The sequence below is a fragment of the Saccharospirillum salsuginis genome (assembly GCF_014651855.1).
GTDB lineage: Bacteria > Pseudomonadota > Gammaproteobacteria > Pseudomonadales > Natronospirillaceae > Saccharospirillum > Saccharospirillum salsuginis.
This window is the reverse complement of the sequence record NZ_BMXR01000001.1, coordinates 604,641-662,311: the sequence shown is the minus strand read 5'-3', so window position 1 is coordinate 662,311 and position 57,671 is coordinate 604,641. Positions and strand designations below refer to the sequence as shown.

At 59.4% G+C, this 57,671-nt stretch carries 45 protein-coding genes (1 of these 45 only partly in view); 21 read left to right on the top strand and 24 right to left on the bottom strand.

The features are described from left to right. The 3 genes from dxs to IE111_RS02785 form a co-directional block, all read right to left on the bottom strand. On the bottom strand, positions 1–700 hold the start of the coding sequence (dxs, locus tag IE111_RS02795) for a 1-deoxy-D-xylulose-5-phosphate synthase (RefSeq protein ID WP_189606951.1). Its footprint begins 1,184 nt before the window's first position; the window shows 700 of its 1,884 coding nt (coding positions 1–700); it begins with the start codon at positions 698–700; its stop codon lies beyond the left edge, outside the window. 268 nt (positions 701–968) lie between these two features. Next, a complete protein-coding gene (locus IE111_RS02790; RefSeq protein WP_189606950.1) occupies positions 969–1,850 on the bottom strand; it encodes a polyprenyl synthetase family protein in 882 nt (293 codons plus the stop codon). 12 nt (positions 1,851–1,862) lie between these two features. After that, positions 1,863–2,096, bottom strand: a complete 234-nt coding sequence (locus IE111_RS02785) for an exodeoxyribonuclease VII small subunit (protein WP_189606949.1) — start codon at positions 2,094–2,096, stop codon at positions 1,863–1,865. A gap of 211 nt (positions 2,097–2,307) precedes the next feature. On the opposite strand from IE111_RS02785, the gene pomA reads away from it, so the two are divergent. Continuing rightward, positions 2,308–3,060 (top strand): flagellar motor protein PomA, encoded by a 753-nt coding sequence (gene pomA / locus IE111_RS02780; RefSeq protein ID WP_189606948.1) that lies wholly within the window; start codon positions 2,308–2,310, stop codon positions 3,058–3,060. 21 nt (positions 3,061–3,081) lie between these two features. Then, the gene (locus IE111_RS02775; protein ID WP_189606947.1) at positions 3,082–4,044 is read left to right on the top strand and encodes a MotB family protein; all 963 of its coding nucleotides are present in this window, start codon (positions 3,082–3,084) and stop codon (positions 4,042–4,044) included. Positions 4,045–4,117: 73 nt separating this feature from the next. On the opposite strand, the gene pfkA is transcribed toward IE111_RS02775, so the two are convergent. The 3 genes from pfkA to IE111_RS02760 form a co-directional block, all read right to left on the bottom strand. Continuing rightward, complete coding sequence (gene pfkA / locus IE111_RS02770; RefSeq protein WP_189606946.1) at positions 4,118–5,080, bottom strand: 6-phosphofructokinase; 963 nt, start codon at positions 5,078–5,080, stop codon at positions 4,118–4,120. A 296-nt stretch (positions 5,081–5,376) separates the two neighbouring features. Continuing rightward, positions 5,377–5,802 (bottom strand): DUF3429 domain-containing protein, encoded by a 426-nt coding sequence (locus IE111_RS02765; protein ID WP_189606945.1) that lies wholly within the window; start codon positions 5,800–5,802, stop codon positions 5,377–5,379. A gap of 27 nt (positions 5,803–5,829) precedes the next feature. Continuing rightward, positions 5,830–6,156: a DUF6482 family protein gene (locus IE111_RS02760; RefSeq protein WP_189606944.1), complete on the bottom strand. Its 327-nt coding sequence runs from the start codon at positions 6,154–6,156 to the stop codon at positions 5,830–5,832. A 212-nt stretch (positions 6,157–6,368) separates the two neighbouring features. On the opposite strand from IE111_RS02760, the gene IE111_RS02755 reads away from it, so the two are divergent. Next, positions 6,369–7,118 carry a ParA family protein gene (locus tag IE111_RS02755; protein ID WP_189606943.1) on the top strand — a complete coding sequence of 250 codons (750 nt, stop codon included), beginning with the start codon at positions 6,369–6,371 and terminating at the stop codon, positions 7,116–7,118. Here IE111_RS02755 and IE111_RS02750 read toward each other — a convergent pair. From IE111_RS02750 to IE111_RS02735, 3 genes are all read right to left on the bottom strand, one after another. Then, positions 7,112–9,781: a winged helix-turn-helix domain-containing protein gene (locus IE111_RS02750; RefSeq protein ID WP_189606942.1), complete on the bottom strand. Its 2,670-nt coding sequence runs from the start codon at positions 9,779–9,781 to the stop codon at positions 7,112–7,114. The genes IE111_RS02755 and IE111_RS02750 overlap by 7 nt on opposite strands. 741 nt (positions 9,782–10,522) lie before the next feature. Beyond that, a complete protein-coding gene (locus tag IE111_RS02740; RefSeq protein ID WP_229805162.1) occupies positions 10,523–12,496 on the bottom strand; it encodes a family 14 glycosylhydrolase in 1,974 nt (657 codons plus the stop codon). A gap of 88 nt (positions 12,497–12,584) precedes the next feature. Further along, complete coding sequence (locus tag IE111_RS02735) at positions 12,585–13,979, bottom strand: family 14 glycosylhydrolase (RefSeq protein WP_229805160.1); 1,395 nt, start codon at positions 13,977–13,979, stop codon at positions 12,585–12,587. A 264-nt stretch (positions 13,980–14,243) separates the two neighbouring features. Between IE111_RS02735 and IE111_RS02730 the strand changes: the two genes are divergently transcribed. After that, entirely contained in the window at positions 14,244–16,688 is a 2,445-nt protein-coding gene (locus IE111_RS02730; RefSeq protein WP_189606941.1) for an alpha-amylase family glycosyl hydrolase, read from the top strand. A 41-nt stretch (positions 16,689–16,729) separates the two neighbouring features. Here IE111_RS02730 and IE111_RS02725 read toward each other — a convergent pair whose 3' ends face one another. The 4 genes from IE111_RS02725 to IE111_RS02710 form a co-directional block, all read right to left on the bottom strand. Next, positions 16,730–19,294, bottom strand: a complete 2,565-nt coding sequence (locus tag IE111_RS02725) for an EAL domain-containing protein (protein WP_189606940.1) — start codon at positions 19,292–19,294, stop codon at positions 16,730–16,732. A gap of 21 nt (positions 19,295–19,315) precedes the next feature. Beyond that, the gene (locus IE111_RS02720; protein ID WP_189606939.1) at positions 19,316–20,644 is read right to left on the bottom strand and encodes a PilZ domain-containing protein; all 1,329 of its coding nucleotides are present in this window, start codon (positions 20,642–20,644) and stop codon (positions 19,316–19,318) included. A gap of 173 nt (positions 20,645–20,817) precedes the next feature. After that, positions 20,818–21,246, bottom strand: coding sequence for a PilZ domain-containing protein (locus IE111_RS02715; protein ID WP_189606938.1), 429 nt, complete (start codon positions 21,244–21,246; stop codon positions 20,818–20,820). A gap of 84 nt (positions 21,247–21,330) precedes the next feature. After that, a complete protein-coding gene (locus tag IE111_RS02710) occupies positions 21,331–21,732 on the bottom strand; it encodes a hypothetical protein (protein WP_189606937.1) in 402 nt (133 codons plus the stop codon). A 101-nt stretch (positions 21,733–21,833) separates the two neighbouring features. Here IE111_RS02710 and IE111_RS02705 point away from each other — a divergent pair, with 101 nt between their 5' ends. The 12 genes from IE111_RS02705 to IE111_RS02650 all read left to right on the top strand — a co-directional run bounded on the left by IE111_RS02705 (position 21,834) and on the right by IE111_RS02650 (position 37,578). Then, a complete protein-coding gene (locus IE111_RS02705; RefSeq protein ID WP_229805158.1) occupies positions 21,834–23,306 on the top strand; it encodes an OmpA family protein in 1,473 nt (490 codons plus the stop codon). 234 nt (positions 23,307–23,540) lie between these two features. Further along, a complete protein-coding gene (locus tag IE111_RS02700; protein ID WP_189606936.1) occupies positions 23,541–24,779 on the top strand; it encodes a multidrug effflux MFS transporter in 1,239 nt (412 codons plus the stop codon). Between the two features lie 218 nt (positions 24,780–24,997). Further along, on the top strand, positions 24,998–26,008 hold the full coding sequence (locus IE111_RS02695; protein ID WP_189606935.1) for a hypothetical protein: 1,011 nt from the start codon (positions 24,998–25,000) through the stop codon (positions 26,006–26,008). A gap of 310 nt (positions 26,009–26,318) precedes the next feature. After that, positions 26,319–26,813, top strand: coding sequence for a hypothetical protein (locus tag IE111_RS02690; protein WP_189606934.1), 495 nt, complete (start codon positions 26,319–26,321; stop codon positions 26,811–26,813). Positions 26,814–26,834: 21 nt separating this feature from the next. Continuing rightward, positions 26,835–27,989, top strand: a complete 1,155-nt coding sequence (locus IE111_RS02685) for a hypothetical protein (RefSeq protein WP_189606933.1) — start codon at positions 26,835–26,837, stop codon at positions 27,987–27,989. Further along, positions 27,986–29,047 (top strand): DUF2169 family type VI secretion system accessory protein, encoded by a 1,062-nt coding sequence (locus IE111_RS02680; RefSeq protein ID WP_189606932.1) that lies wholly within the window; start codon positions 27,986–27,988, stop codon positions 29,045–29,047. The genes IE111_RS02685 and IE111_RS02680 overlap by 4 nt, the downstream gene beginning before the upstream one ends. Further along, positions 29,040–30,074, top strand: coding sequence for a hypothetical protein (locus IE111_RS02675; RefSeq protein WP_189606931.1), 1,035 nt, complete (start codon positions 29,040–29,042; stop codon positions 30,072–30,074). The genes IE111_RS02680 and IE111_RS02675 overlap by 8 nt, the downstream gene beginning before the upstream one ends. Then, a complete protein-coding gene (locus IE111_RS02670; RefSeq protein WP_229805156.1) occupies positions 30,067–30,597 on the top strand; it encodes a DUF4150 domain-containing protein in 531 nt (176 codons plus the stop codon). Before IE111_RS02675 ends, IE111_RS02670 begins: the two co-directional genes overlap by 8 nt. A 221-nt stretch (positions 30,598–30,818) precedes the next feature. Beyond that, on the top strand, positions 30,819–34,772 hold the full coding sequence (locus IE111_RS02665) for a hypothetical protein (RefSeq protein ID WP_189606929.1): 3,954 nt from the start codon (positions 30,819–30,821) through the stop codon (positions 34,770–34,772). Positions 34,773–34,783: 11 nt separating this feature from the next. Continuing rightward, on the top strand, positions 34,784–35,875 hold the full coding sequence (locus tag IE111_RS02660; RefSeq protein ID WP_189606928.1) for a hypothetical protein: 1,092 nt from the start codon (positions 34,784–34,786) through the stop codon (positions 35,873–35,875). Positions 35,876–35,953: 78 nt separating this feature from the next. After that, positions 35,954–36,475: a hypothetical protein gene (locus IE111_RS02655; RefSeq protein ID WP_189606927.1), complete on the top strand. Its 522-nt coding sequence runs from the start codon at positions 35,954–35,956 to the stop codon at positions 36,473–36,475. Positions 36,476–36,486: 11 nt separating this feature from the next. After that, a complete protein-coding gene (locus IE111_RS02650; RefSeq protein WP_189606926.1) occupies positions 36,487–37,578 on the top strand; it encodes a hypothetical protein in 1,092 nt (363 codons plus the stop codon). A gap of 52 nt (positions 37,579–37,630) precedes the next feature. On the opposite strand, the gene IE111_RS02645 is transcribed toward IE111_RS02650, so the two are convergent. The 7 genes from IE111_RS02645 to hisB all read right to left on the bottom strand — a co-directional run bounded on the left by IE111_RS02645 (position 37,631) and on the right by hisB (position 42,792). Then, positions 37,631–38,766, bottom strand: a protein-coding gene (locus IE111_RS02645; protein ID WP_189606925.1) for an IS3 family transposase whose coding sequence is annotated in 2 segments (ribosomal slippage) — positions 37,631–38,517 and positions 38,517–38,766 — 1,137 coding nt in all. Because the reading frame shifts where the segments join, the coding sequence is not laid out codon by codon here. 318 nt (positions 38,767–39,084) lie between these two features. Next, positions 39,085–39,483 (bottom strand): globin, encoded by a 399-nt coding sequence (locus tag IE111_RS02640; RefSeq protein WP_189606924.1) that lies wholly within the window; start codon positions 39,481–39,483, stop codon positions 39,085–39,087. A gap of 146 nt (positions 39,484–39,629) precedes the next feature. Then, on the bottom strand, positions 39,630–39,884 hold the full coding sequence (locus IE111_RS02635; protein WP_189606923.1) for a hypothetical protein: 255 nt from the start codon (positions 39,882–39,884) through the stop codon (positions 39,630–39,632). A 74-nt stretch (positions 39,885–39,958) separates the two neighbouring features. Continuing rightward, the gene (hisF, locus tag IE111_RS02630; RefSeq protein WP_189606922.1) at positions 39,959–40,717 is read right to left on the bottom strand and encodes an imidazole glycerol phosphate synthase subunit HisF; all 759 of its coding nucleotides are present in this window, start codon (positions 40,715–40,717) and stop codon (positions 39,959–39,961) included. A 14-nt stretch (positions 40,718–40,731) separates the two neighbouring features. Then, entirely contained in the window at positions 40,732–41,472 is a 741-nt protein-coding gene (gene hisA / locus IE111_RS02625; RefSeq protein ID WP_189606921.1) for a 1-(5-phosphoribosyl)-5-[(5-phosphoribosylamino)methylideneamino]imidazole-4-carboxamide isomerase, read from the bottom strand. A 25-nt stretch (positions 41,473–41,497) separates the two neighbouring features. Further along, positions 41,498–42,148: an imidazole glycerol phosphate synthase subunit HisH gene (gene hisH / locus IE111_RS02620; RefSeq protein ID WP_189606920.1), complete on the bottom strand. Its 651-nt coding sequence runs from the start codon at positions 42,146–42,148 to the stop codon at positions 41,498–41,500. A 53-nt stretch (positions 42,149–42,201) separates the two neighbouring features. Continuing rightward, positions 42,202–42,792: an imidazoleglycerol-phosphate dehydratase HisB gene (hisB, locus tag IE111_RS02615; RefSeq protein ID WP_373300843.1), complete on the bottom strand. Its 591-nt coding sequence runs from the start codon at positions 42,790–42,792 to the stop codon at positions 42,202–42,204. 109 nt (positions 42,793–42,901) lie between these two features. On the opposite strand from hisB, the gene IE111_RS02610 reads away from it, so the two are divergent. After that, positions 42,902–43,264, top strand: a complete 363-nt coding sequence (locus tag IE111_RS02610; protein WP_189606919.1) for an acetyl-CoA sensor PanZ family protein — start codon at positions 42,902–42,904, stop codon at positions 43,262–43,264. On the opposite strand, the gene IE111_RS02605 is transcribed toward IE111_RS02610, so the two are convergent. Continuing rightward, positions 43,224–46,367 (bottom strand): tetratricopeptide repeat-containing diguanylate cyclase, encoded by a 3,144-nt coding sequence (locus tag IE111_RS02605; protein ID WP_189606918.1) that lies wholly within the window; start codon positions 46,365–46,367, stop codon positions 43,224–43,226. The genes IE111_RS02610 and IE111_RS02605 overlap by 41 nt on opposite strands. A gap of 382 nt (positions 46,368–46,749) precedes the next feature. Between IE111_RS02605 and glnL the strand changes: the two genes are divergently transcribed. Together glnL and ntrC are read left to right on the top strand one after the other, a co-directional pair. Next, complete coding sequence (gene glnL / locus IE111_RS02600) at positions 46,750–47,829, top strand: nitrogen regulation protein NR(II) (RefSeq protein ID WP_189606917.1); 1,080 nt, start codon at positions 46,750–46,752, stop codon at positions 47,827–47,829. Then, positions 47,816–49,243, top strand: a complete 1,428-nt coding sequence (ntrC, locus tag IE111_RS02595) for a nitrogen regulation protein NR(I) (RefSeq protein ID WP_189606916.1) — start codon at positions 47,816–47,818, stop codon at positions 49,241–49,243. Before glnL ends, ntrC begins: the two co-directional genes overlap by 14 nt. A gap of 416 nt (positions 49,244–49,659) precedes the next feature. Here the strand turns inward: ntrC and IE111_RS02590 are convergent, their stop codons facing one another. Then, positions 49,660–50,694, bottom strand: coding sequence for an IS110 family RNA-guided transposase (locus IE111_RS02590; RefSeq protein WP_189606915.1), 1,035 nt, complete (start codon positions 50,692–50,694; stop codon positions 49,660–49,662). Between the two features lie 218 nt (positions 50,695–50,912). Between IE111_RS02590 and IE111_RS02585 the strand changes: the two genes are divergently transcribed. Beyond that, the gene (locus IE111_RS02585; protein ID WP_189606914.1) at positions 50,913–52,136 is read left to right on the top strand and encodes an argininosuccinate synthase; all 1,224 of its coding nucleotides are present in this window, start codon (positions 50,913–50,915) and stop codon (positions 52,134–52,136) included. A 520-nt stretch (positions 52,137–52,656) separates the two neighbouring features. Here the strand turns inward: IE111_RS02585 and IE111_RS02580 are convergent. Further along, positions 52,657–53,817: a mechanosensitive ion channel protein MscS gene (locus IE111_RS02580; RefSeq protein WP_189606913.1), complete on the bottom strand. Its 1,161-nt coding sequence runs from the start codon at positions 53,815–53,817 to the stop codon at positions 52,657–52,659. Between the two features lie 107 nt (positions 53,818–53,924). Then, the gene (locus tag IE111_RS02575; RefSeq protein WP_189606912.1) at positions 53,925–56,573 is read right to left on the bottom strand and encodes an ATP-binding protein; all 2,649 of its coding nucleotides are present in this window, start codon (positions 56,571–56,573) and stop codon (positions 53,925–53,927) included. 177 nt (positions 56,574–56,750) lie between these two features. Between IE111_RS02575 and IE111_RS02570 the strand changes: the two genes are divergently transcribed. Beyond that, a complete protein-coding gene (locus IE111_RS02570; RefSeq protein WP_189606911.1) occupies positions 56,751–57,398 on the top strand; it encodes a class I SAM-dependent methyltransferase in 648 nt (215 codons plus the stop codon). Positions 57,399–57,671 lie beyond the last annotated feature (273 nt).

Here is a 57,671-nt window from a genome sequence, read left to right as displayed (position 1 = left end):
TGCGTGCGAATTCCAGCATCGGCGGCAGGTTCTGCAGCACCTTCTTGCTGTTCTCGCGCATGTGACTGTACGTCTTCGACGCAAAGACCCGGGAGAACGCCTTGGACAGAGCCCCCACGTTTTCAGAGATCGACATGTCGTTGTCGTTCAGCACCACCAGCAGGTCACCGCCGTCGTGACCGGCGTGGTTGAGCGCCTCGAAGGCCATGCCGGCGGTCAGTGCGCCGTCGCCGATGATGGCCACCGTCTGGCGCGCACGGCCGACCAGACGGTCAGCGATGGACATACCCAGCGCCGCCGAAATGGACGTGCTGGAATGCCCCACGCCGAAGGTGTCGTATTCGCTTTCCAGGCGACTGGGGAAGGCCGCGAGCCCGCCGGCCTGGCGGATCGACTGCATCCGGTCGCGACGACCGGTCAGGATTTTGTGCGGATAGGCCTGATGACCGACGTCCCACACCAGCCGTTCCTCGGGCGTTTCATAGACGTAGTGCAGGGCGATGGTCAGTTCCACGACCCCGAGGCCCGCGCCGAAATGCCCGCCGGACTGTCCGACGGTATAGAGCAAATATTCCCGGAGTTCATCGGCCAGCGTCGGCAATGCGTCGATGTTCAGCCTGCGCAAGTCGGCCGGCGTCTGGAGGCTGTCCAGCAGTGGCGTAACCGGCCGGGTTTTCGGGATATGTGTAAATACCTTCATGGTGATGAGCGTACCTGCCTGTGGGCCCGTCCCGGAACCCGGTATCTGTTATAAAACTCAAGTTTCGGAGGGCACTGGTGTGGTGCCGGAACCCGCACCGGTGGCCGGGTAGACCTATTCGGGGTCACCGTGAACCCGTCCATGGGGGCTTGACGGCCGCCGTCCAGGCGGCCGACATCCCCGAATAGGTCTACCCGGCCGCCGGCGCTAGACTTCAGTGGTCTCTGAAACGTGAGCTAGCGAGAAAGCCGCACAGTGTAACGAAAATCTAGTGATCTCGCTCTAATACGTAGTCAGCAAGCCGGTGCAGAGGGCTGTTCTTGTCCAGTGCCAGAGTATTCAGAGCAGATTTGGCGCAATCGATCTGGCGTCGGGCCTCTACTCGTGCTTCGTCCAGCCCGAGCAAGCGGACATAGGTGGACTTGTCGCGTGCTGCATCGCTCCCTTGGGGTTTGCCCAGGATGGCGGTGTCGGTGGTGACATCGAGAATGTCGTCGGTGATCTGGAAAGCCAGCCCCAGAGCCTGACCGAAGGTGGCCAAATACCCCAGTGTGTTGTCATCCACACTGTGGGCGCACAGAGCCCCCAGTTTCAAGGCGGATTCGATCAGGGCGCCGGTTTTCAGCCGGTGAATGGCCGCCAGGTCGGTCTGGTTCAGGTCCTGCCCCTCGGCCTGGAGGTCGAGCATCTGCCCGCCGACCATGCCGGCCTGACCGGCGTGGTGGGCCAGGATGCGCACCATCGACAACCGGGCGCTGTCGGTCAGGTCGGGCGTGTCGGTCAGGTGCTCGAAGGCCAGACTTTGCAGGGCATCACCGGCCAGGATGGCTGTGGCTTCGTCGAAAGCGCGGTGATTGGTCGGCTGACCCCGGCGTAGGTCGTCGTTGTCCATGGCCGGTAGGTCGTCGTGAATCAGGCTGTAGGCGTGAATCATTTCCAGCGCCGCGGCCGGGTGCAGCCAGGTGTCGCCGGTCACGCCCAGGCTGTGCGCCGTGGCCCGTACCAGCAGGGGTCGCAGGCGCTTGCCGCCGCCGAGCAGCGAATAGCGCATGGCCTCGCGCAGCCGAGGGGACGGGGCGTGAGACATCAGGCCATTCAGGTGCTGTTCCAATCGACGCCGGGTATCGTCCTGGAAACGCTCAAGGTTCATTCGGGGTGTGGCTCACTCTTCGGGAGAAAACGGCTCCAGGTGTTCGTCGCCGCCCTGGCCCAGCAGGACCTGGACTTTCTGTTCGGCGGCATCCAGAGCCGATTGGCATTCGCGGGTCAGTTTGATGCCCTGTTCGAAGGTTTTCATGGCGTCGTCCAGCGACAGCTCGCCCGACTCCAGGCGTTCCACCAAGCGTTCGAGGTCGTCCATCTTGCTTTCAAAGTCGGGTGTGTTCTGCTCGGACATGGGTCTTTCCTGCGATGCGTTGGCGGCAAAGGTACTGATCCGCGCCGAAAGGGTCAACTAATCCGCTCGCCGGTCGATATTATAAAGAAGTCGAAAAGTGGGCCGATCCTGTGGCCTTGAACAGGCGGTCGCCCGGGGGCACAGGTCGATTAGCCGATTTTCCGGCTACACTTTACACTTTGGGTCTGACTACGATTAAAAAGGGTGAACAGTGGATATTGCTTCAATTATCGGGCTGGTCGGAGCATTTGTGCTCGTTGTGACAGCCATGTTGATCAATGGCAGCATTGGTATGTACCTCAATGTGCCTTCGATCTTGATTGTCGTGGTCGGCTCCGTCTTCGTGGCCATGTCCAAAATGAGCCTGGAGAAGTTCCTTGGCGTAGGTAGCGTCGTCGGCAAGGCCTTTTCGTTCAAACTGGTCTCGGCCGATGAGCTGATCGAGGAAATCGTCGATCTGGCTGATGCCGCGCGCAAAGGCGGTCTGCTGTCGCTGGAGGGACGGGAGACGAGCAACGAGTTCCTGAGCAAGGGCATCCAGTTGCTGGTCGATGGGCATGACCCCGAGGTGGTTAAACAATTGTTGATGAAAGACATGAAGATGACCTCCGATCGTCACAAGGAGGGCACCCTGTTTTTCGGGGCCATCGGGGACGTCGCGCCCGCCATGGGGATGATCGGTACCCTGATCGGTCTGGTGGCCATGCTGGCGAACATGGACGACCCGAAAGCCATTGGTCCGGCAATGGCGGTCGCCTTGCTGACCACCCTCTACGGTTCGTTCATGGCGACGGCATTCGCCATCCCCATCAAGGACAAGCTGGTTTTGCGCGCTTCGGAAGAAGAGCGTGTCCAAAGAATGATCATTGATGGCCTCCTGTCCATTCAGGCCGGTCAGAATCCCCGCATTATCGAATCGATGTTGAAGAGTTACTTACCCAATTCCCAACGGGGTACGGATTGATCGCGCGGGTGGCAGGCATTTATGACTGACGAATATGATGAATGTCCCGAATGTGAACCGGGGTTACCGGCCTGGTTGGCGACGTTCGCCGACCTTATGGCGTTACTGCTGGTTTTCTTCGTGTTGTTACTGTCGTTTTCGGAGATGGACGCCCTGAAATTCAAGCGCCTGGCCGGGTCCATGCGCAACGCCTTCGGTGTCCAGGCTCAGATCAACGTCAACCAGATCCCCAAGGGCACCAGCATCATCGCCCAGGAGTTCAGTCCGGCCCGTCCGGACCCGACGCCGTTGAACGTGGTGCGCCAGGACACCATCGCGGACCTGAAGGATTCGCTGGAGGTGTTGTGTCAGGACACCATGACCATGCAGGAGACCGCCCAGGGCGAGGAAGGGCAGCTGACCCGTCGCATTGTGGTGCCCGACGAGCAGATCCAGCAGGAGGTGCAGGAGGAGGCCCAGCGCATTGCCGAGGCGCTGTCCGATGTCATCGCCGACGGCATGCTGCAGATCGAGACCGTGGACCGGACCATCATCATTCGCGTTAAAGAGCAGTCCTTCGGCGAAGGGACGGACTTTGTCGCCGACGCCTACCTGCCGATTCTGGACCGCGTCCGTGATCTGCTGTTGACCGTGCCCGGTGAAATTTCAGTTGAGGGGCACACCGACAACGTTCCCATCGCCACCTCCCGTTTCCGCAACAACTGGCTGCTCAGCGCCGCCCGGGCCCTGTCGGTCGCGGAGTATTTGTGGGCGGCACCGGAAATGCCGCAGGACCGTTTCTCGATCGTCGGTCACGGCGCCACCGAGCCGATCGCCTCCAACGACACCCCCGAGGGCCGCGCTGCCAACCGTCGGGTTGAAATCATCGTGCGCCGGGATAACCCCGATGTGGAAGGGGGGCCGGTGCCGGAGGAAGAGCAGGGCGAAGAGGTCGAATTCGGCGAACCCTCCCTGTTCGGTCTGGAACCGGAAGAAATTTTCTAGTCCCGGGGAGCCCTGGGGTGCCGGCCAAGGCGATCCGGGGCTTAACCGTAGCCGGTAAGGTGTGCTCGCGGGACTACGCCAGCAGGCTGGTCAGGTCGTACAGATCCTGCTTGAAGGGTCTGGGCATGTTTTCGATGGCATCGACGATGTCGTGGTGCACCAGCTTGTTGCTCTGGATGCCCACGCAACGCCCGCCGACGCCCTGGCTCAGCAACTCCACCGCATAGGAGCCCATCTGGCTGGCCAGCACCCGGTCGAACGCGCAGGGAACGCCGCCGCGCTGTATGTGACCGAGAATGGTCGCGCGCGTTTCCAGCCCGGTGCGGGCTTCGATGCGTTTGGCCAGGGCGCTGACGTCGGTGACGTGCTCGGTGATGGCGATAATGGAATGTTTCTTCCCGGCGGTCACATCGTCCGCCACGGTCTGGATCAGTGATTCTTCGTCGAAGCCCTTCTCCGGCACGATGGTGAACTCGGCGCCGCTACCGATGGAGGCCATGATGGTCAGGTCGCCGCAGTAGCGGCCCATGATCTCGACGATGGCGATGCGGTGGTGAGACGAGCAGGTGTCGCGCAGACGGTCGATGGCATCCAGGACGGTATTCAGGGCCGTGTGAAAGCCAATGGTGAAGTCGGTACCGGCCACGTCGTTATCGATGGTGCCGGGCAGGCCGATGCAGGGGAAACCCATCTCGGTCAGGCGCTTGGCGCCCATGTAGGACCCGTCCCCGCCGATAACAACCAGGGCTTCCATCCCGTGCTGACGCATGTTCTCGATGGCTTCGCGGCGAACGGATTCCTCTTTGAACTCCGGGAAGCGGGCGGAACCGAGGAAGGTACCCCCCCGGTTGATCAGATCCGACACATCGTGGCGTGCCAGCTGTTCGATGCGGTTCTGGTGTAAGCCGAGATAGCCGTCCCAGACGCCATAGACATCGACCCCCTTGCTCAGCGCGGTTCGAACCACGGCCCGGACAGCGGCGTTCATCCCGGGGGCGTCGCCCCCGCTGGTCAGTACACCAATCTTCTTAATCATGCCTGCACTACCTTACATTCATTGGTTGCCGCCGGGCCCTGGGCCGCGCCGGTGATCAATCGTACCCATGTCGGAATTCGAAGGGCCTGGATGGGGTCGCATCTGGACCCCGTCGATCAAACTGGAAGAGCGCTGAATGTAACAAAATTACAGCATCGGTGGCGAGCCCTTCTTTATGGGGACATATTAGTGGTTTTCGGCGGGTTTTTCAGTCCGAATTTGGCTGAATTGGCCATTGAACGGGCCACTAAGGTAATAAAGTTCCATCCCGGCCGTAAATACACCCGGTATTCGCCTCAGGGCGTTCCTCTGGACAGGGACGCCAGCGCCAGGACATGCGCCGCGACGACACCCCAGGTCAGCAGGGACCGCAGGTTGCGGTAGTCCAGGCTTTGCGCCGCACCGAACCATTGCCGTTCGAACCACCACAGTGCGGGATAGCCGATCATCAGCAACACCAGGCCCAGCCAGGCGGGCATAAAAAAGGTCGCCCAGGCCGCCAGAAACACAGCCATCGCCAGATTGGCCGCTTTGGGATCGCGGTTGTCCGCATCGCGGACGGCGGGCAGCCAGAGGGTGCCGGCGAGGAACGCCAGGATCAGCGCGCTGAAATCCCTGAGGTAGCCGATCAGGCCCAGGTGGACCCAGGGCAGCAGGGCCAGAACAAAAAACGTCGCCAGTCCACCCAAACTCCAGAACAGCATGATCTGACTGGGGCTCATACGTGATTCTCCTTTTTCCTTGGGCCATTACCCATCGGTATGGGGTGTGTCCCGGCGAGGTGCAATACCGGTCAGGGGCAGCCGCAGGCTATTGTCTGCGTCGTCCAGCCCGATCATCTCGCCGTAGGCCGATCGATGAACCAGTTCCGCCTGCATCAAGGGTAGCTGCTTTAACACAGAGCGCACCTGCTGGAGGTTGGTCAGCTTGAGCGGTTGCCGCCAGGCATCGACCAACGGATGGCGGCGCAGGCCGTCATCCAGATGGATGTGATAAAACGTGCCCATCAGGCATTCCACTTCGGCGTTGCGAAAGGGTTGGGCCGCCCGCCGGGCCTGTGTCAGGGTAATGGACATCAGGACATTCCCGTCTGCGTTTTGGATTCGTCGATGGAGTAGATACGACGAACGTGCGCGAATGGCTCAACGGATCCGGCGGGTGCGGTTCGGCGTAGTCATCGCATTGTCACGAAACGGTCATAGACTGGTCGGGAATCGGTTCGCTCCCCCGGGGACGTGTCGAGCCCGGTGTCTGTTCCAATACGCATACCCGCTGTCCGGAGGAATGCATGAAAACCGTCGCGATACACAGTCAAAAAGGTGGTGTGGGCAAGACCTCGATGACCATCAATCTGGCTCACAAAGCCATGGAATTCGGCTTCGAAACCCTGGTGATCGATCTCGATCCGCAGGGATCGGCGACGTTTTTTCTCGGACAGGGTCAGGCCACGAAACTGAAGGCCAAACAATGGCTGAGTCATGAGATCGACTGGAATCGATACATTGAAGCGACGCCGTATGAAGGGGTGTTTATCCTGCCGGCTCGCAAGGGGCTCAGAAAACTGGACCGTTTGATGTCCAGTGACGTATCCGACAAGCACATCAAGCGGCTGTTGAAATCGCTCAAATCCCAGTTCGATCTGGTGTTGATCGACTGTCCGCCGGGCATCAATACCGTTATCGAGCAGGCTTACCGGGCGGCCGACCGGGTTCTGGTACCGCTGACGCCGACACCATTGTGTCTTGAGAGTTTCCGCACCCTGCGTGAATTCGTCGATGACGTCGCGATCCCCTCCGCCAAACTCGCGCCCTTTTTCAATCGCGTCAACCCGCGCCTGGAGCTGCACCGTGCGTCGCTGAAACAGTTCGCGCAAAACGCCGGAGAACCCCAACTCGGTTGGGTGCGCGCCACGACCCTGATCGAAAAAATGGCGATCGACAAGAAGGCGGTGACCGATTCACACCCGGCACATCGGGTGTCCCGCGACATCAACGCAATGTGGAAAGTGTTGATGCGTGACCTCGATCTGCATCACTGAAGCATGCGCACCAGGGTGCGTGCCTGGTCCCGGTTGTCGATGTCCAGCTTGCGGTAAAGCCGTCGGATGTGGCTTTTCACGGTCGACAAAGCGACATGCATGCATTGGGCGATGTCTTCGTTGCTCAGTCCCTCACCGATCAGCAACAGCACCTGGAATTCCTTGGTCGTGACCGATTCATGCCCCTGTGCATGGCGCTGGTTCAGATGTTTCAGGCGTGGATCGCCCTCGCTCAATAGCATTTTCGGACGGCTGCTCTGCGCCGGCTGGAACCAGAGATTCCAATCCGGCCAGTCCCGGCCCTCCACCCGGAACAGTTGGCGGTACAGGCTCAGGGTCGTGACCGGGCGAATACGCGGCAAGTCGTCGAGTGCGGCCTGCCAGTGCCGCCGTCCCGCCTCGTCGGGCTGCCAGATCGCCAGCAGTAATCGGGCTTTCAGCGCGAGCAGGCTGAGACCGTGTTCGAGGGCCAGATCCAACAGGGACGTCGCCAGTGCCCGGGCGTTGTCGGTTCGTCCGTTCAACCAGTCCGCGATGGCCCGGTTGCGGTCGTAGTGTTGATAGAAGTGGTTGATGGCCGCTCCGGTCGAGCGCGGCGGCGGTGTGAATACCTCGGAGTCCGGGTCGCCCAGCAGCCGGTCGGCACTGATCAGAAACTCATGGGCCTGGGCGACCCAGTCGGTGTGATACCGGTAGCGATCGAGCAGATGGCGCACCTGGATCGCCAACTGGCTCGCCTGGTGGCGGTCCTCCCCGTGCAGGGCCAGCCGGCCGCGCATCACATACGGGTTCAACAAGCCATAATCGCCCAGCGGTTCGATGATCTCGGTGCCCAATTCCAGGCTCTGCAGGGCGGCATCGAATTGACCGCGCTCGATCAGGATCTGGGCCCGGTTGCGATAGACGAACTCCATGTGTAGGACCAGTTCGATGCAGTGATCTCGCGCCAGGGCGATGGCCTGGTTCTGAATGTCCAGCGCCGTGTCCAGATCGCCGGTCACGGTGCGCACGTCCGACATCAGGCACAGCGACCAGAGCCGTTGCTGGGTCAGCCCCTGCTGGAACGCCAGTGACTCGGCCTGTTCCAGATAGCGCAGGGCCGTGGCCAGATCCCCCTCGCACAGCGCGGCCTGCCCCAGGACCGAAGCCGCCACGGTGCGCGATACGAAGCTCTGCGTGGGCAGGGCGTCCACGGCTTCCCGCGCCAGTGCCTTTGCCTCGGCAAAGCGTTCGCCGTTGATCGCCGCCTGGGCCCGGGCCACGGCGTATTCCAGGCCGATTTGCGGCTGGTCCCGCCCCAGCTGGCTCTCGGCCTTGGCCAGCATCGGCAGTACCTTGTCTTCCTGATAGCTGAGCAGGCAGATCCAGGCTTTCAGCAGAATCAGGTCGGTATGGGCCATCAACCGTTCCTCATCCAGCGGATCCAGCAGGCGCAGCAGCACCGAGAACTGACCGGATCGGTAGAAATCCAGGCCGCCGGCCTTGAGAATCGCCAGGTTCAGGTCCGCGTCGTCCAGTTGCAGGGCCAGTTGCGCGGCCTCCATCGGCCGCTCCTGGTGCAGATAGGCGTAAGCGGCACGGATGCGGATGGCTCGCCAGCGCTCCGGTTCCTGGCTCTGCATTCGCTTGATCAGTGTCTGGCGAAACAGCGCCTGCAGCCGAAAATAGCCCGACACCTCGTCCACCGGCACGATAAACAGCTGATGTTCGCGCAGCAGCTGGATCAGGGTTTCCGCATCGCCGCGCTCCATCAATTGATTGCACAATCGTGCATCGAACTGGCCGAACACGCAGATCGAGGTCAGGAACCGGTGCAGGGTTTCCGGCAGATCGCTCAGCACTTCATCGTCCAGATAGGCTTCCAGATGCTGGAAGGACTGCTGCAGTTTGCCGCTGGCGTACCTCAGATCCGCCTCACTGCCCGCATTGCGGGTAATTAATTCAAGCCCACCCGGCCAGCCGCCGGTGTCCTCGATCAATCGCTCGACCACTTCGGAGGACGGTTCAAACGCCAGACGCTCACGCAGAAAGGTATCGAGCTCGGCGCGGTTGAACGCCAACTGCTCCGCCTGCAGCTCCAGCAACTGTCCCTTCACACGCAGGGTGGATAACCCCAGGTTAGGCTCCTGATGGGCGGTGAGGATCAGGTGAATGCTAGGGGGGAGAAACCGGATCCACTGTTTCAGGGCCGACAGAATGGCCGGCTCGTTCAGGGTATGGGCATCGTCCAGTACGATGAACAAGGGGTCGAAATGATGCGACAGTTCGATCAATGCCTTGGTCAACAGGCTGTCGAGCCGGTCGAACTGGTTGGTCTCCACCAGGCGCAGCGAATCCGGGCACCCTTCTCCGGTAGCGATGTGCAGGCCATAGATCAGGTGGCTGGCGAAATAGCTCGGGTCATTGTCGCTCGGGTCCAGCCCGTACCACATGACGTTGACGCCGGTCTCCGCCATCCACTGGGTCAGCAGGCTGGTCTTGCCGTATCCGGCCGGGCTGCGCAGCAGGGTGAGCGGGAAGTGGCGGCATTGGTCCAGTTGTTTGACCAGGCGTGGGCGCTGTTGAAGCGGCGCGCCACTGCTGGGCTGGACCAGCTTGTAGGGTTGTATCCACAGGCGGCTGTGGGCCGGTGTTTGCGGTGTCGTATTTTTGTTTTGGGTCATCGGCTGGGCTCGAGTCAGGCAACCAGTTTAGTGCAAAGCGAGCCCTAGCCTAATCGAACCGGCGATCCAGTATTAGGACGAATTACCCAACAGTTTGAAAATTGAACGAAATGATGGGGCATTGGATTCGATGGTGCCTTGGAAGTTCGGTGCCTGGGTGTAGGGTTGTGCCATTGGTCCGTACCGGGCGTGGGGGTAGGCCCTCTCGGGGTCGCCGTGTATACGTCCCTGTAGGCTAGACGGCAGCATCCCTGCTGCCCACTTCCCCGATAGGGCCTACCCCCACGCCCGTCACTCGCAGTAGCGTCACCATTCGCAAGCCGTTCCAATCTACCAATGCTACGTTGGGTTAACACCGTAGGGTGGGCACCGCCCACCTTGGAAGAATGTAGAGCCATGGAAATATCCATTGATACGATTAACGCCAGTGGACAATTATTCGGTTGTGCCGCATTGAAATGGTGGGCGGTGCCCACCCTACGATACCCAGATCTTCAGGAATGGAATGATTAAGTTGCCACCATAGTAAGTGCCGGGCGTGGGGGTAGGCCTCATCGGGGATGTGGGCAGCATGGATGCTGCCGTCAAGCCCCCATGGATGGGTTGAGTGGGCGGCACCCCGCGCGACCCCGAGGAGGCCTACCCCCACCCCGGCACGAACCACTGGCACACATTCCATTGAGCCACAAAAAAGGGGGTGCCAAAGCACCCCCGAATCATCCGACATGGAGAGGAACGGGATTAGAAGTCCAGGATCTGGACCGCGCTGTTGTCGCGCTGGAAGACGTTGATCTTGCCGCATTGCGCGAAGTGGTTGTTAGAGGCGTACGGCGTGCCGCTCTGGCTGATGTCGCCTTCCCAGCCCGGGCCGTTCGAGATGTAGGACTTCAGCTCGAACCAGCCGTTCACCGTTTTGGAGCAGTCCATCTGGACGTCCAGCATCCAGTAGTGGTCGCCGTAGTTATTCAGCGCCTCTTCGCCGTAGCCGTCCACCGGTACGGTGCGCTTGGTGCCCCAGCTGTCCGGCCAGTAGTCGGTGGTCCAGTCCATGGCCGTGCCTTCGGCGCCGGCGCCCTGGTTGGCTTCCAGGCCGTACCAGTCGAGGTAGAGATCGCCTTCCTTCCACGGTGCCGTGGTGTCGTTGAGCAGGTTGTTGTGCTGGATGCGAATGGCGCATTCGAAGTTCGACGTCGAGCAGTTGCGGCCGAGGTTGGTGTTGGCGTAGTTGTGGTCGATGCCGCCGCGAATGAACATGTCCTGGCCGGACTGGGTCTGGCCGTACATGAAGATGACCGTGCGCTGGAAGTCGCCGCCCTGGGTCTGGTCCAGATAATTGTTGATGAATTGCTCATAGCGGTACTGACCGGTGCCACCGGTGGCGACCTGGTTGATGCGCAGGACCGTCATGCCGCTGTAGCTGGCGTAGTCGAAGGCGTTTTCGATGTTGTCCCAGCCGGTGTCGGTGGTGGCGCCGCCGGCGAGGGCGTTTTCACCCTTGATCGGCACGCCCTGGTTCGCGGCCTCTTCGGCCACCCAGAACACCAGCGTTTGCGCCAGGGACTGGCCGCCGCCGTAGGGGTCGTCGTTCATTTCCAGGGCGGTGAAGTGCAGCACCACGCCGCGATCCAGATGCTGGTAGCTGGCCGGAATGCCGACGATGTCGCTGTAACCGTGGCCGGTGGCGCTGCTGTCGAGGTCGACGTCGGACGGGATCAGCCCGGCGGCGATCTCGGCGCTGCGCTTGGTGTAGTCGGTGGCGGACATTTTCCAGTGAATGCCCGGAATCTTCATGCCCAGTTCGACATCGGCGAAGGCGCCGTCGAAGCCGACCAGGGCGGTGTCCATCATGTTGTGGCCGTGCTGCATCAGGCTGTCGTGGTACCAGCGGACGAAATCGCGCCCGTACTGGGTATTGAACTGATCCCCGCTTTCGACGAAGTAGGTGGCGTCGGCCGGTGGCTGGATCTGGCTGGTCTGGGTCATGCTGGTGCCCCAGGCGCTGTTGACACCCGACAGGCTGCCGTACTTGTCGATCGCCCAGTTCTGGAAGTCGGCCTTTGCCGGGTCGCTGTAGGATTGGAAGGCGCCCCGGGTCGGGTAGCCGCTGCCGGTGTCGTGGCTATTGTAGGACGGGTAGCGCAGTTCGCCGGCGGGGCCCATGGAGACGTTCAGTTCCAGAATGTCGTCGGCCATGTAGGCGTAGCGTGCTTCGAAGGCTTCCATGAACTCCTGGTACTCGCCGAGCACCAGATGGTCGGCCCAGAGAGAGACGGTCTCCCAGGATTCATTGCCTTGTTCGCTCTTGTAGCGCAAATCCGAGCCCGGTACGGAATAGTGGTTCCAGATCCAGCCCGGAATCGGGATGTCGCAGGTATCGCCGACGTTGCCGCCGCACTGGTGGAAGGACATGATCGGCACCACGTCCAAACCGGCGCTGGTGATACGGTTGAAGAGGTCGTCGTAGTAGCCCCAGTCGAACTGCTGGTCGCCGGCGCCTTCGACCTTGCCCCACCAGACGTCGACGGAAACGGCCGTGACGCCCATGTTCTTGGCGGTGCTCAACTGTTGCTCGAAGGCGTAGTAATCGCTCACTTCAAGGGGTGCCATAACGTTGGCCGACTGAGCCATGTCGGCCAGGGCAGCGCTGCTCAACGCGGTCGCGGCCAGACCAAAAGCCATGCCCAGGGGACGTGATGTGTTCTTGAACGGATTCATAAGAGGGTCCTCGGGGGATCCGGCCTGGCGGGGACGATCGAGTTGGCCAGGCCGGAATCCGGTTTTCTTGTTGTTGGAGGGTGTTGTCTTATTGGAGATAGTTGTCGATGAACCGGCTGAAACGATACTGGCCGGTTCCGCCTGTGGTCACCTGACCGATGCGCAACACGGTCAGACCGCTGTAGCTGGCCCAGTTGAAGGCGTTTTCGATGTTGTCCCAGCCATTGTCGGTGGTCGCGCCACCGGCCAGGGCATTCTCGCCCTTGATCGGCACACCCTGGCGATCGGCTTCCTGGGAGACCCAGAACACCAGATCCTGAGCCAGCGACTGACCTGCGCCATAGGGGTCGTTGTCCATTTCCAGGCAGGTGAAATGCAACACCACACCCCGGGACAGGTATTGGTAGGCGTTGGCGACTTCGATGATGCTCTCATAGCCGTGACCGGTGCTGTCGCTGCTGAGATCCAGATCCGACGGAATCAGGCCGGCGGCGATTTCGGCACTGCGCCGGGTGTTGTCGTTCGCCGCCATTTTCCAGTGTACGCCTGGGATCTTGAAGCCCAGTTCGATGTTGGAGAAATTGTCGTCGAAGGCCGCCAGGGCTGTATCCATCATGTTGTAGCCGTGCTGTTTCAGGCTGTCATGGTACCAGCGGGTGAAGTCGCGGCCGTATTGCAGGTTGAACTGATCGCCGCTCTCGACGAACCACTGGGCGTCCGAGGGCGGCCGGATGTCCTCCTTGCGGGTCAGGCCGAAGCCCCAGGCGTTATTGACGCCGTTCAGGCTGCCGTATTTGCTGATCGCCCAGTCCTGGAAGGCATCCACGGCCGGATCGCTGTAAGACTGGAAAGCGCCCCGGGTCGGATAGCCGGTGTTCGAATCGTGGCTGTTGTAGGAGGGATAGCGCAACTCGCCGGCCGGGCCCATGGAGATGTTGATCTCGTCGATGTCGCCGGCCAGGTAGCCGTACCGGTTTTCGAAGGCGTTCATGAATTCCCGGTATTCCTCGACCACCAGATGGTCGGCCCAGAGGGAGACCGTTTCCCAGGATTCGTTGCCCTGTTCGCTCTTATAGCGCAGGTCGGACCCCGGCACGCTGTAGTGGCTCCAGATCCAGCCGGGAATCGGGATATTGCAGGTGTCGCCGACGTTGCCGCCGCACTGGTGGAAGGACATGATCGGTACGATGTCCAGACCCGCGTTGGTGATGCGACCGAACAGGTCGTCGTAATAGCCCCAGTCGAACTGCTGGTCTCCGGCGCCTTCGACCTTGCCCCACCAGACATCGACCGATACGGCGGTCGCGCCCTCGCTCTTGGCCGTGGCCAGTTGGTTCTCAAAGGCCCAGTAATCGCTGACCTCCAACGGCGCCATCACATTGACCGATTGGGCCATGTCGGCCAGGACCGGGGCGGACCAGGCGGTCAGCGCCAGGGTACCGGCCAGTGCCAGCCGGGTCGGATGCAGTACGGAATGTGTCACGTATCTCACCTCGTCTTGTTTTTGTAGGGGTGTTCGGACTCAGGATGACAGTGTGCACAGGTGTCCGCCCCGGGTCTTCCTCCCCCCGGGGCGGAATTTGCCACGGGGTGGGTATGGCCGGACCTCAACCCCTGTTTCATGCGGCTGACACCATTCGATACGGAACCGTTGTCGACGTGAAAATCCGCCCCGGGGAGGAAGCCAGGCGCCGCTTGTTCAGGTCATGCTTGGATGCACAACAACAAAAAAGCGGAGTCTAGAATCATGAAACGACTGATCTCAGTGACCGGCATTCTGGTCATGGCGGCCGGCCTGGCCCAGGCCGACTGGTTTTTCCGGGGCACCCCCAATGGCTGGGCAGCCGACGCGCTCGATCCGGTATCCGGCAGCCTGTACGAGACCTGTCGAACCTTTGGCGAGGGCGATGCCGGCGGCGGCCCGCGCTTCAAGATCGACCGCTACGGCGACTGGACCGAATCCTACCCGGCCGAGGACTATGCCGTCGGCTCCAACCAGAGCCTGGTCATCCAGTTCGACAGCTCGACGCAGCAGATCACCACCGAGAGCGTCGCCGACTGCGACACGACTGTAACCGACAGTTGGTATTTCCGGGGCACGCCCAACGGTTGGGGCACCACCGCCATGGCCTTCGAGGGCGATAACCGCTGGTGCACCACCGAGAGCTTCGGCACCGGCGACGGCGGCGGTGGTCCGCGCTTCAAGATCGACCACACCGGGGACTGGACCGAGAGTTACCCCGAGACCGACTACTTTGTGTCGTCCAACACCACCTACGACATCTGTTTCGATGCCGGCACCCGGCAGATCGATGTCACCGAAGCGTCGGGCAGTGACCTGACGCTCAGCTCGCTGGGCGCCGAATACAGTCCGACAGCCACCACCTTCGCCATCTGGTCGCCGGATTCCAGCAATATCGGCCTGGTCGTCGACGGTGTCGGTTACACCCTGCCGAGAGTCGCCGACCAGCTCGGCTACACCGGAATCTACGGCATCGAACTGCCCGGCGACCTGCACGGCGTCGAGTACTATTTCACCATCGACGGCGTCCCGGTACGCGACCCCTACGGCAAAATGGCACTGCCCAACCAGGACGTGAACATCGTCATGGATATGAGCCGCACCGACCCGGTCGGTGGCTGGGTCGCCCCGCCGCCGCTGATCGAGCGCGAAGACGCCGTCATCTACGAAATCCACATCCGCGATTTCACCATCGACTCGACCTCCGGTGTGTCGGCGGCCAACCGGGGCAAATACCTCGGCATGGTCGAAGGCGGCACCACCTACCAGGGTGCGACCACCGGCATCGACCACCTCAAGGAACTGGGTGTCACCCACGTCCAGATCCTGCCGTTCTACGATTTCTCCACCTGCTCCGACCCGGCCGACACCAGCTGCTACAACTGGGGCTACGACCCGCGGAACTTCAACGTGCCCGAAGAGCGCTACGCGACTACGACGGACACCATCGAGCGTGTTCGCGAGGTGAAGACCATGATCAACGAATTCCACAAGGCGGGCATTCGCGTGATCATGGACGTGGTCTACAACCACACCTTCGACTACGAGATGTTCGAAAACATCTCCATGCGGTACTACACCGACACCGATCTCTCCGGCACCGGCAACTCGATCGACGCCAATGTGCCCATGGTCGGCCGGATGATCCGCGATTCACTGGAATACTGGACCCGTGAATACCGGCTGGACGGCTATCGTTTCGACCTGGTCGGCATCTTCGACCATGACGAATACGGCGACTGGGGGCGCTATCTGAACCAGCAATTCCCGGACCGCGACCTGTTGCTCTATGGCGAACCCTGGAACGGCTACGCCAGTGACCCGCGCGAAGCCGAGCGCGTTCGCCTGGGCACCATCGCCCGTGAGGAAACCGGTCACGTCGGCGTGTTCAACCCGAAATACCGCGAAGCGATCAAGGGCAACAACGACGACGGCTACGGTGGCGGCTTCGCGTTCAACCAGGGCGAGATCTGGGCGATGGATTTCGGCAGCCGCGCCGGCATCCGCTACACCAACGACCCGGATCAGGTGATCGACCTCTGGGACCCGATGTACGCCACCGACCCGGAGCAGACCATCAACTACGTCTCGGCGCACGACAACCTCGCCCTGCGCGACAAGATTCTCGCCTGGGCGGCGCTGAACGGCGTCCCGGAGAACAGCGACTATCTGCGGCGCATCCAGAACTACGCCAACGGCATCGTCCTCACCTCCCAGGGTATACCCTTCCTGCACGGCGGCGTCGAGATGCTGCGCGACAAGGACGGCGACCACAACAGCTACAAGTCGCCGGACTCGGTCAACAAGATTCGCTGGAACTGGAAGATCGACAATGCGGACATCTACTCCTACTACCGCGACGCCATCGCCTTGCGCAAAGCCCACCCGGGCTTCCGCATGAACACCTGGGACGAGATCGACCAGAACGTCACCACCATCCGCCACGCCGACGACGTCCTGGTCACGGACATTGACGCGGGCGCCAACGGTGACACCTGGTCCCGCATTCTGGTGATCTACAACTCCGGCGGTAACTTCAGCTATCCGTTGCCCTCGGGAACCTGGAAGGTTGCGATGGAGAAAAACGACCCCACAGCCGGGAACGGTCGCACTGTTACAGGCTCCATGGTGGCGGAGGGGACGGCCGTGACGGTCCTGTACCAGGAATAAGGTCGGGCGATGGGGCCCGGTCCGTTCGGGACAGTGCTCTGTCAGCTCGCTTCGCGCTCCCGCACCCATGCGCAAAACTCGTCCACCGGCATGGGTCGGCTGAAATAATAGCCCTGGGCATGGCTGCAGCCGAGTTGCCTGACCAGGTCCAGGGCCTCCCGATCCTCGATACCTTCCGCCACGGTAACGAGATTCAATGTCTTCGCCAGCTTGATGGTATTCTCCACGATCCAGAGATCATTCTTGTTCAGGCGCATGTTTCTGATGAAGCTCTTGTCGATCTTCAATTCGCTGATCGGCAATCGGCTCAGATAGGCCAGGGAAGAATAGCCGGTGCCAAAATCGTCCAGAGCAACCCGGCCGCCCGCACCGGTGAATTGATTCAGTGACACGATGACCGTATCCATTTTTTGCATCATGGCGGTTTCCGTCACTTCGACAACGAGTCTGTCCAACGGAATCGATCGGTTGCGGGTTTCATCCAGGATGAAACGGATGCAATCGCTGGTGATTAAGTTCTGCACGGAAAGATTGATGCTGAATCGGATGTCCAGATTTTGCAGCTGAAACCTTTGGATGGTCTCCAAGGTTTGAATCACCACAAAGCGGGTCACCTGATCCATGAGGCTGGCGTTTTCGGCAATGTCGATGACTTCCCAGGTGGGCACCTGCCCGAACTCCGGACTGAACCAGCGCAGCAGAACTTCCGCTCCAACAACTGAGCCGGTGGCGCAGTCGATCTGCGGTTGCAGATAGATCGTCATTTCTCCGGCTTCGATGGCCGGGAGCAAGGCACTCATGAGTGCGAGCCGTCGTTCCGCGAAAGCCGATATTTCCTGACTGTAGAGTTGCACCGGCACCTGGGTTCGAACGCTGCTGTCCAATGCCGCCCATGCGTACTTATAGAGTGTGGTGGCGTGTGAGCCATGATCGGGGTGAAGGGCGATCCCGCAGTGCATGTTCAGCCTCGTCGGTAATTTCACCGTATTGACGGAGACCTCACATTGGCCGACCAAACCCTCGACCTGTGTTTCCAGGGGAATGTGCGATGAATCGATTCGCATCAGGAAAGCGACCGACCCCAATTCCGGAGTGGCGATATGGGCGGCGCTCTTGTCTTCCAGACACACCACCATTCCTGAATTGGCCAGGGCTCCATTGAGTTTGTTGGCCAGTTCCCGGAACATTGTCTCCGCAAGGCTGTGACCCATACTCAGTGCGATTTGCCTCACCTGAGGGTAATTGACGATGACGGTGGCGATCTTACGGGTGCCGGGCAACAGTTCCTGCAAACGATGATTGAGCATCGCCGCATTGGGCATCTTCGTGACCGAATCATGGACCGCGTTTTCCAACGCATCGACGACCATTTTTTGTACCTGCCCCTCGGCCCTGTGTTGTCTTTCCAGTGCCACCAGCTTGTGCGCCCGCTCCTCCTTGATCCGGTGCGCCAGAGCGAACGACAGCAACAGGACTTCAGCGACCGAACCAACCTGTATGGCGTGGTTGGTGAAGGCGTTGACGGGAATCAGGTCGAACACATTCAGCAGGTACAGGGCGGCACCGAGGGTAAATGACGCCCATGCCGCCACAAAGTAGCGAGCGATAACCACACCGGCCCGCAGACGGACGCTCCCGGCGATAATCAACATCGCGAGCACCAGTGCGCCCAATAATCCCGCGAGGCGAGCACCGTGGATCGGGTTGACCGCGGTATACAAAATGAGCAGAACGGCCAGCCCCGCCGTTATCCGCATACTCCGTTCCAGACGCCGGGAGACGCCGCCGGGCCAACGAAGGAAAGCGCGAGCGAAGAGGATGGCGAACAATGTCAGAAACCCCGTGCTGATCGGGAGGACATAGCGCGTTACCAGCGGTTCTGGCGACCAGAGCAGGGTCACCCCCAATCCCGACACGCACAGCATTACGGCGACCAGAGAATACAGGTACAAAACGTAGTAGCCGTAGGCTGGGTCGCGAATGGACGCAAACAGGAACAGGTTGTACACCACCAGGGCAAAGAGGATCCCGAAATACCCGCCCCACAACAGACTCTCCTGGGTGAAGTAGCTGTGAAGGTGATCTTCTCGCCAGAGCGCCAACGGAACCTGGAGAGAGGTGGTCGACTGTACCCGCAACACCAACTCCATGTTCCCGGAGAGGGTTGTGGGTAATGGGAGTGCGATCTGATAGCCGTGTGAGTGGTTCTGGTCCTCCAGGACCTGCCGGCGGCTGATGTGGTAAGTGGCCGGCAAGGTGCCATCCTGCAACAGATACAGGTCGGCCTGCTCCAACAGTGGATACTGAATCACCAGATACCATTGCCTGGATATCGTCTCGGGTAGGGAGAGTGACGTTCGTATCCAGAGCGGGTCCTGCGTGAAACCCAGATTGAGGACGTCGTCCTGTTCCTTGGTACGCCAGCCATCCTGCTGGAGAATCCGGACCAGGTTCATGTCTCCCGAGGTATCCACGTAGTACGCAATATGGCGATTCAGGGAGTAGCGGTCGGCTTCGCCATGCATCGTCATCTGTTCGGCTATGCCCAGGCTGGGTAACAGCACCAGGACGATCAAGAGTCTTCTGATTCCGATGCGCGACATCATAGGTGTTTCCCGCCCGGCGGTTTAATCATCCAGGGGCTCGACCAGTCGCCCGGCGAAGCCTAGGCGTTCGGCTTCGTGACAAAACGCGATGAAGTCGTTGTCCGTTAATTCGGGATGGTGCAGCAGGACCAATGCCTCCACGAGGCAACCCGGAATATCCCGGTTGTTCCAGGCCGGCATGCGTGGCCACATGGAAAATTCATTGTGTGACAGCACCGTCTTCTCGACGGAAATTCCGTGTTGCTCGAGCTCCGTTCTCGCATCGAAGTCGATGCAGGGGTGGGTATCGTCCGCGATCAGTGAACCGGAGGGGATGTACGGGCCAAGTTCCAGTACTTCATCCCCGTTTTGTGTCAGGGCGATATAGAGACGCTGGTCGGCCAGGCGTTCGGGGTTTGCGGTGCGCAGCAGGATGCCATCGCCTGTCTCTACCTCTTCTTCTTCCGTGTAACGCGGATCAAAGGCCAGAACCTTGGCATACAGGCGTGCGATGTCCCGGCACACGGCACTGCCGATCCGACCGGCACCCCCCAGCACGACGATGCTGTCATGCTCAAGGTATTGAGGGCGCCGCCGCAACGCTCTCGCCACGTCCCAGAGCATGAAGCGGGTCCCCCGGCTGCCTTCCACCAGGGGAGAATCAATCTCGATTTCGGCCTTTTTGACGAAGTTGGGTAGACGACCCACCAGGGCTATACGCTCCGCGCCTCGAAAATCGCGTTGCAGTTGCTCGATATAATGGCGCACCTTGGGTGGTTCGCTCTGCAATTCGTGCTCCAGGTACTGCGGTGCGACCATGAGTCCCCGCATGTCCTGATGGCGTATGTACCCAAGTATCAGGTTCAGCGGCATAAACCGGGCCAGAGAGGGGGAATAATAGGTCGCTGCCTGGCGTTGAGTCCCGTAGGCGGCGAAGATGAAACGAGGCCGGACCCACTTCAGGATCAGTGCCCGCAGCAGTGTGTTTGCGGTAAACACGGCCAGTCGGCGACCGCCACTCCATGCGCTTCGCTTCACCCATACCGACAGACGCTGCCATCGGGGGGCACTCAGGTAAACGCGGGACAGTTCCTGGTCCGAAAGGGGGACACGTTGAAAGTTCAGGCCGATTCGGGCGGCGCCGACATAGGTGACTTTCGCCACTATTGAGAGATCCGGACAGTCGCGAACCACAACGCTGACCGTTTCGCCCGGCTCGATGTCCGCCTCTGGAGTCCGCCTTAACCCCATTCCGCTGGCCGAGATATTCAACGTATCGGTATTTAACGTTCGATCCAAATACCGGAGAACAACGGGAATGTGTATCCCCGACCGCATGTGCCGACGGTATTCTCCCTGCATCCGTCTCATTGCTTTCAGTCCATAAGATTAACAGGCCGAATACATGGCCTATCGGGAGTGTAGACCAGAGGGTTCAGCAGGCAAGGAGGTGCTGTCTGGAAGCGTCGCCCCCGCACTGGGTGATCGCCCGACTGACGGTGTATTGACTTGAAGACGGGCCGCCGATGGTGCGCTGTCGGTTGTCAGGGGTCGTTCGAGGGGTTCCAGGCCGGGAAATCCCGGGCGTGGCGCTGGATCCATTCGTGGGCGGCTTCCTCGGCCGTCAGTTCCCGGTTCTCCAGTTGCCGCACGGCCGCCCGATACTGCTCGATGTGGCAGACCTGCTCCACCATGCGCAGAGCGAAGGCCTGTTCCACTGAATCGAAACAGACCCCTACCAGATATTCGCCGTCCCGGGCATGGCACCACACCACTTCACCGCTGATTTCGAAGGGCGGGTCGGTGACGTCGATCTGGATCGTCAGTATCTGACCCTGCTCGAAGGGCTGGTCGGCGGTGAAACTGAGCCCGCCGGTGCTGACATCCCGTAAATGGGGATGGCACTCCTCGGGCGCGTCGGCCACCTGGTAGTGCAACGGAATGTCGGTTGGATGTCGTATGTACTGACGCACGTTTGACCTCCTCTCCACCATCACCGGGGCGATGATCACGAGGCATATATGTCCAGTATAGATGCTTTATACGCCTTGTAGTTCCTATTTACGGCGTTTTCGCTTGGCCAGATGCGCTTCCATCGCTTCATGGAACCGGGGTGTTCCGTCCCGAACCAGGGTGGTCAGCGCCTCCAGCGGAAGATCGTCGAAGTGTCGGAAGGCGATGCAGCTCTTGCCGGTGATGAACGGCTTCAAGGGCGCCTCGCAGGCATCGCGGATGGATTCGACGGCGTACAGCGGCATCAGGTGCCAGCTGATCTTGCCGTTCTTCAGGGGGCCGACCATGTAGGCGTACATGCCCGGTTCGTCGGATTCGAAGCGGTACAGGATCTTGCCTTCGGTCCAGCGGCTGTCGCCCGCGGCCTCGATGAGGTCGGGGGCGTGCTCGCGGATAAAGGCTCTGACCCGGTTGATTTCAATGGCTTGCTGGTCGCTGACGTCCATGATGGGGTCCTTTTTTGCTTGCAATGAAAAGTTTATCAGGCTGCACTAGACTGACTGCGTTCAGTTACAAACTACAACAATAACGGCAGGAGGCGAACAAGGTGGTATCACAACGAGGTTGGGTGTCCGTCACGTTGGCGGTGATTTTGGTGATTGGTTCGGCTGTGGGGGCTTATATCTACCAGTCCATGCAAACCGATCTGTCGCGCCTGGAGCAAACGGCGAACGCGGCCGAAGCCGAGGTGGAGCGTCTGACCGACCAGGTCGCGGCGTTGCAGGCCGAACGCGATGAGTTGAGTCAGCGCTTGGCGGAGCTCAACAGTACCCTGGCGGACCAGGAAACGGAACTGGCCGACGCCCGCTCGCGTCTGGAGCAGCGCAGCAGCACGGCGGATCAGTTGGAAAGCCAACTGGCGGATCTGCGCTCGGAACTGGATGCCCGACAGGCCGAACTGGCGGCGGCGCAGAACCGCGCCGATGACCTGGCGGCGGAGCTTGAAACGGCCCGGGCGGAGCGGGATCGACTGGCCTCGGCCGTAGCGGCGAACCGTGCCGAGCGCGAGCGCCTGGAAGCGGCGCTGGCGTCGGGCGATGAACTGAGGTCCGACCTGCAGGCCCGACTGGCGGAGAATCGGGAGCAGGCCGAGACCCTGGCGGAGCAGTTGACGCAAAGCCAGGCCCGTCTGGATTCGCTGGAGCAGAGTGCGGATGCCAGCCAGTCCGAATTGGCCGAAGCCCGGCAACGGATCCAGGATCTGGAGTCGCGGAATGCGGACCTGCAACAGCGCTACGAGCAAGTGGTTGCGGAGCGGGACGAGGCGCGACAGCGGGTCGCCAGCTTACAGGAAGAGCTGGATCAAACCACGGTCGATCTGGCCACCACGCGCGCGGAACTGGATGCGGCCCAGCAGGAACTGCAACGGCGCGAAGCCAACCTGAGCGAGGTGCAACAGGAGCGAGAGTCGGTCGAAGACGAATATCGCCAGGCGCGTGAGCAATTGGCCCTGGAACAGGCTCAGAGCGAGAGCTACAGCGAGACCATCTCCAAGCTGGAGAGTCAGTTGCAGCGCGAGGCCCAGGCGATGAACCAACTGCAGACGCGGTTGCAGTCGCTGAGCAACGAGAAGGAAACACTGGTCTCGCGGCTGGAGGACGGCACCACGGTCATCAAGCTGCCGGAAAGCATCGTGTTCGATTCCGGTTCGGCGGTGATCGGAAGCTCCGGACGCGAAACGCTGCGGCTGCTGGCGGACGCCCTGGTCAGCTTCCCGCAGCATCTGATCAGCATTCAAGGGCACAGTGACAGCCGGCCGATATCCGGGAACCTGAGCGCCAAATACCCGACCAACTGGGAATTGTCCTCCGCCCGGGCTTCCGCCGCCGTGCGGGTGCTGGTCGATTCCGGCATTGAACGGGACCGCCTCCAAGCCGTGGGTTACGCCGACACCCGGCCCCTGGTCGAAGAAGTCGACGCCGCCAGCCGGCGCGCGAATCGCCGCATCGAAGTGCTGCTCTACCCGAACCAGTTCACCATGAAGGTGCTGGAAGAAGAGGAAGTGCCCGAACTGAACTGAGGTCGACTGACCCGACATGTAGGGCAGAAGAGCGGAGCGATATCTGCCGATAGGAGTAAGCCACGCCAAAATTGTATCCACTGGCGACTTATTCTACCCACGGCAGATATCGCTTCGCTCTTCTGCCCTACCAATAATCGCCAACTGAACATACCGGGATAGGGGCCCTTGCAGTGTTACCGGTCACATCAAATCTGATATCCTTGGCCGAAACCCATTGGTCCAAGGATTCGAATGACCTCAAGGAACCCCGCCGCCGTTCCATCAACCCCCCTGAAACTCCCCGAATTCATCGCCCTGTTCGCCCTGATGACCTCGCTCACGGCTCTGACCATCGACGCCGTCTTGCCCGCCATGCCGGTGATCGAGTCTCAGTTCGATGTCTCCGACCCGACCCGGGTACATTGGCTGGTGTCGTTGTTCATCTTCGGCATGGTGTTCGGCGAGCTGCTGTTCGGCCCCCTGTCCGACGCGCTGGGCCGAAAGCCGGCCATCCTGATCGGTCTGGGCATCTACGCCCTGGGCACGGTCATCGCGATGACGGCCGACAGTCTGTCGGTCCTGATCGCCGGGCGCATCGTTCAGGGCATTGGCGTCTCCGGCCCGAAAATCGGTTCACGGGCACTGATACGCGATCAGTTCCAGGGCGATGCCATGGCCCGCATCATGTCCTTCGTCATGATGCTGTTCATTCTGGTGCCGATGCTGGCGCCCGCCTACGGCCAACTGGTGTTGGCGGTGGCGGACTGGCGCGGCATTTTCTATTCCTTTCTGGTGCTGGCACTGGTCGTGGCCGTCTGGTTGGCGCTGCGACAGCCCGAGACGCTGCCGGTGGAGCGGCGCATTCCATTTTCACCGGTCAACCTCGGGCGTTCGGCCAGCCGCATCGTCCGCCATCCCAAGGTCATGGCCTACACCGTTGTGGCCGGCCTGATCTTCGGCTGCCAGGTCACCTATTACAGCATCGCCCAGGCCCTGTTCGAGGACCTGTACCAGGCCGGCGCCCTGTTCCCGGTGTTCTTCGCCCTGCTGGCCGCCGGTGTCGGCGTGGCCTCGTTCGTCAACGGCACACTGGTAATGCGCCTCGGCATGCACCGTCAGACAGTGACCGCCCTGGCTGGCATGATCGTGCTGTCCGGCGTGTTGATCGGCCTGGCCTGGTTGGGGAACGGTCGGACCGCCTTGCCGGTCTTTCTGGCACTGGGGTTCGGTCTGTTTTTCTGTGTCGGCCTGCTGTTCGGCAACATTAATGCCCTGGCCATGCAGTCGCTGGGACAGGTCGCCGGGATCGGCGCTTCTCTGGTGGCTTCGCTGTCCAGTTTGGTCGCGGTGGGGGTGTCGGTGACGGTCGGCCAATTCTATAACCAGACTCTGTATCCGCTGGCGACCGGTTTTCTGGTGTGCGCCAGCCTGGCGCTGATGCTGGTTCTGGCGGCCCGGCGTAGCAACGCCGGGGAAATTGGACGACCCTAGCCTTTATTGCCAAATCGCCTGACCGGGCCGGTTGATAGAAACAATGGCTCATTTCTTCCGGCGCGGATCGGGCTACACTGTCAATGCTTCCTGGTGATTGAGGGGCGGTCCTTTGTCCTTGCGGACAGTGACCGCGGAATACCTGTGGTCGCTGAGCCATCACGGACGATGCCCGTGACAGCTGGTCCCGGCGACATTGATGTCTGGGAGGCTTTCCGATGCGTCCTTACCTTCGAACCATACTGATCCTCGCCGGAATTTCCGGTTTGATTTTACTGACCGCCTGCCGCCCCAGTGGCGGTTCCGACTCTAACGACTCAAACGGTTCGGATTCCGGAGGATCGGGATCCGAGTCTTTCGGAGAAGCCGGAGATACCCTGACCTTTGATGAAATCATCGAGGCTTTACTCGCGAAAGGCGAGGGGACCTATCGAGTCGATACCGAAACCGATCTGACCATTCTGGCGAAAGCGGGCGGTCAGCGCGTTGCGCCCCGAAATATTAAGAGACTCGGACTCTCCTCGACGGCGTTAACGATGTTGAAAGAAGGCGACCTTCCCGCTTTCCGAATGTGTGACATCTTCAATTCAACTCCCGAAGTGGTCCAAGACATCACGATAAGGGGTAAGGCGGAAGCACTCTGCCTGGACGGAGAAGCGACGGTTCGTTATTTTCAGGACGGAGGGCAATTGGGGTACGCTTTTCTCTGTGACGGAACTCCAGCGCTTGAAAGCCGTGTGTCCAAACTGTCGGCCAGCCTGTCATACAGCCTGGGCCAATACAGTTTGAATTCCACCCTGTATGACGACATTGAGGACGCCTCCATTCAGTGCGGCGCCATTGAAGACAGCTATACGTTATTCGAGGCGACCGGGGAAGGGCAGTCGGATCAGGAAATTGATATCTGGACACTCAATTGGAAAGCCGATTATCTGACCGATCAGGATCTGCAGGTGAGTGCGACCTTCAGTGGATCTTTCGGCACGGGTGACTACAGCGTTACCGATGAGCTGTTTGAGGTTCAACAAGGCGGCACCGGAAACCAGGTTTATATTCGTTTCACATCGGCTGCGTTTGGAATGAGCGACACACCGGTCTTCCTGTTCGGCGAGTCCGGCACGGTGACGATTCAGAGCATCAGTGAAAACCACTACCAGGGCACCTATAACGTCAACATCGGGTCGCCAAAGGATACTCTGACGGGGGCGGTCGATTTCAGCTTTGAATGAGGTACAGCGAGCCATTACTTGCCCTTGAGGGGCGTAGAATAGTTGTTGAAAACGCCCGGTTATTAAATGAACCGGGCAATACCCGTTGCTGCTTGAAAACCCGGTATCGCTCAGTGAAGAAGTGGTGACGTTGATCACAAATGTCGCATTTTCCTCTGTGAAAGACGCCATACCAACTCAGCAATGGTTCTCAACATTCCGATTGAACGCTACCATCGGCAGTCTTTGGTTCATGGCATGTACAACGGGAATGTTTGTACGTCAACCATGTCAGGAGCTTGACCAACCAAGCCGTCATAAGGGAGCCACTATGACAACACCTCGTGCTATCGCACCCCAACACCCTCCGCAACACTTGGCCAAAGTGGTAGACCGTCATGAAGCCACCGTATTGGAAACCCACGAAGGCCGATGTTCACTGCTTTCCGTCAATGGGCAGTCTGTAACCGTCCCACCCGAGAAGGCCGGTCGCAATCTGGTCTGCATCGATGACATCGTCATGGCGGACCTGATGGACGACGGCACCGCCCGCGTGGCTTATGTTGTGTCCACCGGCGAGAACGAGTTCATTCCCCACGTCCGCACTGTTGAGGACCTGGCTCGCCTGGTCCTGCCCGAACACATCACTCGGCTACTGGCTGAAATCGGCGACAGTGCGCTTGAGGTGGGCAAGACAGGCATTGACGTAAAAGGCCGAAGGGTCGGTTTGACCTCGAATACCCAATTGAACTTGCGAGGCCGGAACCTCCAACTCGAAGCCGAAGATCACTGTGTACTTCAAGGAAGGGAAATTCACCTCAACTAAACCTGTCAGGATGACGCTTTCATGGAAAATTTTCATTTCGCCCGGGCGAAATCCCAGCTGAAGAGCCGGGCCACCTGGCTGACCGAGCGCCATAAGCATTGCGAATTCGACATGTTGCGGGGCATCGAACAAAAGCTCTACGGCCATTTGGCTTACCTGCAGGAGGCCATGCCCGAACCGGACATGATGGACGAAGACAACCGAATACTTAATCTCTGCATCACCGCCTTTCAACCCGGTTTCAGCCGCGACACTGATCGACTGGGCGACGTACTGGAGGAGGCGGGGGTGGATACCTGGTTGAATCAATTACAAACCGCCATCGACATCACCGGTGAACAAAACTGGCAACCCTTGCTGCGTGCCCTGGCCGCTAAGGAAGGCTTCACCGACACCACTCGCTGGTGGTTCAATGCCAGGGTTCATGGGATGCGGGAAGAAACCGATGCATCGACTTTCACTTGGTCCAACGCAACCCCGGGCTGTATTCCTTATCACGTCAAGAATCGGTTGTTGGACTCGAACGTCCTCGAAGCCTGGCTGCCCGAAGCTCGCGACAGTGTGCGGGAAAACGACCGGGCGGACGATCTGCTTTGGTTGGCACTGGGGCTGTTGGCGGCCGGCAAGACCCAACCCGCCCTGGAATTGATAAGCCTGTGGACCACATCCAATTCTACCTCTCGATCGGCCTGGTGTGCCGCCGCCGTAAGCGGAGCCGCCGACTTCATTGAACCATTGCAACAAGCCGTTCAGGAAGATCACATCCCCGACTTCTGGTTGGCGGTTCATGGCGACGTCGCGCATCTTGAACTGTGTATCGACCGGCTGGCCCGACCCAATAGCGTTCGCATCGCTGAGCGGGCCTGGTTTGGTCTGACCGGGCAACGCTTGCCCCGAGTCCGTTCCATCAGCCTCGGCAACCTTAAGAAGGGCGCCCCCCTTGCGGATGCCCGCGTGGCCAGGCTATGGCTATTGGAGCATCGACCCAGTGGCCGCCTGTGCCTGGGCCAAAACCAGACAGATCGACCATTCAGGGTGCGATTGGGCCGCTATTTCGGCGCCGATACCGAGCCGGTGGGTCCGGCTATCTGGTTGGATTCTCAGGGGCGATGCTTACCGAATCCCAACGAATGCCATTGGCAGCGTGCCCAACGCATGGCGGAGGGGCAAGCATGATCGAGATTCAACCACACCCGTACTACCAACTGGAACTGACCTCAGGCTGGACCGCACAGGGTGAAACCGCTGAAATCCTCATCGGTAAAGCCAGTTACCAATACGACCTTGAAGGCTATGTGCAGCCACTGGCGGAAAGCGAGCCACTGTCCCAGTCCGACGAATATCCGGAGGACGACCCGGAGATTCATGCCCCCATCTGTTTCCGTGAAACAGTGCCTTTTAAATATGGTTCGGAAATTGTGATGTTCGCCACGGCTCACTGCGCGGCGCCGCGATCCGGCTTTAACGTAGAAGCCGCCCTGAGTACCGAAGAGGGCATTCAGTGGCGGAAAATGCTGTCAGTCATGGGGCCGAGAACCTGGAAAAGCAGCCTGCTCGGCGCCGCCTATTCCGACCCGGAACCCATCACTGAATTGCCGATCCGCTACGAATACGCCTTTGGCGGTCGCAATACAAAAAAAGAGCACGATGTATACCCGACCAACCCGGTCGGTCGCGGCTATGTGGGGAACGGCCTGAAAAAGACCGACCTCAGCGAGGTGTTGCTCCCCCAGATCGAAGTTCCGGGTGATCTGATCAAAAAACCATCGGACACCCCGGAACCGCAAGGGTTTGGACCGATTCCGCCACATTGGCACCCCAGGCAGGCCGCTTTCGCCTCGCTGGACGAAGAAAAGGCCGCTTCCCGGGAAAAATACCCGTACAACGGTCCGCTGCCGGAAACCGCCTACCACAGCGCCCCCAAGAACCAATGGTTCGACAAGTCGCTGCACGGCCCAGCCAAATTGACCTTGACCGGCTTGACTCAGGGCGTACCCGAGCATCAACCGCTGACGATCGATTGGACCATCCCCAGCCTGACACTGCTCTGGAAAACGCGCTCCTTCGAAGACCACATAACCCTCAAGGCCGATACCCTCGTTGTCGACACCGAGAAACGGCAACTTCATCTGCTCTATCGACGTGCCTTCACCCAACTGCCCAAGCGCCTGATGGCCGAACTTCATGTGGTTGAGCATGGCATTGTCACCGAACCGGAGGCCGCCCATGGATAAGCTGCAGCGCTATGTACAAGCCGCATCGGCCTATACCCTCGGCGGCCAAACCCCGGCCGCCGTCTATGCCGTCGCCGCTACCCGCCAAGGCGACATCGATCAACCCGGCTTGACCGAAAGTGAAAGCCTGACCATTGACGTGGACGGCCTGCCGTTGCCTTGCTACACCTTCCCGGCCGATGCGGAGCAGGGTGAGCACACGTTCGATGGCCGGATACGCGCTACCCGCCTGGCCGCAAAGGCCTTGACCGCCTTATGGAACCGACACGGCCCGCTTCCCGAAACAACCGCCATGGTGTTCAGCGTCAACCGGGATGACTGGCCTTCCGAGCCCGCCGAAGTCATTCAGGAGCAGTTGGTGGGAGAATGTCTCGAACTGGGCGACCCGGATCTGGCGGAATGGTGTCGGTTGGCCGCTGTCTATCGAATGGACGAACCAAAAGACAGGGCATTGATCGAAGCCGAAACCTCCCTGGTGTGGCTCAGTGCGGACTCCCTCATCAATCAGGCCACCGTGGACCGGCTGAGTGATCGAGTCGCTATCCAGTATTTCACCGATGGGCTCGTGTTGGGCGAAGCCGCCACCGCGATCTGGCTGACCTGTGAACCCCGGCCCGGTGCCGCCCGCCTAACGCTATACCCCAAACCATTGAACACGCTGGATGCCAACGAACCCAGCCTGGCCGAGGCGCAACCCTATGCCCACGGTCTGGTTACCCACCTCGACCAGGACATGGACCAACAGGCACAGTGGCACCAATGGCTGGGGGACTACGAACCGAAAACCGAATTCGACCAGGTTCAACACGCCTCCGTTACCCTCGGCTTTGGCTATGTCGGCGCCGCCGGACCCGGCCTGGCAGTGTTGTGCGCGCTCGGGCGTCATCAGATGCCGTGTCCACCGGTCGCCACCCAATGGCTGTTCCACCAGAACCTGGACCACAGCTACAGTCTGATGAAGCTCGACTCGTACACCGAAACCGCGACACCCGCCCATGAACCCAAGCAAGGAGGCCTCAGTGGCTGATAACGTACTCATCAACGGCCGTACCGCCGTTCATGCCGGCTCCCAAGGTACATTGAACACCATTGACGTGTGCATGACCCCCAGTGGTACTGGGTCCACGCCGATACCGTACCCCAACGTCGCCCGCTCGGCGGATGCCGACAAAGCCGCCGGCAGCGTTTTCGTGAACGGCAACCCGATGTGCCACATCAAGTCCGTCTTCAAGAAAAGCACCGGAGATCAACCCGGTTCGCATAAAGGCATTATCTCCGGTAAGACCCAGGGCGAGGCGTCTTTTGTGTCCGCCTCGGCCAATGTCTTCGTCGAAGGCCAGCCGGCCACCCGAGCGCTCGACATGATGGTCTCCAACAACAAGAACACCCCACCGGCGCCACTGATGCAGGCGGTGGGCATGCCACCTCTGCCGGCCCGACCCAAGGCGCCGGACGAACTGGAGCCCGAAGGACCGGACCGCCTGAACGCCACCGTGCAGGGCGATCCTGGCGACGGAATGGGTACAGTGGTGGGAGAGAGCGACGAATAGCCGCCGACGAACCCACTCACCGCGACATCCTGATTGAACCGTTGTGAACGCCACCCGTTAAGGAATGGCCCTGGCATTGAGCCGGGGCCATCGCAAGGAGTCAAAGCATGACCACTGCCAACATAGCCCAACCCGGCAACCCCGAAGGCCCCAACAACGCCGAACGTCAAAGGGAGTTGATTCTCGAAAACCTGGCCCCGGGCCGGAAGCGCTTATCGCTTATGTTGACCGACGACCATCACGGGTTCTATAAAATCCCTCTCGGTTATAGCGATACCACCCCCTTCGATGAGGAACTGTCCGAACCCGCGCTCAAGCTGGTGCCCGTAACTTTCCTTCGGAACATCCCGGAAGAAGGGCTTGGCCCACTGCGCAGCGGGTGGGTCTATGTTTACGTGAACGGCTACCTATGGCGGGAAGCCCATTACGACGCAGCCAGCCACAAACTGAGTGACGTCAACCTGGCTTGGGAAAAAGGACTGGACCGGCGCCGCGCCAGTGTGCAGAAAGACACCTTGATGGTATTACCAAGCCGGATGGACGACGCCGAGTGCCAGGTCAACATCGCTTTCTCCGAAGAGCAATGGAGCTGGACCCGCATCGACCAACTGGGAGGTATAGACCCGGAAGATCCACGCCAGCGGCTCGGCGAACGCTGCGAATCCGATTACAGCCCGGGGTATTCGGAGGAGGCCCGAGCGGCACGGCTGACACCGATTAACGTGGCCGACGCCGCCGAAAACGTCGAGGGTTTGTCCGAAGACAGGGTTATCCAACTGGTAAATAACGAAGACCTTGCCCCCAAACGGCGGCATTACAACACCAAATTAGACAAGGGCATCGCCAGCGTCATCCTGCCGGATGTAATCGGTGAGGCTCGGTACTACGCTAAAACTCAGGCCGAGATGATTGATCTGCTCGACGCCACGGTCACAACCATGCTCGAGGCCGACCATCCCTACCCAAGTGAGTGGACGCTCGACCGCATCGCCGCCGACCGAGCCGAGCACATTCAAACCGTCGCGGATAGCCGTTTGGCCGCACTGTTCAACAGTCAGTTTTTCGCACCCATCGATCAACGTCTGAAGCAATCGAACCTGACCGAAAAAGAACGGGAAGTGCTGGAACAGCGTGTGGAAGACCGCGAGGAACTGGACCGGCAAGCCATGGAGGAACAGCTTAATAAAGAAGGCTGTGAACAGATCATCCAAACCGCACTGGACTACCGCCGAGACCTGATGGACCTGATGGACACGCCGGCCTTCCTGGCCGCCATGGATGACTACAGTACTCTGGAACACGCCCATTGGTTTTTGCTGCCCGAACTGATGGGCCAACTGATTGCCCGTTTCAACCAACCGGTGGCGAACGCCTACAAAGACCTGTTTTTCGATCTCGACGACTACGCCCTTTGCCTGGACAGAGACCAAGGCGCGGATTTCATATTGCGCCTGACCGGCAGCCACCCCCACAAGGATCCGCATCCCCTGGCCGACATCCTTTTTCCACAAAGCGGACCGGACCCGGAAAACCCGCTCAGCATCGACGAATCCGAACCCGACCTGGAAGAACGCCTGCTCAACCCGGTAAAAGTGCGCCGCATTATCGATGGCCTGAACGGCACCGCTCACCACGACTGGCCGCCGATCTATATAGACGGAACCTGTGTCGACATGCACGGCTTCGTTGCTCAGGCCATACATACCTTCACCTTGGCCTTGACCATGATCCCGGCTCCGATGGAGGCGGAAAGCAACCGCAATGCGTCGGCCATGGAACAAGCCTGGCGATTCGCCGGCCATACCGCCCATGCCTTCGGGGCTATGGTCCAGGAATCGGCGCATGACGGCGTGCGAACGACGCAGACGATGGAGCAGGGGCTGGGTGAACATCGTAGTGAGCAGGTAAAAGAAAAAGTAGAATTTGGAGAACTAAATGACCGCAGCCAAGAACTGAACACCCGACTGGCCGAACAGGAAGCCACACTCCAACAGCAAAAACACACGCTTGAGGAAGCCAGAGCGCGACAGCACGAGTTGATGCTCGAAAAACAAAACATCCTGCAAAATCAAAGCGAATTCGCTAAACACCGAGAAAACTTCAACCTGGTGAGTCGCATCGATCAGATTGACGAAGAAGTGGCCTTCCTGGAGCGCAATAAGCAAGCCCTCATAGGCGAACACGCACGGTTGCAGCAGCAGCGCAGCCAGGTGGAGGACGCGTTGAACAACATCGACGAAAACCTCCGAAAAATGCAAGACGCCTCGGGTTCAGTACTGAGCGGCGGCACACTCAAACACAACACCAAGGTTGTGCACCTGTACTCGCTGCTGGCCGGGGAGCACTTGCAAGCCCTTAAAGTCACCCACGACGACCTGTTAAATCACCGTCTTCCGGAAGGCTATGTCGCCATGACGGCGGCGGGCCGCTTGCGGCGAATGAAGGATACCCTGGCGACGGCCAAACAGTTCAAGAACCACCAGGGCCCCTGGGTGAATTTTGATCTGGCGCCGGGACGCAAGGTCCGGGTGCCCGCCGACCTGGCGCTGGAAAACACCCAACAACTGCACCGATACCTCTCGGATTACATGCACAGCACACTCGACACCGCCGAAGTGCGCAATGCCGAAAAGATCGTTCAGATCGCGTTCGCCCAAGAGGCCAACACCCTGGTCCGCTCGGCCGCCGAGATAAAGCTGGTGGACAACACCAACCGCCTGTTGATGGCGGACGTACTCCAGCAAGCCGCCAATGACGCCGAACCAAACATCAGGCGTTTGCGGCAGGATCTATATCGGTTGGAAGACATGACGTTCAAGACCAGAGACGAGGCCCTGGAACTGGCCAAGGTTATGAAGGATGCCGAAACCAAGATAGCCAACTTGGAAGCATCGATAAGCGGCTACGAAAAAGCGTTGAACAGCGACCAACCCAGGTTGCACTTCGCCAAGCGTATGGATCGATTGTTCCTGCTTAACGGGGCCATGGTGGCATTTGAAGCCTACAATTTGACCAGCGTGGCGGAGCGGTTAGCCGGAGACACGAATAACCTACGAGGTTGGATGGACTTCGGAAGTGCATTGACCGACTTTGCTGCAACAATTGCCACTTCCTATCAATATGTATTCGAAAGCAAGTACGGTACAACCAAGCAGATACAAAGCCGGTTGAAGGATGTAGCCAAAGAGAGATTTGTTCAAACTCTCCCTGTGGATGAAAAGGTACTTGGTAAGAGCGTACGGATCACTCGATGGGCTACGAGGTTTAATGTTGTGGCAGGCATATTTAGTTCTGTACTCTCTTCTTTAGACGCGTACAACCGATGGGTGCTAGGGGATAAAGATGCCGCCAGAGCCTATGGGATGACAGCCGTAGGCTTTGCCTTGACGGCAATCGCTGCTATACCGGCCATGCAGGCGGCGGCACTGACTTTGAACGTAGTCGGGTTTGTACTGATTGTAGTGGGTTTCGCCCTGGTGTATTTCCTCACGGATACCCCGACAGAAACGCTTTTAAAGAACAGCCCCTTCGGCAAGGAGGTGGAATCTCGCTTCGGTGGAGGCGGTTTCTGGCAGGATGAAAACTATCAGTTTTGGGAAGATCGACGCGACCTGGCCTACCACGAATGCGCCAGCTTCTTCCTGCAACCCAGGGTTCATTTCGCTGAAACCTGGGTGGAGCATGAAGAATACTGCGAAATAGCCATTCAAACACCAGGCCTGATGACGAATGGCGTCTACCAAATCGACATCCAGGCGTGGAAGAGCGAAATCGAACGATGGGAGACCGTCACGTTGTTGAGCAACGACCCGAGAGCACCGGAATCCGCCAATCCCGGCAACGTGCAAGTAGCGGCTAATGGTTCCACGCACAACATCCGTATCCACCGGGACCTGATCAAGTCCTTCGGCGTTACGTTCAGTGCCGGGATTGGTTACACATCCAGCGAGACGAAAGTCAGGGTTCGGGTGCAGACCTACCCCAAGGGCAAGGCAGAGCGGCTGTTTCCGGGTGCATGGATACCCTATGTGCTGCCTGCACCGGGGAGGAACGAGATGGGGCAGGCGGTCGTGGACGAAAATGTGGTGAATGAAAAGACAGCGGCTGAGAATGCCTGGTTGATTGCGGAAGGAGCCGTCGTGCACAGTTTTAATACGGTCATAACTCCAACCTGAGAGTAAGTTCCATGATATTTTGGTTTGAAGAATTATTAATGGGGAAGACGAAATATCGTTACCCGGACTGGAGTTGCACAAAGCAGGTAACGGAGAAAACCCGTGTCAGTAAAAAGATCAAGAGACTGCGTGGGGAGTTGGTAACCCCCCAGCCGGTATACAGTTTTCATACGCCATTTTATGTGAAGACAGATGGAAAGCAATGGGTGGTACAGTCGGACTCATCTTATGGGGGGACAAGAGCGACCGGATTTTTATCCGCATTTGCGCTAATTTTTTGTGTGATCGCAGGCAGCACTCTATACCAATACCATGGAGTGAATCTCTTTGTTTATCTTGCGATAGGTTTTTTCGCCATTTTCGCATATGCAATGTATAAGACCAGAACCGGTGGCGAAGACACCTGGGTAGTTTTCGACAGAGCCACCGGAAACGTCTGCTTTTGGAGAAAGAACCAGAAAAACTCCCTTACCGTGCCCTTCGACAAAGTCAACTGTTATTGGATCCGGGGCTTTCAGCGTGGTGGCGTTACTCACAATATGTACTTTATGCCCACTGAAAACTTACCCAATGAACGTCACCGCTGGTGGAAAGTGCATTTTGGTTTTCCAACCCAATACGAACAGGCTCAGTTCTTCTGGCGAGTACTCACGGATTTCATGGACCAAAGCCGACCGATCCCCGAGGTGCCGGGGTTGATCCATCAGGTACGCTTTGTTGAGAAGAATGGCTACACGATAGAAGACCTGACCGAAGGCGGCGTCGAAATGACCGAAGCGGATTTCAATGAAGTAGACGCGGAAATCCAGAATGACATGGCGGCATTGGATGCGCGGTTGAGGCGGATGGTGAAGCCGGATAAATTTAGCGCGGACAAATTAATCGAGTTTTATAAAAACGCACCCATCTACTCAAAAGAAGATATTCTACGAACTATCATGGTGAAGCTGAAACGATGGATTAGATTCTTAAAAGGAGAAGACCGCATGATGGAGCCTGGATATGGAGAGTATTTTACCTTAGAAGAGTACGAGCAAGAAATGGACAAACTCGCAGACTTTTTTTTCAGGATTGATCAAGAACGCCGTGCGGCTATGCTCTGACATAGCAATTTATCCGATAAGGAATTTTTCGTTGTAACTGGCAGACCATGAAAGCGTCAACCTCTTCCGGCAACCCAGGTGCATTTCGCTGAAACCTGGGTGGGGCATGAAGAATACTGCGAAATAGCCATTCAAACACCAGGCCTGATGACGAATGGCGTCTACCAAATCGACATCCAGGCTTGGAAGAGCGAAATCGAACGATGGGAGACCGTCACGTTGTTGAGCAACGACCCGAGAGCACCGGAATCCGCCAATCCCGGCAACGTGCAAGTAGCGGCTAATGGTTCCACGCACAACATCCGTATCCACCGGGACCTGATCAAGTCCTTCGGCGTTACGTTCAGTGCCGGGATTGGTTACACATCCAGCGAGACGAAAGTCAGGGTTCGGGTACAGACTTACCCCAAGGGCGAGGCAGAGCGATTATTCCCGGGGGCATGGATACCCTATGTGCTGCCTGCACCGGGGAGGAACGAGATGGGGCAGGCGGTCGTGGACGAAAATGTGGTGGATGAAAAGACAGCGGCTGAGAACGCTTGGTTGATTGCTGAAGGAGCCGTCGTGCATAGATTTAATACGGCCATTTCACCTACCTAAGGAAAAGTCGAATGTTGTTTTGGTATGCGGATTTTTTAATGGGTGAAACAAAATACCTTTACCCGGATTGGAAGTGTACGAAGCGAACAACGGATAATACCCGTGTCAGTCGTAAGGCCAATAAGCTCAGAGGTAAATTAGTCACCCCCCAGCCGGTGTACAGTTTTCATACACCATTTTATGTTAAGACAGATGGCAAACAATGGGTTATACAAGCTGACTCGTCCTATGGTGCCTGGAAAGCAACTGGAATTATTTTCTCAGCTTTATTTGTTTTTTGTGTAATAGCTGGAATCGACTTATTCCAAAAAGAAGGATTTAATGTTTTTGTGATAGCAGGAGCTACTTTCCTGATCGTTACCTTGTTTTCAATGTACAAGACTAGAATAGGCGGAGAAAACACTTGGGTGGTCTTCGACAGAACCACCGGAAACGTCTGCTTTTGGAGAAAGAACCAGAAAAACTCCCTGACCGTTCCCTTCGACAAAGTCAACTGTTATTGGATCCGGGGCTTTCAGCGTGGCGGTGTCACTCACAACCTGTATTTTATGCCCACTGAAAACTTACCCAATGAGCGTCATCGCTGGTGGAAGGTGCATTTTGGCTTTCCAACCCAATACGAACAGGCCCAGTTTTTCTGGCGAGTACTCACAGACTTCATGGACCGAAGCCGGCCGATCCCTGAGGTGCCGGGGTTGATCCATCAGGTACGCTTTGTCGAGAAGAACGGCTACACGATAGAAGACCTGACGGAAGGCGGCGTCGAAATGACCGAAGCGGATTTCAATGAAGTAGATGCTGAAATCCAGAACGATATAGCGGCGTTGGAGGCGCGGCTAGAGCGATTGCTGGAACCGGATCAGTTCAGTGCCGACAGGCTGATCGAGTTCTATGAGAATGCGCCAGTCTATGCACGGACGGATGTTATCAGGTCGGTCATGTCCATATTAAGCATTTGGATAAGCGTATTGAAAGGCGAGGACCGGGTGATGGACCCTGCCTTTAGAAAGTACTTTACTCTAATGGAGTATGAAGCGGAAATAGATAAATTGGCGGACTTTTTCTTTAGAGTCGATAAAGAGCGCCGCGCCGCTTTGACCTAACATGAAATAGTGTGTTGTGGTCAAGTAATTCTGGACACGGTTTAAGAACTTTTTAAGCCACACTCAGCTCGAACTCGGCTGGCGATAAATATCCATTGCTACTGTGTGGCCGCTGGTGATTGTAGTAGCCAATATACCGGGGAATATCCGCCTCGGCTTGCTCCGGGCTCGCATATCCCGTTGTTGGCACCCATTCCACTTTCAGGCTGCGGAAGACACGTTCCATGGGTGCGTTGTCCCAACAGTTACCTCGACGGCTCATGCTCTGCTTCATCTGGTACTTCCACAATTGCTGCCGGAACATCAGACTGGTGTACTGGCATCCCTGATCCGAGTGGAACATGACCCCGGCAGGGCGGCAACGAGACTCGTAAGCCTTCGTCAGCGCCCGCTTAGTCAGCTCAGAGTCCGGTGAGCGGGACATCGCCCATCCGACCACTCGGCGGCCACAGAGATCCATGACAACGGCCAGATACAACCAGCAGGTTCCGGCCCAGATGTATGTGATATCGCTACACCACACCTGATTAGGTCCCGTAACCCTGAATTCCCGGTTCAGGTGATTGGGCGCGACATCGGCTTCCCCGCCTGTTTTCTTGTACTTGTGACCAGGCTGTTTGCTGGTCAAATTCGCCTCAGCCATGAGACGCCTGGCTTTGAATCGACCGACCTCGTGTCCTTCATGCCTCAGAACAGCAGAGATCGTCCTGGAGCCTGCAGACTGGCGGCTATCCGAGAAGATCTCTTTTACTCGCGCACGGAGCCGTATGCGATCGGCATCAATCCGAGCCCGCGCCTGGCGCTGGTAGTAATAGCTGCTCCGGCTGATACCGAATACGTCGCACAGCTCGCGGACTTCGTACTGCTCACTCAACTCCTCAATCAGCGTGGCTGACCGAGGGAGTCCGACATCAAGAGAGCGGTGGCCTTTTTTAAGATCTCCTTCTCCCGTTCAACCTTGCGGAGTCTGGCTTCGAGCTCCTGTATCCGCTGTTGCTCGGGTGAGATGGCTTTGCCCTTGGTCGGTGTTTGTCCGCCTCGTTCAAGCCGCAGTTGATCCACCCAGCGGCGCATGACGGACGCGTTGACGTCCATAGCTTTACTGGCATCGGCGATGCTATAACCTTGATCCAATACCAGACTGGCTGCCTCTTGTTTGAACTCGCTTGTGAAAGATCGTCTTTTCAATATGAACACCTCGCGTCTGAGTGGCAGTGTACCACCCTTAGTGGGTGTCCAGGATCATTGGACCACAACAGTGTGCAAGTAGCGGCCAAAGGCTCCACACACCGAATCCGTATCCACCGGGACCTGATCAAGTCCTTTGGCGTTAGATTCAGTGCCGGCATTGGTTACACCTCCAGCGAGACGAAAGTCAGGGTTCGGGTGCAGACCTACCCCAGGGGCGAGGCAGAGCGATTTTCCCCGGGGGCATGGATACCCTATGTGCTGCCTGCACCGTAGCGGAACAAGTTGGGGCCGCCGTTTTCGACTAATCACCCTGAGTCAATAAGCCCCGCGTATCATATCCACCCCGGGCTGAATGGCCCGGCGCCAGGCTTGCTCCAGGCTATCGTCGAACTGGTCGTCGTGTTGGCGCAGGGTGGCCATCAGGGCGTCCATCCACAGTTCATACCATTGCGGCGGGATGGCGTAGCCCGCCCGGCTGTGGCTATCGCCCAGCGCGCGGAGTTTGGTGTCGGGCATGCCACGGGCATGAAGCACCAGTTGCATGATGCCGTTGCGCAGCAGATGACGCTGCTGTTTCATCTCGGTGTTCTTGAACCGGTCGCGGATGGCGTCCGAACTGTTCATGAAACGGTCGTAAAAGTCGACGAAAAACGCGTCTTTGTTGCAACACCGTCCATAACTCTGGAAAACGATGTCGCTGTCGGATAGGGCCATAATTTCCCTCGCTGTATAAAGTCGTGTCGATGGGAGGGTCGACGGGTTGTCCCTGGCGGCGCCGACCTGGATGGTCGGCGACTATAAGGAAATACCCATACAGTTCAAGGGGTTATAGGGAGGAAAACGCGAACGCTGTGTTGTCGTCAGTGACCGTTGTTCATGGCCTGGTAGTCACGGACCCAGTCGATCAGCTCGGTCAGGTGGTTGTAACGGCCACGGGTATGTACGGTGCCGTCGACGTCCTGCATCAGCGTCAGTTTGCCGTCGAAGACGATGGCCAGGCCGTCGTTCAGCTCGATGGTGTGAGGGTCGAGATCGGGTTCCTCGGCCAATACCAGGCGGCCCTCGATGCCGTATTCCTTGAGGACTTCGTATACGGCTTTCGGGTCGTATTGCATGACTACTTCCTTGCGGTTGGAGAATTTGGGCGCGAACCGTATCGATGACTCACACCCAGCGTAGAACAATGCGCTTAAAGACGCATTTCGATGCCGCGACCGGCCATGTGTTCCTTGGCCTCGGCAATGCTGAACTCACCGAAGTGGAAGATGCTGGCGGCGAGCACGGCGTCGGCGTGGCCTTCCAGTACGCCTTCAGCCAGGTGCTCCAGATTGCCGACGCCGCCGCTGGCGATGACGGGTACACGCACGGCATCCGCCACGGCGCGGGTCAGCGCCAGGTCGAAACCGGATTTGACGCCGTCCCGGTCCATACTGGTCAGCAGGATCTCACCGGCGCCGTAGTCGTCCATCTTCTTCGCCCATTCCACGGCATCGATGCCGGTCGGTTTGCGGCCGCCGTGGGTGAAAATCTCCCAGTGGTCGTCGACGCGCTTGGCGTCGATGGCAACGACGATGCACTGGGCGCCGAAACGTTCGGAGGCCTCGCGCACAAAATCCGGGTTCTTGATCGCGGCGCTGTTGATCGAGACTTTGTCCGCGCCGGCGTTGAGCATGGTGCGGATGTCGTCGAGCGTGCGGATGCCGCCGCCGACCGTCAGCGGGATGAACACCTGGCCGGCGATGGCGCTTACGGTATCGACCATGGTCTCGCGCCCTTCGTGGGTGGCGGTGATGTCGAGCATGGTGATCTCGTCCGCGCCCTGTTCGTTGTAGCGGCGCGATACCTCGACCGGGTCGCCGGCGTCGCGGATGTTGACGAAGTTGACGCCTTTGACCACGCGCCCTTTGTCGACATCGAGGCAGGGAATGATGCGTTTTGCCAATGCCATAGGTTCGACTCCTCTCAGGCGGACGTGTTGGCGTCGCAGTAGGCCTGGGCCTCGCGCACGTCGAGGCTGCCTTCGTAGATGGCGCGGCCGGTGATGGCGCCGAGCAGGCCCTGGTCGGCGACGGTGCACAGTCGCTCGATGTCGGCCATATTGGTGACGCCGCCGCTGGCGATCACGGGGATACCGCCCGCCCGGGCGACCTCGACCGTCGCTTCCAGATTGACGCCCTGCATCATGCCATCGCGGCTGATGTCGGTGTAGACGATGGCGCTGACGCCGTCGTTGGCGAAATCCCGTGCCAGGTCGGTGGCCTTGACCGTGCTGACGTCGGCCCAGCCTTCGGTGGCGACCAGGCCGTCTTTGGCGTCGATGCCGACGATGATGTGACCCGGGAAGGCCTTGCAGGCTTCACGCACAAACGCCGGATCCTTCACCGCCGCCGTGCCGATGATGCACCAGCTCACCCCGGCCTTAACGTAGGCTTCAATAGTCTCGATCGAGCGAATGCCGCCGCCGATCTGGATCGGCAGATCCGGGTATTTGCGGGCGATGTTCGCGACCGCTTCGGCGTGGATCGGCGTGCCCTCGAAAGCGCCGTTCAGATCGACCAGGTGCAGGCGTCGGCAACCGGCGTCGACCCAGCGGGTGGCCATCTCGACCGGGTCCGAACCGAAGACGGTGGCGTCTTCCATCCGGCCCTGCAGCAGGCGCACACACTGGCCGTCTTTCAGATCGATGGCGGGGATGATCAGCATAATCGGGTGTCTCCTGCGGGGCGGCTCAGCGCTGGCCGTCCCAGTTCACGAAGTTTTTCAGCAGAGTCAGTCCGGCCGGGAAGCTTTTTTCCGGGTGGAACTGGCTGGCGAAGATGTTGTCGCGGTAGATCATGGCCGCGAAGGTGGCATCGTAGGTGCAACTCGCCGCCGTGTATTCCGGGTGGGCGTCCACACAATAGGAGTGCACGAAATAGAAGCGGTCGCCGGACTCGATACCGTGCAACAGCGGGTGGTCGATCTTCAGGTCGACGGTGTTCCAGCCCATGTGCGGGACTTTCATCGGCAGGCCCTTGTCGTCGACCGCGCCTTCGCGGAAACGGCGCACCTCGCCGTCGAAATGGCCGAGGCAGTCGATGCCGTTGTTCTCATGGCTGTGGGCCATCAGCGCCTGCATGCCAACGCAGATGCCGAGAAAGGGTTTGCCACTGGCGATGGCGTCCGCGACCACGGTGTCGACGCCCTGGCGGCGAATCTCGGCCATGCAGTCGCGAATGGCGCCGACGCCCGGCAACAGAATATGGTCGGCCTCGGCGATGCGATGCTGGTCGCCGGTGACTTCGATGCGAGTGTCGGGGGCGACGTGTTCCAGGGCCTTGGCGACCGAGTGAAGGTTGCCCATGCCATAGTCGATGACGGTCAGCAGTTTGCGACTCACGGGAAAACAGTCCTGTCAGCTGGGGGCGCGCGCAGCGCCCGGTCGGTGAAGATTCAGAGTACGCCTTTGGTGGACGGCGTGATGCCGGCCATACGGGCGTCTTCGGTCAGGGCCATACGCAGCGCGCGGCCGAACGCCTTGAAGACGGTCTCGACCTGATGGTGCGAATTCTTGCCCTTGAGGTTGTCGATGTGCAGGGTCACCCAGGCGTGATTGACGAAGCCCTGGAAGAACTCGTAGAACAGATCGACATCGAACCCGCCGACGCTGCCGCGGGTGAAGGGGACGTCGTATTCCAGACCCGGCCGGCCGGAAAAGTCGATCACGACCCGGGACAGGGCTTCGTCCAGCGGCACATAGCTGTGGCCGTAGCGGGTGATGCCTTTCTTGTCGCCGACGGCTTCGGCCATGGCCTGGCCCAGGGTAATGCCGATGTCTTCCGCGCTGTGGTGGTCGTCGATGTGGTTGTCGCCCTTGCAGACGATGTCCAGGTCGATCAGCCCGTGCCGGGCGATCTGGTCCAGCATGTGCTCGAGAAAGGGCATGCCGGTGTCGAATCGGGCCTGGCCGGTGCCGTCCAGGTTCACACTGACCTTGATCTGGGTTTCGGAGGTGTTGCGTTCAACCGTCGCTTGGCGACTCATAATAGCGGGACTCTCTGTCGGTCGTCTCTGTGATGGATGCTCTTGCGAAGGCGCATTATATCGGTATGCTCCGCCCCAAACCACCCACGGACCCGTTCGAGACACTTACATGCCGGTTTTTCTCAAACCCCTGACCCAACCCGACGACGCCGAAACAGTCGAACTGAACAAGCTGGCCGATGAGCAGGACGACCCGGTCTGGCGCGATGCCTGGAGGGATTGGTGTGCCGGCGACGCCGCCATGCGGCTGTGGGCGGGCTGGTTCAACGACCACATCGTCGGGGCGATTCTGACCCGCGACCGGTGCATCGAGGGGCTGGCCGTACGGCGTGTGACCCGGGGGCGGGGCGTGGCCACCCGCATGATGACCCTGTTGCTGGAGCAGGGTGACTGGACGGTCCATCCGGAAATAGCCGAGGCGAGCCGGTCGTTTATTCGCCGTCGTTTTCCGTGTCCCCCGCGGGACGGATGATGGCCCGGTTTTTCCCGCTGGATTTGGCGGCGTACATCGACTGATCGGCCAGGTTCAGTAACTGGTCGACGCTCGCGGGCGCACGCTCCGGCGAGGACTCGACAATGCCGATGGACACCCCCAGGCAATACTCCGGATCCAGATCCAGCACCTGTCCGGTGAATTCACGCAGTGACCGGTGGCAGTGTTCGACTGTGTCGAAACGTTCCAGCAGCCGCTTGGCCACTTGTTCGGCCTGGTCTCCGGATTGCCCCGGGAACAGAATGACGAACTCGTCGCCACCGAGTCGGGCGATTACATCCTCGGTCCGGGTGTGTTGGTCGAGCAGTTTGGCGAAGCCCCGCAGGACCCGATCCCCCAGGTTGTGGCCGAAGTTGTCGTTCAGGTATTTGAAGTTGTCCAGATCCAGAAACGCCAGACAGAACCGGTAGTTCCCGTGCCGCCGTACGCGCGCCAGTTCCTCTTCGAGGCGCGGGTAGAGCGCTTGGCGATTGATCAGCCCGGTGAGCATGTCGGTCGAGGACAGGTGCTGCAGTTCCCCTTCGTGCATCAGTCGCTGAATCGCCGCCGCCAGTTGGGCGGCCAGCATGACGCTGGTGCGCAGCACCGACTCGTCGAAGCCCCGGTTGCTGCGCGTCATCAACACCAGATCGCCGAAATCGTGGTGCGGCAGGGCGATGCTGTTGACGTAGACATACCCCTGTTCGAGTTCATCCAGTTCCAGATTGCGGACATTGCACAGCAGACGGCCCCGCGTGAGTTTTTGCAGCGCCAGTTTCTGGTGCAGTTGTTCCGCGGTACGCTGCGGCAGCCCCTGATGCACGAACAGGGGGCGAATGTAGGGCTGCTCGGTCAGTTCGAGAGCGACATAATCGCAATCCAGGTGGGCGGCGAGTTGGCGGCAGATGGTTTCGATCAGCTCGCGCACATCGGTGGCGGCATTGGCCTGGGCGCTCAGGTGCGACAGCAGCCGCGTATCGCGCACCCGCTGTTGCAGGGTCTCCAGTTCACCTTCCTGCTCGGCCGTGCGCAACAGAGACATGACATCCACCGGTTGGGCCGCAAGCATAACGGTGTCCCGTCCGGGGTAGGCCATCCAGTCGATCCCCACCGTCGGCGGTTTGATCGACAGGCGATCCGGACCGGCCGCGTATAGGGCGATGCTGGTCGGCGGCCCGGGCAGGTCGGCGTTGTTGACCAGCAGTTCGTCGAGCTCCGCCACCAGTTCATCGACCGCGTCATAGTCCGCTTCCGAGCGTGCGAAGTGCAGCTTCAGGCAGGCGTACAGCAAACGCCCCTTGTTGCTTAAATCGGGCCTGCGATGGGTCATCTCCAGCAGAGTGTGTTGGGCGAGCACGCTGTGGCCGAGGTAGAAGCGACACAGGGCCTGGTGCAGCAGCAGGTCGTCCAGCGTGTGGTAGGGCAGAACGTGGAACCCCCGGATGCGACACAGCCGGATGGCGGTGTTCAACAGACGCTGGCATTCCGGCAGGTTGCCGCCGACGAAATAGGTCCAGGCCAGGTTATTCAGTGTGGCAGCGACCTCGTTGTAATTGGCCGTCAGTTGCAGGCTCTGCAGGGCCTGATGAAAGGTATCGCGGGCCTCGGTCAGATCCCCCATCTGCAATCGAACATAGCCGATGGCGTTGAGCACCGGCACTTCATGCTCGGCCGAACGCAGGGGGCCGCTCAGCCTGAGTGCCAGATTCAGGCAGGTCAAAGCGCGCTGGTTGCGCTGATTGTTGGTCTGCAATACCGCCATGCTCTGCAGCAACTTGACCGCCGCGACCCGATTGCCCTGGCGTCGGGCCTGACGCATACCCGACAGCAAGGCCTTTCTCAGATACCGTTTTTCGGTCGCATTCAGGCGATCCTCCCAGCTCACCTGGGCGAACCGGAAGGCGTAGACGGTATCGTCGTTGTCCTCCAGAGGCAGCAGGGCTTCCAGCCGGTGCTGGTAGACTTCCGGCAGGCGCCGGTGTTGCTGAGCGTAGACCAGAGCCTGCAACAGCAACCATTCCCGTTCGCGCAGCAACCAGTCCGCACCCTTGTCCGGAATGTATTCCAGGGCTGTGCGCGCATGGGTCGCCATCTGCTGGGCATCGTCCAGGCGATGTTTGTAGAGCGCGCACCAGGACAGACGCAGGTAGGCATCGAACTGTCGTTCATGATCCTGGCGCTGACGGGCGACCTCCAGCAACTCGTTGAGTACCGAAATCGCCGCGTTGTATCGGTCGGCGTAAAACTGGGCTTCGGCCTCCAGCAACATCAATTCGTCACGATGTTCATCGACCAGCAGAATCTGGCGCTCATCGAGCATCAGGCCGACCTGGTCGCACAGGTCCAGAGTCTCGCTGCGACACAGCAGGACGTGGTTTTCCAGCGCCTGCTGGATGAGGTTGGGAATGCTGTAGGTGTCGATCGACCGCTGGCCCGGCCAGTTCACGGGGTGACGGTCCAGGTCCGGCGCCAGGTCGATCAACCAGGGTGGGTCGTACTGGTCGTCGCCGACCCAGCGATAGTGCGGCAAGCCGTCTTCGTCGTGCTGGTTCAGTCGTTCCGGGTCGCTGGCGGCCAGTATCAGAAACTGTTTGGGCAACGTCTGACGGGTGCGTTCAAGCAGCAACTGCAGCGATGGGCTGGCGAAGTGGTAGTTGGCGATGGCGACCATTACCGGCCGTTGCCGGGTTAGATCGGCGATCAGGTCCAGCAGGTCCTGTTCCAGACTGATCGAATGCTGGACCACCTGGTCCTTCAGCCGCAGTGCGGGACGTCGCACGTAGCGATCGTCCAGTATTTGTCGCCAAATGGCGCGATTAGGCGGGTAAACGTCGACTTCGTCGAGCCAGCGATCGCAGTCGTCCACGCCACACCGGTCGTAGAGGTCGCGCAGGACGTCGATCAGCGGGTAATAGCCGAGCAGGGCCGCATCCGGACCGAGTTGGAAATAATAGGGATGTGCCTCGATCGTCCCCGCGAATTCCTTGACCAGGGTGCCGAAGCGCTGCCCGCCGGAATCGGCGAAGAGCAATATTTGACCGCTGTCGCTCAACGTCTGTTGCCAGGCGTTTTGCAGCAGCCTCAGCGGGAAACTGCGATTCATAACACGTCACATCCTGGTGTTCCGGCCTTGGAATGAAGGGTTTCCGATCAGTGGGCATGCGCTTGCAGTATAAACCAATTAAGCGCTTTAAGCAGATCGGGTGATCCGGGCTGGAACCCAGCGCACATTTCAACCGGACAATTCATCTCGCCTCCTGACAGGCAATTCAAAAAGCCATGCACCAATATGGTTCGCTATTCCTGTCATATGGTCCAAAATAGTGCAAATCAACGATTGAGAGCCCTGAAATCGTGCATGAAGGCCGCGTCATCCATGGCCTGCTTCTTGCGTACCACCCTGCAGTACCCCGGCGAACGGCGCCGGCTCTGCGGGAGGCTCATGCATCGATTTTCATCTCTCCCGGGATCACAGGACACTATTTGTGACAGACACCGATTTTTACCGCCAGTTGGTCGACCATCAGTTCACCGCGGTGATCCAGCTGGACAGCAAACTGATCGTCGAACACGTCAACCCGTCGGCCGAGTTGCTGTTGATCCGCTCGGGCAAGCAGATCGTCGGTCAAGCGTTTTACAGCCTGTTCGTCAATCCGACCGAGATCCGGGAGGTGTTGACGGCGGCGATCGACGACGGCACCACACTGTCGGTGCGTTCCGCGCAATGGCAGCTGGTGCACCGGGAACTGCTGACGCTGGATTTCATGGTCACGCCCTATGTGAAAGCGGGCGACCTGCACCTGATCGTCGAAATGCTGCCGGCGGACCGGGCCATGCGCATCAGCCGGGACGAAGGGCTGATCGAGCAAACCGAAACCACCCGACATCTGGTGCGCGGCGTGGCCCACGAAATCAAGAACCCGCTAGGCGGTATTCGCGGCGCGGCCCAGTTGCTGGCGTCCGAATTGCCGGACGACGCGTTGCGCGAATACACCCAGGTCATCATCGAAGAGGCCGACCGATTGCGCAACCTGGTCGATCGGATGCTGGGCAGTCACCAAGTCCCCAAGATGACCTCGGTCAGTATTCACCAGATCACCGAACGGGTGTTTTCGCTGCTCAAGGTAGAAGCCGGCGACCAGATCCAGGTGCTGCGGGATTACGACCCGAGTATTCCGGACTTGAACGGAGACGAGGCTCAGCTCATCCAGGCGGTGCTCAACGTCGCCCGCAATGCGTTGCAGGCGCTGATGGAGAACCCGGTTGAACACCCGACCATCACGCTGCGCACGCGTACGGTGCGCCAGTTCACCATCCGCCAGCATCGTTATCGACTGGTGGTCAAACTGGAAGTGATCGACAACGGCCCGGGCATTCCCCGGGAAATGATGGAAAAAATCTTTTACCCCATGATCTCCGGTCGACCGTCCGGTACCGGACTGGGTCTGTCCATCGCCCAGCAGATCGTGCATTACCACCGGGGTGTCATCGAGTGTGACAGCCGCCCCGGCGAAACCGTATTCAGCGTTTATTTACCTTTGGAGGGTGCTCATGACTCGGGCTAACCGTGTATGGATTGTCGATGATGATCGCTCGATTCGATGGGTGCTGGAACGCGCCTTCGACAAACAGGGCATGGAATGTCGCAGCTTCGAAACCGGCGAGTCCCTGCTGCGCAAGCTGGACCAGGAACCGCCCGACGCCATCGTCAGCGACGTGCGCATGGAAGGTATGGACGGGCTGGAACTGCTCAGCCGCATCCATGACCGGCACCCCAACCTGCCGGTGATCATCATGACCGCGCATTCGGACCTGGACAGCGCGGTGGCGTCTTTCCAGGGCGGCGCTTTCGAATACCTGCCCAAACCGTTTGACGTGGACGAGGCGGTCTCGCTGGTACTGCGCGCCATCGAACACACCCGCCAGAAACAGGCCTCGGCCGAACCGGCCGAAGCCCCCAAGAATACCGAGATCATCGGCGAAGCGCCGGCGATGCAGGAAGTGTTTCGGGCGATCGGCCGGTTATCGCAATCCAACATCACGGTACTGATCAACGGCGAGTCCGGCACTGGCAAGGAGCTGGTCGCGCATGCGCTGCACCGTCACAGCCCGCGCCGCGAACACCCCTTCATCGCCCTGAACATGGCGGCCATTCCGCGCGACCTGATGGAGTCCGAACTCTTCGGTCACGAGAAGGGGGCCTTCACCGGCGCCCAGGGTCAGCGCCGGGGCCGGTTCGAACAGGCCGATGGCGGCACCCTGTTTCTGGACGAGATCGGCGACATGCCGGCGGAAACCCAGACCCGGCTGTTGCGCGTGCTCGCCGACGGCGAATTCTACCGTGTCGGCGGTCATACCTCGGTCAAGGTGGACGTGCGCATCATCGCCGCGACCCACCAGAACCTCGAAGACCTGGTGAAAGAGGGGCGTTTCCGGGAGGACCTGTTCCACCGCTTGAACGTGATTCGCATTCACCTGCCGCGCCTGGCCGACCGTCGCGAGGACATCCCGCGTCTGCTGCATTTCTTCCTGCACAAAGCCGCCGACGAGCTGGATGTCGAGCCCAAGGTACTGAAGCCCGATACCGAAGCCTACCTGAGCCGACTGGACTGGCCCGGCAACGTTCGTCAACTGGAGAACACCTGCCGCTGGATCACCGTCATGGCCTCCGGCCGCGAGGTCCTGGTGTCGGACCTGCCGCCGGAACTGCTCGACGAGGCCCAGGCGCCGGTGGCGAGCGAAAACTGGGAGCAGGCCCTGCGCAACTGGGCGGATCGTGAACTGGCCCGGGGCGAGCGGCGCTTGCTCGACAGCGCCGTGCCGAGCTTTGAGCGGATCATGATCGAAACCGCGCTGAAGCACACCGCCGGCCGCCGGCGCGACGCCGCCGAATTGCTCGGCTGGGGGCGCAACACCTTGACCCGGAAGATCAAGGAGTTGGGAATGGAGACTGAGTCGGTGGCCGAAGAGGAGGATTGACGCAGCTGTCTGCCGCAAATGAGTAGGTTGGATTAGCGAAGCGTAATCCAACAATCCAATCGTGACGACATCCTCGCCTGGAACCCAGCGTCGGATTACGCCTTTGGCTAATCCGTATATGGTCTCCTCCCCGTTTGCAAGGCCTCAGTGCTCGATGTCAGGGACAGGTTTACGTCCGTATATCCGGCCTGTTTCACGAGGCGGCTTTGTCGCCTCTGGCCTTGATGGAAGATCCGCGCCTGCCGTCCTCATCGACCTAACGGCCTCCAGGGCCCTCGGATTAGTCAGGTTTTCGGCAGGCCGGTCTGACCTGTTGTGCCATCGATCGCTGTGACCCTCGCAACCCGCGGGAAGGCTATCCTCCGTTAATCGTCTACTTTATGTCGCTCGCTTGTTCGACTCGCTCCCTGATCAACTTATCCAGCCAGTCGCTCCTCAATCGGCCGGTACCGCTCGCCTCGGGCGATGATCACCCAAGCCATGCGGACCAACTTGTTTGCCAACGCCACCGTGGCCTTGTTGAACCCCCGCTGCGCTTTAACCCTCTGAACCCAACGGCTGAGCGGATCGCTTTTCCGGTCAACCCGCGACACCACCGCTCGTGCCCCGTGAACGAGTTGAGCCCGGACGTAGGGGTCGCCCCGCTTGCTGATCCCCAGCAGGAGCTCCTTGCCCCCGGTACTGTTCTGCTTCGGCACCAGCCCTAGAGCGGCGGCTGCATCCCGACCCCGGTGGAACTGATGACCATCGCCCATCCAGCTTTTGAGCACGCTGGCCACCATTGGGCCGACCCCCGGCAGCTCGTCCAGACGCTGGCAGACCTCGTCCTCCTTAGCCAGTCGTTCCACTTCCCGGTCGTACCAAGCCAGCTCCTCTTCTGCGTCCAGAAAGCGCTGGTACTGACGATGCAGCAACTCCCGAGCCCGGGCACTCAGCCCATTCTCGGCATCTTCCAGCGCCAGGGGCAACTCCTGGCGCAGCGCCGTTATCCCCTTGGGAATGATGACACCATACTCGGCCAGCAACCCTCGCAAGCGGTTGCTCATCCGGGTTCGTTCGTTGCTCACGCTTCGACGCAGTTTGTGCAACATCTGCACGTCCTGCTGCTCGACGCTTTTGATCGGCACCGGACGGATTCGACGGTGTTCGCAGGCCTCGGCAATCGCCATGGCGTCGTTGTAGTCGTTTTTCTGGCCCCGAAGGTAACCCTTGACGTGCTGGGGCGGCAGCAGCACCACCTCATGTCCCCGCGCCTGTATCTGACGGGCCCAGTAGTGGGATCCGCCGCAGGCCTCCATGGCGACGGTGCAAGGGGTCAGTTTCGAAAGCTGGTTCAGCAACTGCTTGCGGCGCACCTTGCGCTTCCAGCCACACTGGCCCTTCGGACCCAGCGCGTACAGCGCAAACTCATTCTTTGCGAGGTCAATGCCAATAGTTGTAACCTTTGCCATGGTCTCCTCCCACTCATCTCAGATAGGAATTTACTCCTTCCCTATCTTGGCGCATCGCGACGCCGATTAAGAGGGGAGGAGACCATCTCATCGACCTACTACCGATTCTGGCCCAACTTCCCTCTGAAACAATCTCTTTCCCCCAATTCACTGGATCCCTACCGGGCTAGGCCATAAAATAGCCGGCCAAACCCGCCCCTGGACCATTGGGAGTCGCAATGTCTGATATCAAGAAAGTGGTGCTGGCCTATTCCGGAGGTTTGGATACCTCGGTCATCGCCAAGTGGATCTCTGAAACCTATAACTGCGAAGTCGTCACCTTCACGGCCGATCTCGGTCAGGGTGAGGAAGTCGAGCCGGCGCGCGCCAAGGCGCAAGCCCTGGGGATCAAGGAAATCTACATTGAGGATCTGCGCGAAGAGTTCGTGCGCGACTATGTGTTCCCGATGTTCCGCGCCAACACCATCTACGAAGGCGAATACCTGCTCGGCACCTCCATCGCCCGGCCGCTGATCGCCAAGCGTCTGGTTGAAATCGCCAACGAGACCGGCGCCGATGCCATCTCCCACGGCGCGACCGGCAAGGGCAACGATCAGGTTCGCTTCGAACTGGGCGCCTACGCACTGAAACCGGGGGTGAAGGTCATCGCCCCGTGGCGGGAGTGGGATCTGAACTCCCGCGAGAAGTTGATGGCCTATTGCGAAGACCACAACATCCCGGTCGACTTCAACAAGAAAGGCAAGAAGTCTCCCTACTCGATGGACGCCAACCTGCTGCACATTTCCTACGAGGGCGGCATCCTGGAAGATCCCTGGGCCGAGGCCGAGGAAGAAATGTGGCGCTGGTCGGTCAGCCCGGAAACGGCGCCGGATCAGCCGACTTACCTGGAATTGACCTACGAGAAAGGCGACATCGTCGCCATCGACGGCAAGCCGATGACCCCGGCCGAGGTGCTGACCTACCTGAACAAGGTAGGCGGCGACAACGGTATCGGCCGTCTGGACATCGTCGAGAACCGCTACGTAGGCATGAAGTCGCGCGGCTGCTATGAGACGCCGGGGGGCACCATCATGCTGAAGGCGCACCGTGCGATCGAGTCGATCACGCTGGACCGCGAGGTGGCCCACCTGAAAGATGAGCTGATGCCGAAATACGCGGAAGTCATTTACAACGGTTACTGGTGGAGCCCGGAGCGCCGGATGCTGCAGGAGATGATCGATGCGTCCCAGGAGACGGTGAACGGTAAGGTTCGCCTGAAACTCTACAAGGGCAATGTTATCGTCGCCGGTCGTCAGTCGGACGATTCCCTGTTCGATGAAAGCATCGCGACGTTCGAGGACGATGCGGGTGCCTACGATCAGAAAGACGCCGAGGGCTTCATCAAGCTCAACGCCCTGCGTATGAGAATTGCCGCCAGTAAAGGGCGTAGTCCGCTCAAATAAGCCGACTCTGTGGTTTCTCTGGGAGTGGTTGAATTGGCATAGGTGCCAGTCGTTCGTGGTTGATGCCGGGCGCGCTCCTTCCGGGGTCGCCGTGGATACGTCCATGTAGGCTAGGCCACAGGATATGAATCCCATCCATGGGATTCACCCTTCGGGCTCGCTTCGCTCATGCTAAAACGCTCCCGGCGTTTTAGTCCATGCTGTGGACACCCCTCCACGAGCACCCCAGGCACCGACCACTCGCGTCGGTGCCTCCATTCCCATCCGTATTCCAGACATACAAAAAAGCCAGCAATGCTGGCTTTTTTGTATTTATGGACTTCGGAAGTGGCACGTCAGGAGGTGGCGAGGAGGCCGGGTGTTCCCCTCAGGGGATGTCCGCAGCAGGACGCTGCGGTCAAGCCTACATGGACGTATTTACGGCGACCCCTGAGGGGAATACCCGGCCTCCTTGCCTTGGCAGCATGCCCTAACAAACCACAGTCCCAAAAAGAGCACCGCCAGGTGCTCAGTATTTGGGTCAGTTGGGATTGCCATTCAGGTAAATATCGGTGTCCCGATTGCACAGTCGGCCGATCCAGATGAAGAAGACCCAGACCAGGGCGCCGAAGGGTAGGTAGCCGTAGTAGCCCAGCAGCGGCATTTCCGAGTAGATGTGGATGACGTTGACGTAGGGAATGTCGTATATCCAGTAGTTCGGGTTGGTCGGGTAACCGATGCTCGGGTTTTCACTGCCGTGGTTCCACATTTCCCACAAGAAACCGTTAAACAGCGACGACACCGCGATCAGGATGCCTGGTGCCCAGTTGCCCTGGGTCAGGCTGGTAAACGGGTTCCAGACGTTGAGGCGGAGCAGGGTGCCGGTGAGGACCGCCATGGGGCCGATCCAGATCGCCCAGAAGAAGGGGCGTGGCCAGAACACCATGACGACTGTGATGGCCAGGCCTCCCCAAATCAGCAGGTTGGCCGGCAGGGGAAGTTTCCAGCCATTCTGATAACGGGCGACCAGTTTGGGAAAGGAATTGAGCAGGCTGAACCATTCGAAAATGGCGGGCCAGACGGTGGTGTAGGCGATCAGGAACAGGATGACGATCAGGCTGTGGGGTAGCTCGCTCATATGGCCGTTCGGGTAGTACCAGTTGGCCAGGACGAAGTAGTCGTAGTATTCGAAATAGAGCCAGCCGCCGACGGAAATGAGCAGGCAGAACACGAACATCGCCGGTTTGGTGGCGATGTAGGACTTGCCGTTGTTGCGGTGATAGACGATGCCGTCGAGCATGACGATAAAGCCCCACCACATCGGGCTGAAGGCGAAATAGACCAGACCGCCGACAAAGGTGGGGCGTGCCCACATGATCCACCAGAACACGAGCATGAACACCGCGCCGACCCAGGTCCACCAGGGCAGTGGTTTGGTTGGCGTCGGCGCGGCCGGTGTGGCGCCCTGGAAGCCGAAGAGTTTCGGGAACAGGATCAGCGCCGTGACGATCAGTGCGAGCGTACCGATGATAATGAAGGCGAGCAGGCTGAAGCCGGGTGTGCCACCCACTTGTTCCGGCGGGAACACCCACATGCCGGGAGGCTGATGAGTGCCGGGGTAGGCGAACCAGGCGGCGATAAGCGGGACAATGAGGGTGAGGAGAAACGGCCAGAGCAATGGCCACTTGGGTGTTGGAGTCATAGGCGAGCATTCCTTTTTTGTGGTTTTTATTTACTCAAGATTCCGAGCCCACAGGGAGCTAGTACCGGCCGCCGGTGCGGGTTCCCGGCACCACGCGGAATTTTGTGTTACAAGACGATTCGTTCCGATCGGGAATCGACTTTGTCCGACCATTTCAGCAGCATGGTTTTCAGATCGTCCAGCCGAATCGGTTTGACCAGAACGTCATCCATGCCGGCCTCCAGACAGTCCTCCAGGTCATGGTCCGAGGCATTGGCGGTGAACGCGATGATCGGATTCGGGTAGCCGTTGCGTCGTAATTCACGGGTCGCTTCCAACCCGTCGATGATGGGCATTTGAACATCCATCAACACCATGTCGGGCATTTCCTGCTGTATCCGGTGCAGGGCTTCCCGGGGATGCTCGTACCCCGAACACTGAACCTCCAGTCGCTTCAGCATGCCCAGCAGCACCTTCAAATTGACGGTATTGTCATCGACCGCCGCGATGCGCAATTGCGACAGCAACAGGTTCTGATCTTCCTGTTCAGAGAGCACATCGGACGGGTGAGTCAGTCGATGGAGCTGGGTGCGTGCGTAGGGCAACAGGTCGATGTCCAGATTTCGGTCGTGCCGGTATTCGGAGTGGTTGAACCGATTGACCAGCCAGTGCACGGCCTGGCCCGAATGGAAGGCGCGAGCCAGTGTTTCATCGTATTGATCGGCGATCACCAGCCAGGCTTCCGGTGTTTTCGGCAGTCCTTCCGCCAGAGCTTCATGCTTGGACAGCATCAAGGTGACATCGACATTCTGCCGCGCCAGGTCCTGTTTGAGAATGGTGGCGTAGTCCTCTTTATCACAGACCAGACCGGCCACTCGATTAGGCAGGTTCGGCAGGCGCCACTCGCCGTTCATCTGCAATTGGAAATGAAAACGGCTGCCCTCACCATAGCGACTGCTGACTTCCAGTCGACCGCCCATCAAACGCACCAGCTTGGACGCGATTTGCAACCCGAGACCCGTGCCGCCGTATTTGCGGGCTATGGAGGCATCGGCCTGGGTAAAGGCGGAAAATACCGTGTGCAGTTTGTCGGTTTCGATGCCGATGCCGGTGTCGCTGACTTCGAAATACAGGTGATGTTCGTCCTGCCGGCGAACGATCAATCGAACGTCACCCTGCTCGGTGAATTTGAAGGCATTACTGAGCAGATTGGCCAATACCTGCTTGAGACGGTTTTCGTCGCCCACCAGCCGGTTGGGAACATCCGGAGCGATGTCGATCAGGAATCGTACCCGGTCGCGCTGGAAAGAGTTCTTGTAAATGCTGCTCAGATCGTCGACGGCTTCGTCCAGATCGAAGGATTCCTGTACCAGAGTGAGCTGGTCCGCGTTCATCTTGGCCAGGTCGAGAATGTCGTTGATCAGGTAGAGCAGGAAGTTCGAGGAAGCGTGTATCGCCTCGATGTGGCGGCTGATCTTGGACGGCAACGGATGTTGCGTCACCAGTTCCACCGAGCCCTGTATCGCGTTCAGTGGCGTGCGCAGTTCATGGCTGACATTGGCCAGAAAACGCTCCTTGGTTTCCAGCGCGTGGTTGGCCGCGAGCAAGGCTTCCTGAGTGGCATAAAGGCCGGCTTCCTTTTCGCGGTAGACCATACCCACCTGGTGGCTGATCACCAGCGACAGCAGGATCACCTCGACCGCGACCGCGAACAGGCCGAGATGCTCGATGAACAGCGTGTCGGCGATGGGCAGGGTCGATGCGCGTATGGAGATCAGCGCCGGCACGACAAAAGCAATGTTGGCGATGAGGTAAAAACGCGCTGTTCGATTGCCCTGAATCACCCTGACCACGCCCGCCGTAAACCCGTAGAGGGCGAAGACGCCGACGCCGATACGGTCCAGTTCAAGCGACCAGTGCGGTTGCACCAGAGCGATGATCCAGAACAGCATGAACAACGATATGATGCCGCAGCCGGTGTAGAACAGAATCCGGGAGGTGTGCCGGTTGATGTTCAGCAACACCATCACAAACGCAATGTACGCGGTGTTGGAGAACAGGATGGGCACGCTGATCAAAAAGAACTGGTGAATGCCGAACAGATCGCTGGCCACCAGCAGCGCGGCGCTGTTGTACAGCAGGTTGCCAGCGATGAAAACGGCGTAGAGTAGATCGCCGATGCGCCCCCGGCTGGTGCCGAGCACGATGTAATAGAAGCCCAGCGCGAAAAAGATCCCCATGCCCGCCATGGTCACGGCATTGCCGACCTTGATCGATTGCTGGTAGCGGGTCGGTTCGAACAGGGTCGGCTCCGGTTGAGCCAGGAAGAACGGGCTGTCGAGCCGTGTGATGATCTGGTACTGTCCCGCCGGCAGCGTCAATGTTCGCCCGTGACGCAGGAAGTAGGGATTCGGCGTGGTGTTCTGGATGCCACCTTCCAGTTGTGCGATGACCCTCCCGTCGGCATCGAGCACCCAGTGTTCGAACTGACCGATGACGGAGGAATTGCGGAAATCGATGACATACTGGCTGAATCGATCCGTCGAAACGGTCATCAGGTGCCAGAAAACGCCACCGCTCAGGGCGACGCCTTCTTCGGCCAAGCGCTCGGTGATCTGTGTCCTGTCCAGTTGTTCGGGTTGCCAGCTGTCGGGAAGGTCGAGCCAGAATCGCTCGGATACCGGTGAAGGGGTCTCGGCCCAGGCTGGTGCGAGGAGCAGGCAAAAGACCATCAGGATGGATGCCAGGCCAGTGAAGACGCTTGATAATGCTCTCATGCTCAATTCGGATACCAGGGTTGGAAACGTTTCAAGTGCCCTCACCGGTTGTTTGCACTCAGGGCCAGCCGCAGGGCATACAGATACCATGTTTACGGACAATCAACAAATTATTGACACTGGCTGGGCCGCTGCAAGCGCCTGTATTCCCGTCCTTTTCGGGTCCGGTGGGCCGACATGAACTGCCCGCTGTGTGGTGCATCCGAGGCCGATCATTGGCACCACAGGTCCGGTCGTGACTACTGGTGTTGCCGGACCTGTCGACTGGTGTTCGTCCCCGAGGACCAGCATCTGAGCCCCGAACGCGAAAAAGCCGAATACGACAAGCATGACAACGACGTAACGGACACGGGCTATCGCCGTTTTCTGTCTCGCACCTTCGACGCGGTCGTCCGGGCTGTGGCGCCCGACGCGAACGGACTCGATTTCGGCTGTGGTCCGGGCCCGGCTCTGGCCATGATGCTGGAAGACGCCGGTCATCCCACCGCCTTGTACGACCTGTATTATCACCCGGATGAAAGCGTCTGGGAGCGTCGTTACGACTTCATCACCCTGACCGAGGTGATCGAACACCTCGCCCGGCCGGATGCGGTATTGCCGCGCTTGTTTCGCCACCTGAAACCAGGCGGTTACCTGGTGATTCAGACCCAGCGGGTACTGAACCCGACGGCTTTTAGGCAGTGGCGATACATTCACGACCCCACCCACATCGCCTTTTACTCCGAATACACTTTTCAGTGGCTGGCCCGTTGGCTGGGCAGTGATCGGCTCGAGTTTCCCGACCGGGACGTGGCGCTGTTGCGTAAGCCCGTACCGGCCGATTAACAGACTCTTTAAACACAGTACGACGACAAGTTCGCGGAACCCCGAGAAGCGTGCTAGTCTGATTTCCGCAGGATAGCAGGGAGTCGGAGAGCCCCTCCGGGCGGTGCCGACCGCCTTGCGACAATAAAAACAAAGTAATGGGAGACCTCAATGAAAACATCTACTTTGCTTGCCTCTACTGTATTGGCCTCCGGCCTGATCGCCGGTCAGTCCATGGCCGGTGAAACCGTCGACTCCGTTCGTGACAAAGGCTACGTCCAGTGCGGCGTGAAC

What these genes read in the sequence shown, in the direction of transcription:
- IE111_RS02605 (WP_189606918.1), bottom strand. Translation starts at nt 46,367, where the DNA reads ATGAATCGCAGTTTCCCGCTGAGGCTGCTGCAAAACGCCTGGCAACAG.
- IE111_RS02755 (WP_189606943.1), top strand. Translation starts at nt 6,369, where the DNA reads ATGAAAACCGTCGCGATACACAGTCAAAAAGGTGGTGTGGGCAAGACC.
- IE111_RS02650 (WP_189606926.1), top strand. Translation starts at nt 36,487, where the DNA reads ATGTTGTTTTGGTATGCGGATTTTTTAATGGGTGAAACAAAATACCTT.
- IE111_RS02700 (WP_189606936.1), top strand. Translation starts at nt 23,541, where the DNA reads ATGACCTCAAGGAACCCCGCCGCCGTTCCATCAACCCCCCTGAAACTC.
- pfkA (WP_189606946.1), bottom strand. Translation starts at nt 5,080, where the DNA reads ATGATTAAGAAGATTGGTGTACTGACCAGCGGGGGCGACGCCCCCGGG.
- ntrC (WP_189606916.1), top strand. Translation starts at nt 47,816, where the DNA reads ATGACTCGGGCTAACCGTGTATGGATTGTCGATGATGATCGCTCGATT.
- IE111_RS02765 (WP_189606945.1), bottom strand. Translation starts at nt 5,802, where the DNA reads ATGAGCCCCAGTCAGATCATGCTGTTCTGGAGTTTGGGTGGACTGGCG.
- IE111_RS02585 (WP_189606914.1), top strand. Translation starts at nt 50,913, where the DNA reads ATGTCTGATATCAAGAAAGTGGTGCTGGCCTATTCCGGAGGTTTGGAT.
- IE111_RS02610 (WP_189606919.1), top strand. Translation starts at nt 42,902, where the DNA reads ATGCCGGTTTTTCTCAAACCCCTGACCCAACCCGACGACGCCGAAACA.
- IE111_RS02710 (WP_189606937.1), bottom strand. Translation starts at nt 21,732, where the DNA reads ATGGACGTCAGCGACCAGCAAGCCATTGAAATCAACCGGGTCAGAGCC.
- IE111_RS02750 (WP_189606942.1), bottom strand. Translation starts at nt 9,781, where the DNA reads ATGACCCAAAACAAAAATACGACACCGCAAACACCGGCCCACAGCCGC.
- IE111_RS02725 (WP_189606940.1), bottom strand. Translation starts at nt 19,294, where the DNA reads ATGATGTCGCGCATCGGAATCAGAAGACTCTTGATCGTCCTGGTGCTG.
- hisA (WP_189606921.1), bottom strand. Translation starts at nt 41,472, where the DNA reads ATGCTGATCATCCCCGCCATCGATCTGAAAGACGGCCAGTGTGTGCGC.
- IE111_RS02570 (WP_189606911.1), top strand. Translation starts at nt 56,751, where the DNA reads ATGAACTGCCCGCTGTGTGGTGCATCCGAGGCCGATCATTGGCACCAC.
- IE111_RS02785 (WP_189606949.1), bottom strand. Translation starts at nt 2,096, where the DNA reads ATGTCCGAGCAGAACACACCCGACTTTGAAAGCAAGATGGACGACCTC.
- IE111_RS02730 (WP_189606941.1), top strand. Translation starts at nt 14,244, where the DNA reads ATGAAACGACTGATCTCAGTGACCGGCATTCTGGTCATGGCGGCCGGC.
- IE111_RS02720 (WP_189606939.1), bottom strand. Translation starts at nt 20,644, where the DNA reads ATGAGACGGATGCAGGGAGAATACCGTCGGCACATGCGGTCGGGGATA.
- IE111_RS02690 (WP_189606934.1), top strand. Translation starts at nt 26,319, where the DNA reads ATGACAACACCTCGTGCTATCGCACCCCAACACCCTCCGCAACACTTG.
- IE111_RS02685 (WP_189606933.1), top strand. Translation starts at nt 26,835, where the DNA reads ATGGAAAATTTTCATTTCGCCCGGGCGAAATCCCAGCTGAAGAGCCGG.
- IE111_RS02575 (WP_189606912.1), bottom strand. Translation starts at nt 56,573, where the DNA reads ATGAGAGCATTATCAAGCGTCTTCACTGGCCTGGCATCCATCCTGATG.
- IE111_RS02740 (WP_229805162.1), bottom strand. Translation starts at nt 12,496, where the DNA reads ATGAATCCGTTCAAGAACACATCACGTCCCCTGGGCATGGCTTTTGGT.
- IE111_RS02660 (WP_189606928.1), top strand. Translation starts at nt 34,784, where the DNA reads ATGATATTTTGGTTTGAAGAATTATTAATGGGGAAGACGAAATATCGT.
- IE111_RS02790 (WP_189606950.1), bottom strand. Translation starts at nt 1,850, where the DNA reads ATGAACCTTGAGCGTTTCCAGGACGATACCCGGCGTCGATTGGAACAG.
- IE111_RS02675 (WP_189606931.1), top strand. Translation starts at nt 29,040, where the DNA reads ATGGATAAGCTGCAGCGCTATGTACAAGCCGCATCGGCCTATACCCTC.
- IE111_RS02580 (WP_189606913.1), bottom strand. Translation starts at nt 53,817, where the DNA reads ATGACTCCAACACCCAAGTGGCCATTGCTCTGGCCGTTTCTCCTCACC.
- IE111_RS02680 (WP_189606932.1), top strand. Translation starts at nt 27,986, where the DNA reads ATGATCGAGATTCAACCACACCCGTACTACCAACTGGAACTGACCTCA.
- IE111_RS02665 (WP_189606929.1), top strand. Translation starts at nt 30,819, where the DNA reads ATGTTGACCGACGACCATCACGGGTTCTATAAAATCCCTCTCGGTTAT.
- IE111_RS02760 (WP_189606944.1), bottom strand. Translation starts at nt 6,156, where the DNA reads ATGTCCATTACCCTGACACAGGCCCGGCGGGCGGCCCAACCCTTTCGC.
- IE111_RS02695 (WP_189606935.1), top strand. Translation starts at nt 24,998, where the DNA reads ATGCGTCCTTACCTTCGAACCATACTGATCCTCGCCGGAATTTCCGGT.
- hisF (WP_189606922.1), bottom strand. Translation starts at nt 40,717, where the DNA reads ATGGCATTGGCAAAACGCATCATTCCCTGCCTCGATGTCGACAAAGGG.
- IE111_RS02640 (WP_189606924.1), bottom strand. Translation starts at nt 39,483, where the DNA reads ATGGCCCTATCCGACAGCGACATCGTTTTCCAGAGTTATGGACGGTGT.
- hisB (WP_373300843.1), bottom strand. Translation starts at nt 42,792, where the DNA reads ATGAGTCGCCAAGCGACGGTTGAACGCAACACCTCCGAAACCCAGATC.
- IE111_RS02590 (WP_189606915.1), bottom strand. Translation starts at nt 50,694, where the DNA reads ATGGCAAAGGTTACAACTATTGGCATTGACCTCGCAAAGAATGAGTTT.
- IE111_RS02635 (WP_189606923.1), bottom strand. Translation starts at nt 39,884, where the DNA reads ATGCAATACGACCCGAAAGCCGTATACGAAGTCCTCAAGGAATACGGC.
- IE111_RS02775 (WP_189606947.1), top strand. Translation starts at nt 3,082, where the DNA reads ATGACTGACGAATATGATGAATGTCCCGAATGTGAACCGGGGTTACCG.